General features: G+C 33.3%; 60 protein-coding genes and 3 tRNA genes. 45 read left to right on the forward strand and 18 right to left on the reverse strand.

Annotated features, from left to right (window positions below; genetic code table 11):
• Nucleotide 1 precedes the first annotated feature (1 nt).
• From FM121_RS02655 to FM121_RS02715, 13 genes are all read left to right on the forward strand, one after another.
• A tRNA-Thr gene (locus tag FM121_RS02655) sits at nucleotides 2–74 on the forward strand.
• A 10-nt stretch (nucleotides 75–84) separates the two neighbouring features.
• A tRNA-Gly gene (locus FM121_RS02660) sits at nucleotides 85–156 on the forward strand.
• A 14-nt stretch (nucleotides 157–170) separates the two neighbouring features.
• Nucleotides 171–256: transfer RNA gene (locus tag FM121_RS02665), tRNA-Leu, on the forward strand.
• A 155-nt stretch (nucleotides 257–411) separates the two neighbouring features.
• Nucleotides 412–879: a CtsR family transcriptional regulator gene (locus tag FM121_RS02670; protein WP_086950607.1), complete on the forward strand. Its 468-nt coding sequence runs from the start codon at nucleotides 412–414 to the stop codon at nucleotides 877–879.
• A gap of 5 nt (nucleotides 880–884) precedes the next feature.
• Complete coding sequence (locus FM121_RS02675; protein ID WP_086950608.1) at nucleotides 885–3359, forward strand: ATP-dependent Clp protease ATP-binding subunit; 2475 nt, start codon at nucleotides 885–887, stop codon at nucleotides 3357–3359.
• Between the two features lie 114 nt (nucleotides 3360–3473).
• Nucleotides 3474–4394, forward strand: a complete 921-nt coding sequence (locus tag FM121_RS02680; protein ID WP_086950609.1) for a peptidase U32 family protein — start codon at nucleotides 3474–3476, stop codon at nucleotides 4392–4394.
• Between the two features lie 17 nt (nucleotides 4395–4411).
• The gene (locus FM121_RS02685) at nucleotides 4412–5647 is read left to right on the forward strand and encodes a peptidase U32 family protein (protein ID WP_086950610.1); all 1236 of its coding nucleotides are present in this window, start codon (nucleotides 4412–4414) and stop codon (nucleotides 5645–5647) included.
• 11 nt (nucleotides 5648–5658) lie between these two features.
• On the forward strand, nucleotides 5659–7005 hold the full coding sequence (gene gor, locus FM121_RS02690) for a glutathione-disulfide reductase (protein WP_086950866.1): 1347 nt from the start codon (nucleotides 5659–5661) through the stop codon (nucleotides 7003–7005).
• Nucleotides 7006–7130: 125 nt separating this feature from the next.
• Nucleotides 7131–8540 (forward strand): cytochrome ubiquinol oxidase subunit I, encoded by a 1410-nt coding sequence (locus tag FM121_RS02695; RefSeq protein ID WP_086950867.1) that lies wholly within the window; start codon nucleotides 7131–7133, stop codon nucleotides 8538–8540.
• 1 nt (nucleotide 8541) lies between these two features.
• Entirely contained in the window at nucleotides 8542–9558 is a 1017-nt protein-coding gene (gene cydB, locus FM121_RS02700) for a cytochrome d ubiquinol oxidase subunit II (protein WP_086950611.1), read from the forward strand.
• A gap of 21 nt (nucleotides 9559–9579) precedes the next feature.
• Entirely contained in the window at nucleotides 9580–11304 is a 1725-nt protein-coding gene (cydD, locus tag FM121_RS02705) for a thiol reductant ABC exporter subunit CydD (protein WP_086950612.1), read from the forward strand.
• Nucleotide 11305: 1 nt separating this feature from the next.
• On the forward strand, nucleotides 11306–13060 hold the full coding sequence (cydC, locus tag FM121_RS02710) for a thiol reductant ABC exporter subunit CydC (RefSeq protein ID WP_086950613.1): 1755 nt from the start codon (nucleotides 11306–11308) through the stop codon (nucleotides 13058–13060).
• Nucleotides 13061–13311: 251 nt separating this feature from the next.
• Entirely contained in the window at nucleotides 13312–15741 is a 2430-nt protein-coding gene (locus tag FM121_RS02715; RefSeq protein ID WP_086950614.1) for a hypothetical protein, read from the forward strand.
• 110 nt (nucleotides 15742–15851) lie between these two features.
• Here the strand turns inward: FM121_RS02715 and FM121_RS02720 are convergent, their stop codons facing one another.
• Nucleotides 15852–17024 (reverse strand): cation:proton antiporter, encoded by a 1173-nt coding sequence (locus tag FM121_RS02720; protein WP_256958399.1) that lies wholly within the window; start codon nucleotides 17022–17024, stop codon nucleotides 15852–15854.
• Between the two features lie 153 nt (nucleotides 17025–17177).
• Nucleotides 17178–18143 (reverse strand): oxygen-dependent tRNA uridine(34) hydroxylase TrhO, encoded by a 966-nt coding sequence (gene trhO, locus FM121_RS02725; protein WP_086950615.1) that lies wholly within the window; start codon nucleotides 18141–18143, stop codon nucleotides 17178–17180.
• 182 nt (nucleotides 18144–18325) lie between these two features.
• Between trhO and FM121_RS02730 the strand changes: the two genes are divergently transcribed.
• The 4 genes from FM121_RS02730 to FM121_RS02745 all read left to right on the forward strand — a co-directional run bounded on the left by FM121_RS02730 (nucleotide 18326) and on the right by FM121_RS02745 (nucleotide 20911).
• The gene (locus FM121_RS02730; protein ID WP_086950616.1) at nucleotides 18326–18754 is read left to right on the forward strand and encodes a NusG domain II-containing protein; all 429 of its coding nucleotides are present in this window, start codon (nucleotides 18326–18328) and stop codon (nucleotides 18752–18754) included.
• A gap of 11 nt (nucleotides 18755–18765) precedes the next feature.
• Complete coding sequence (locus tag FM121_RS02735; protein ID WP_086950617.1) at nucleotides 18766–19950, forward strand: GNAT family N-acetyltransferase; 1185 nt, start codon at nucleotides 18766–18768, stop codon at nucleotides 19948–19950.
• Nucleotides 19951–20087: 137 nt separating this feature from the next.
• Complete coding sequence (locus tag FM121_RS02740) at nucleotides 20088–20675, forward strand: TetR/AcrR family transcriptional regulator (RefSeq protein ID WP_086950618.1); 588 nt, start codon at nucleotides 20088–20090, stop codon at nucleotides 20673–20675.
• A 2-nt stretch (nucleotides 20676–20677) separates the two neighbouring features.
• Nucleotides 20678–20911, forward strand: coding sequence for a hypothetical protein (locus FM121_RS02745; RefSeq protein ID WP_086950619.1), 234 nt, complete (start codon nucleotides 20678–20680; stop codon nucleotides 20909–20911).
• Between the two features lie 174 nt (nucleotides 20912–21085).
• Here the strand turns inward: FM121_RS02745 and FM121_RS02750 are convergent, their stop codons facing one another.
• Together FM121_RS02750 and FM121_RS02755 are read right to left on the reverse strand one after the other, a co-directional pair.
• On the reverse strand, nucleotides 21086–21847 hold the full coding sequence (locus tag FM121_RS02750) for a helix-turn-helix domain-containing protein (RefSeq protein ID WP_086950620.1): 762 nt from the start codon (nucleotides 21845–21847) through the stop codon (nucleotides 21086–21088).
• Nucleotides 21848–21959: 112 nt separating this feature from the next.
• Complete coding sequence (locus FM121_RS02755; RefSeq protein WP_086950621.1) at nucleotides 21960–22859, reverse strand: metallophosphoesterase; 900 nt, start codon at nucleotides 22857–22859, stop codon at nucleotides 21960–21962.
• A 573-nt stretch (nucleotides 22860–23432) separates the two neighbouring features.
• Here FM121_RS02755 and FM121_RS02760 point away from each other — a divergent pair.
• From FM121_RS02760 to FM121_RS02790, 7 genes are all read left to right on the forward strand, one after another.
• Nucleotides 23433–23972 carry an RNA polymerase sigma factor gene (locus FM121_RS02760; RefSeq protein WP_086950622.1) on the forward strand — a complete coding sequence of 180 codons (540 nt, stop codon included), beginning with the start codon at nucleotides 23433–23435 and terminating at the stop codon, nucleotides 23970–23972.
• Nucleotides 23962–24756 carry a hypothetical protein gene (locus tag FM121_RS02765; protein ID WP_086950623.1) on the forward strand — a complete coding sequence of 265 codons (795 nt, stop codon included), beginning with the start codon at nucleotides 23962–23964 and terminating at the stop codon, nucleotides 24754–24756. The genes FM121_RS02760 and FM121_RS02765 overlap by 11 nt, the downstream gene beginning before the upstream one ends.
• A complete protein-coding gene (locus tag FM121_RS02770; protein WP_086950624.1) occupies nucleotides 24743–25591 on the forward strand; it encodes an ABC transporter ATP-binding protein in 849 nt (282 codons plus the stop codon). The genes FM121_RS02765 and FM121_RS02770 overlap by 14 nt, the downstream gene beginning before the upstream one ends.
• A gap of 3 nt (nucleotides 25592–25594) precedes the next feature.
• Entirely contained in the window at nucleotides 25595–26737 is a 1143-nt protein-coding gene (locus FM121_RS02775; RefSeq protein ID WP_086950625.1) for a hypothetical protein, read from the forward strand.
• A complete protein-coding gene (locus FM121_RS02780) occupies nucleotides 26738–27946 on the forward strand; it encodes a hypothetical protein (RefSeq protein ID WP_086950626.1) in 1209 nt (402 codons plus the stop codon).
• A gap of 34 nt (nucleotides 27947–27980) precedes the next feature.
• A complete protein-coding gene (locus FM121_RS02785; RefSeq protein WP_086950627.1) occupies nucleotides 27981–29444 on the forward strand; it encodes a hypothetical protein in 1464 nt (487 codons plus the stop codon).
• 255 nt (nucleotides 29445–29699) lie between these two features.
• Nucleotides 29700–30095, forward strand: a complete 396-nt coding sequence (locus FM121_RS02790; RefSeq protein ID WP_179203779.1) for a DUF1093 domain-containing protein — start codon at nucleotides 29700–29702, stop codon at nucleotides 30093–30095.
• 881 nt (nucleotides 30096–30976) lie between these two features.
• On the opposite strand, the gene FM121_RS02795 is transcribed toward FM121_RS02790, so the two are convergent.
• A complete protein-coding gene (locus tag FM121_RS02795; RefSeq protein WP_086950629.1) occupies nucleotides 30977–31879 on the reverse strand; it encodes a prenyltransferase in 903 nt (300 codons plus the stop codon).
• A gap of 134 nt (nucleotides 31880–32013) precedes the next feature.
• Between FM121_RS02795 and FM121_RS02800 the strand changes: the two genes are divergently transcribed.
• The 13 genes from FM121_RS02800 (at nucleotide 32014) to FM121_RS02860 (ending at nucleotide 42795) form a co-directional block, all read left to right on the forward strand.
• Entirely contained in the window at nucleotides 32014–32997 is a 984-nt protein-coding gene (locus tag FM121_RS02800) for a polyprenyl synthetase family protein (RefSeq protein WP_086950630.1), read from the forward strand.
• Nucleotides 32998–33293: 296 nt separating this feature from the next.
• A complete protein-coding gene (locus FM121_RS02805; protein WP_086950631.1) occupies nucleotides 33294–33686 on the forward strand; it encodes a hypothetical protein in 393 nt (130 codons plus the stop codon).
• Between the two features lie 79 nt (nucleotides 33687–33765).
• Nucleotides 33766–34086 (forward strand): bacteriocin immunity protein, encoded by a 321-nt coding sequence (locus FM121_RS02810; protein WP_086950632.1) that lies wholly within the window; start codon nucleotides 33766–33768, stop codon nucleotides 34084–34086.
• Nucleotides 34087–34319: 233 nt separating this feature from the next.
• Nucleotides 34320–35375: a bifunctional transcriptional activator/DNA repair enzyme AdaA gene (locus FM121_RS02815; RefSeq protein ID WP_086950633.1), complete on the forward strand. Its 1056-nt coding sequence runs from the start codon at nucleotides 34320–34322 to the stop codon at nucleotides 35373–35375.
• A gap of 87 nt (nucleotides 35376–35462) precedes the next feature.
• Nucleotides 35463–36191 (forward strand): MerR family transcriptional regulator, encoded by a 729-nt coding sequence (locus tag FM121_RS02820; RefSeq protein WP_086950634.1) that lies wholly within the window; start codon nucleotides 35463–35465, stop codon nucleotides 36189–36191.
• Nucleotides 36192–36202: 11 nt separating this feature from the next.
• The gene (locus FM121_RS02825; protein WP_086950635.1) at nucleotides 36203–36907 is read left to right on the forward strand and encodes a hypothetical protein; all 705 of its coding nucleotides are present in this window, start codon (nucleotides 36203–36205) and stop codon (nucleotides 36905–36907) included.
• Nucleotides 36908–36960: 53 nt separating this feature from the next.
• Entirely contained in the window at nucleotides 36961–37284 is a 324-nt protein-coding gene (locus FM121_RS02830; RefSeq protein ID WP_086950636.1) for an ArsR/SmtB family transcription factor, read from the forward strand.
• Nucleotides 37285–37349: 65 nt separating this feature from the next.
• A complete protein-coding gene (locus FM121_RS02835; RefSeq protein ID WP_086950637.1) occupies nucleotides 37350–37922 on the forward strand; it encodes an NAD(P)H-dependent oxidoreductase in 573 nt (190 codons plus the stop codon).
• Between the two features lie 349 nt (nucleotides 37923–38271).
• Nucleotides 38272–39150, forward strand: a complete 879-nt coding sequence (locus FM121_RS02840) for a GNAT family N-acetyltransferase (RefSeq protein ID WP_086950638.1) — start codon at nucleotides 38272–38274, stop codon at nucleotides 39148–39150.
• A gap of 82 nt (nucleotides 39151–39232) precedes the next feature.
• Nucleotides 39233–39727, forward strand: a complete 495-nt coding sequence (locus FM121_RS02845; protein ID WP_086950639.1) for a hypothetical protein — start codon at nucleotides 39233–39235, stop codon at nucleotides 39725–39727.
• 32 nt (nucleotides 39728–39759) lie between these two features.
• Nucleotides 39760–40632, forward strand: a complete 873-nt coding sequence (locus tag FM121_RS02850) for an AraC family transcriptional regulator (RefSeq protein WP_086950640.1) — start codon at nucleotides 39760–39762, stop codon at nucleotides 40630–40632.
• Nucleotides 40633–40743: 111 nt separating this feature from the next.
• The gene (locus tag FM121_RS02855) at nucleotides 40744–41931 is read left to right on the forward strand and encodes an MFS transporter (RefSeq protein ID WP_086950641.1); all 1188 of its coding nucleotides are present in this window, start codon (nucleotides 40744–40746) and stop codon (nucleotides 41929–41931) included.
• Between the two features lie 30 nt (nucleotides 41932–41961).
• Nucleotides 41962–42795: an alpha/beta hydrolase gene (locus FM121_RS02860; protein ID WP_086950642.1), complete on the forward strand. Its 834-nt coding sequence runs from the start codon at nucleotides 41962–41964 to the stop codon at nucleotides 42793–42795.
• A 400-nt stretch (nucleotides 42796–43195) separates the two neighbouring features.
• Here the strand turns inward: FM121_RS02860 and FM121_RS02865 are convergent, their stop codons facing one another.
• The 3 genes from FM121_RS02865 to FM121_RS14415 form a co-directional block, all read right to left on the reverse strand.
• Nucleotides 43196–43621, reverse strand: coding sequence for a hypothetical protein (locus FM121_RS02865; RefSeq protein WP_086950643.1), 426 nt, complete (start codon nucleotides 43619–43621; stop codon nucleotides 43196–43198).
• A 17-nt stretch (nucleotides 43622–43638) separates the two neighbouring features.
• Complete coding sequence (locus FM121_RS14410; protein ID WP_179203780.1) at nucleotides 43639–43914, reverse strand: hypothetical protein; 276 nt, start codon at nucleotides 43912–43914, stop codon at nucleotides 43639–43641.
• Between the two features lie 102 nt (nucleotides 43915–44016).
• Entirely contained in the window at nucleotides 44017–44697 is a 681-nt protein-coding gene (locus tag FM121_RS14415) for a hypothetical protein (protein ID WP_179203781.1), read from the reverse strand.
• Nucleotides 44698–44964: 267 nt separating this feature from the next.
• On the opposite strand from FM121_RS14415, the gene FM121_RS02875 reads away from it, so the two are divergent.
• Both FM121_RS02875 and FM121_RS02880 read left to right on the forward strand, forming a co-directional pair.
• Nucleotides 44965–45189, forward strand: a complete 225-nt coding sequence (locus FM121_RS02875) for a helix-turn-helix transcriptional regulator (protein WP_086950644.1) — start codon at nucleotides 44965–44967, stop codon at nucleotides 45187–45189.
• Between the two features lie 5 nt (nucleotides 45190–45194).
• Entirely contained in the window at nucleotides 45195–45719 is a 525-nt protein-coding gene (locus FM121_RS02880; RefSeq protein WP_086950869.1) for a helix-turn-helix domain-containing protein, read from the forward strand.
• Here FM121_RS02880 and FM121_RS02885 read toward each other — a convergent pair whose 3' ends face one another.
• The 3 genes from FM121_RS02885 to FM121_RS02895 all read right to left on the reverse strand — a co-directional run bounded on the left by FM121_RS02885 (nucleotide 45720) and on the right by FM121_RS02895 (nucleotide 48643).
• Complete coding sequence (locus FM121_RS02885) at nucleotides 45720–46169, reverse strand: DUF5626 family protein (RefSeq protein ID WP_086950645.1); 450 nt, start codon at nucleotides 46167–46169, stop codon at nucleotides 45720–45722.
• Nucleotides 46170–46351: 182 nt separating this feature from the next.
• Entirely contained in the window at nucleotides 46352–46906 is a 555-nt protein-coding gene (gene lepB / locus FM121_RS02890; protein WP_086950646.1) for a signal peptidase I, read from the reverse strand.
• Nucleotides 46907–46996: 90 nt separating this feature from the next.
• On the reverse strand, nucleotides 46997–48643 hold the full coding sequence (locus FM121_RS02895) for a MutS-related protein (RefSeq protein ID WP_086950647.1): 1647 nt from the start codon (nucleotides 48641–48643) through the stop codon (nucleotides 46997–46999).
• Nucleotides 48644–48737: 94 nt separating this feature from the next.
• On the opposite strand from FM121_RS02895, the gene FM121_RS02900 reads away from it, so the two are divergent.
• The 4 genes from FM121_RS02900 (at nucleotide 48738) to FM121_RS02915 (ending at nucleotide 51855) form a co-directional block, all read left to right on the forward strand.
• Nucleotides 48738–49292 (forward strand): histidine phosphatase family protein, encoded by a 555-nt coding sequence (locus FM121_RS02900; protein ID WP_086950648.1) that lies wholly within the window; start codon nucleotides 48738–48740, stop codon nucleotides 49290–49292.
• Nucleotides 49293–49341: 49 nt separating this feature from the next.
• Nucleotides 49342–50151 carry a Cof-type HAD-IIB family hydrolase gene (locus tag FM121_RS02905; protein WP_086950649.1) on the forward strand — a complete coding sequence of 270 codons (810 nt, stop codon included), beginning with the start codon at nucleotides 49342–49344 and terminating at the stop codon, nucleotides 50149–50151.
• A 13-nt stretch (nucleotides 50152–50164) separates the two neighbouring features.
• The gene (locus FM121_RS02910) at nucleotides 50165–51121 is read left to right on the forward strand and encodes a LacI family DNA-binding transcriptional regulator (protein ID WP_086950650.1); all 957 of its coding nucleotides are present in this window, start codon (nucleotides 50165–50167) and stop codon (nucleotides 51119–51121) included.
• Between the two features lie 293 nt (nucleotides 51122–51414).
• Nucleotides 51415–51855, forward strand: coding sequence for a hypothetical protein (locus FM121_RS02915; protein WP_086950651.1), 441 nt, complete (start codon nucleotides 51415–51417; stop codon nucleotides 51853–51855).
• 173 nt (nucleotides 51856–52028) lie between these two features.
• On the opposite strand, the gene FM121_RS02920 is transcribed toward FM121_RS02915, so the two are convergent.
• The 4 genes from FM121_RS02920 to FM121_RS02935 form a co-directional block, all read right to left on the reverse strand.
• Nucleotides 52029–52379 carry a hypothetical protein gene (locus FM121_RS02920; RefSeq protein WP_086950652.1) on the reverse strand — a complete coding sequence of 117 codons (351 nt, stop codon included), beginning with the start codon at nucleotides 52377–52379 and terminating at the stop codon, nucleotides 52029–52031.
• 27 nt (nucleotides 52380–52406) lie between these two features.
• Nucleotides 52407–52754, reverse strand: coding sequence for a hypothetical protein (locus FM121_RS02925; RefSeq protein ID WP_086950653.1), 348 nt, complete (start codon nucleotides 52752–52754; stop codon nucleotides 52407–52409).
• A 2-nt stretch (nucleotides 52755–52756) separates the two neighbouring features.
• Entirely contained in the window at nucleotides 52757–52963 is a 207-nt protein-coding gene (locus tag FM121_RS02930; protein WP_086950870.1) for a helix-turn-helix transcriptional regulator, read from the reverse strand.
• Between the two features lie 105 nt (nucleotides 52964–53068).
• Nucleotides 53069–53605, reverse strand: coding sequence for a dihydrofolate reductase family protein (locus FM121_RS02935; protein WP_086950654.1), 537 nt, complete (start codon nucleotides 53603–53605; stop codon nucleotides 53069–53071).
• A gap of 107 nt (nucleotides 53606–53712) precedes the next feature.
• Here FM121_RS02935 and FM121_RS02940 point away from each other — a divergent pair, with 107 nt between their 5' ends.
• Together FM121_RS02940 and FM121_RS02945 are read left to right on the forward strand one after the other, a co-directional pair.
• Nucleotides 53713–54252 (forward strand): TetR/AcrR family transcriptional regulator, encoded by a 540-nt coding sequence (locus FM121_RS02940; RefSeq protein ID WP_086950655.1) that lies wholly within the window; start codon nucleotides 53713–53715, stop codon nucleotides 54250–54252.
• 92 nt (nucleotides 54253–54344) lie between these two features.
• Complete coding sequence (locus FM121_RS02945) at nucleotides 54345–55415, forward strand: AI-2E family transporter (protein WP_086950656.1); 1071 nt, start codon at nucleotides 54345–54347, stop codon at nucleotides 55413–55415.
• Nucleotides 55416–55456: 41 nt separating this feature from the next.
• Here the strand turns inward: FM121_RS02945 and FM121_RS02950 are convergent, their stop codons facing one another.
• From FM121_RS02950 to FM121_RS02960, 3 genes are all read right to left on the reverse strand, one after another.
• Entirely contained in the window at nucleotides 55457–55990 is a 534-nt protein-coding gene (locus FM121_RS02950) for an HdeD family acid-resistance protein (protein WP_179203782.1), read from the reverse strand.
• 86 nt (nucleotides 55991–56076) lie between these two features.
• A complete protein-coding gene (pgsA, locus tag FM121_RS02955; RefSeq protein ID WP_086950658.1) occupies nucleotides 56077–56655 on the reverse strand; it encodes a CDP-diacylglycerol--glycerol-3-phosphate 3-phosphatidyltransferase in 579 nt (192 codons plus the stop codon).
• Between the two features lies 1 nt (nucleotide 56656).
• A complete protein-coding gene (locus FM121_RS02960) occupies nucleotides 56657–57604 on the reverse strand; it encodes a helix-turn-helix domain-containing protein (protein ID WP_179203783.1) in 948 nt (315 codons plus the stop codon).
• Nucleotides 57605–57671: the final 67 nt, after the last annotated feature.

Below are 57671 nucleotides of genomic sequence, written 5' to 3' on the forward strand. Positions count from 1 at the left end.
AGCCGGCTTAGCTCAGTTGGTAGAGCATCTGATTTGTAATCAGAGGGTCGAGGGTTCAACTCCTTTAGCCGGCACTTTAAATAAGCGGAAGTAGTTCAGTGGTAGAACATCACCTTGCCAAGGTGGGGGTCGCGAGTTCGAACCTCGTCTTCCGCTTTTATGAGTTCTTAGCCGGGGTGGCGGAACTGGCAGACGCACAGGACTTAAAATCCTGCGGTGAGTGATCACCGTACCGGTTCGATTCCGGTCCTCGGCATTAGTAATAAAAATCGGATAATAGCTAAATATACTAAAGTCAGAAATGGCTTTTTTTTAATACTTATTTTTAAAGCCTTTTAATGTATTAATAGGTCTTTTTTTTGTATAATAAAGGTCAGAGATAGTCAATTGACAATGAAGGTGGTGTTTCAATTGGATAATCGGAATATGTCAGATATCATTGAATCCTATATAAAAGAAATATTAGAAATTGATAAAATGATTGAAATTCGACGTTCTGAGATGGCTGATTTATTTGAATGTGTTCCGTCACAGATAAATTATGTGATAAAAACCCGCTTTACTGTGCCACAAGGGTATCAAGTAGAAAGCAAACGTGGTGGTGGTGGCTATATTAGAATTGTAAAAGTAGATTTATTACAACACGGCAATTATTTACTTCGAGTTGCTGAATCTGTTGGTTCTAGTTTGACAGAGAGTGAAGCATTTGCTATCTTAAAACAATTACAGGACAATGAAGTGATTGATGTAAGAGAGAATAATATTATCAGTGCATTGCTATGTAATAAACCGTTACTCAGTGTGAGTGACAATAGTAAATTAAGAGCACATATGATGATTGAGTTATTAGAACGTTTAACATATGACGAGAAGGAGTGACCAGTATGAGTGAATTATTTACAGAGAAAGCAAAAAAAGCTTTAGAAAATGCTCAGCTACAGGCTAAGTATTTTAAGCAGGACTCTGTTGCAACGGAGCATCTATTATTAGGCTTAATTAAAGAGCCTAAAGGGATTGCTGGTAAAGTTTTAAGAAGTTTTGATCTAAATGAGGAACAAATTTTTGAAGAAATTGAGCAAATTACGCAATATGGTCAGAAAGTGACAAAATATACTGGCTTACTACCTTATTCTCCCAGAGCAAAGCAAATTTTGTCTTATGCCAGTGCTGAAGCTAAACGCATCGGTGCACCGAATGTGGGAACAGAGCATATTTTATTGGCTTTAATCAAGGATGAAGAAGTATTAGGTGCTCGAGTATTAACTAATTTAGAGATAGACTTGGGAAAAGTGCGACAGTTAGTTTATAAAAAAATTGGTTTAATTGAGCCTTCTAATAAGCAGAATCAAAGAAAGCAGCAAAATACACCTCGTAATCAGGTAGAGGAAGGGACGCCTACATTAGATTCTTTGGCCCGAGATTTGACACAATCTGCTCGTGACAATCGTTTAGATCCATTAGTAGGTCGTGATAAAGAAGTTCAACGTTTAATTCAAATATTAAGTCGTCGGACTAAAAATAACCCTGTTTTAGTAGGTGAGCCTGGTGTGGGTAAAACGGCAATTGCTGAGGGCCTAGCACAACGAATTATTCAAGGTCGTGTTCCTAAAGAAATGTTATCCAAACGATTAATGATGTTGGACATGGGTGCAGTGGTTGCGGGAACTAAGTATCGTGGTGAGTTTGAAGATCGAATGAAAAAAGTAGTGGATGAAATTTATCGTGATGGCGAAGTTATTCTTTTTATTGATGAATTGCATACGTTAATAGGTGCAGGTGGTGCTGAGGGAGCCATTGATGCTTCTAATATCTTAAAACCAGCCCTTGCTCGTGGAGAACTTCAAACCATTGGTGCAACTACTCTAGATGAGTACCAGAAATATATCGAAAAAGATTCGGCATTAGAACGACGTTTTGCTAAAATTAAAGTAGATGAGCCGACAGCAAAAGAAGCTGAAGAGATTCTTTTAGGTCTTAGAAAACGTTATGAAGATCATCATAAAGTGAAAATTACAGACGAAGCTGTTTTTGCTGCAGTTAATTTATCTGTTCGCTACATTAGTGATCGTCAGTTACCTGATAAAGCAATTGACTTAATTGATGAATCAGCAGCTAGGGCTAGATTGGAAGTTGCTGATAAGCGTTCTCCGATTGCTCTTCAGCGTGAAAAGGTAGAACTGATTGTGAAAGAAAAAGAAGAAGCAATCTTAGCACAAAATTTTGAAGCAGCAGCAAGTAGTCGTAAGAAAGAAAAAGCGGCGTATAAAAAATTAGATAAATTAATTGAAGCTGAGAAGTCGAATGAAATCATTTATAAAACAGAAGTCACAGAGGAAGCTATTGTTTCTGTTGTAGCGCAATGGACAGGTATTCCTTTAGAACAACTTGAAAAGAAAGAAACAGAACGTTTACTTGAACTTGAAAAAGTTTTGCATGAACGTGTTGTTGGGCAAGAGGAAGCGGTGGAATCTGTTTCACGTGCTATCCGTCGAGCTAGAAGTGGGTTGAAAGATCCAAATCGTCCAATTGGTTCGTTTATGTTCTTAGGTCCAACTGGTGTAGGTAAAACAGAATTAGCTAAGACTCTTGCTTCTGTGATGTTTGGTTCAGAAGATGCCTTAATTCGTGTGGATATGTCTGAATTTATGGAAAAACATAGTACGAGTCGTTTGGTTGGTTCTCCTCCAGGTTATGTTGGGTATGATGAAGGGGGGCAGCTAACAGAACGAATTCGTCAAAAACCTTATTCAGTTGTATTGTTGGATGAAGTAGAAAAAGCCCATCCTGATGTCTTTAATATATTACTTCAAGTATTAGATGATGGTCATTTGACAGATTCTAAGGGACGCAAAGTTGATTTTAAAAACACTATTTTAATCATGACATCTAATATTGGTGCGACAGCTCTACGTGATGAGAAAACAGTTGGTTTTGGTTCAACTGGTGGTGATAAGGATTATGAAGCAATGAAATCTCGTATTTTAGAGGAACTTAAAAAGAGCTTCCGTCCTGAATTCTTAAATCGTGTGGATGAGTTATTGGTGTTCCATTCATTAACGCAAACAGAATTAAATAAAATTGTTAAAATTATGAGTCAATCAGTGGTAGAAAGATTGAAAGAGCAAAAAATTGAATTAAAATTAACACCTTCTGCAATTGAAGTTATTAGTAAGGCTGGCTTTGATCCGGAGTATGGTGCAAGACCAATTAGGCGAGCACTTCAAAAAGAAGTAGAAGATCGTTTGAGTGAATTATTACTTTCAGGTGATATTACAGCAGGTAGTAAAGTCGTGATGGGTGCTAAAAAAGGTAAGATTCAAGTGAAAATTACTAAAGAAAAAGAATTGCAAAAAGCATAACAAAGTCTGGCGCTAGTTTAATAACTAGCGCTTTTTTATTTGTGATAACATTGTCAAAGTTGGGTTGGTTGTGGTAGGATAATTCTGATTACTCACAATTAAGGAGATTAGAAAATGATAGAAATTACAGCAACCGTTGAATCTCTTCAACAAGCTGAAAAATTAGTTGATTTGAATATTGATTATTTGTACTTTGGTGATGCAACTTTCGGTTTAAGATTACCCACACATTTTAGTGTAGAAGAGATGAGGCAGTTAGTTAGCCTAGCTCACGCAAAGGGCAAAAAAGTTCGTGTGGCAGTAAATGCCATTATGCATCCAGATAAAATGTTGTTGATACCTGATTATTTACAATTTTTAGAAGATTTATCAGTGGATGAGATTGTGGTAGGTGATCCAGGTGTTATCCATGTAATCAGAAGAGATGGCTATAAAATTTCGTATATTTATGACGCGGCAACAATGGTAACCAGTTCTCGTCAGATTAATTTCTGGGGTAAACGTGGAGCGGTTGGTGCGGTTTTAGCTCGTGAAATACCGTACTTAGAATTAGTTGATTTATCGAATAATTTAGATGTTTTTGGTGAAATGCTTGTGTATGGTGCTACATGCATTCATCAATCTAAACGACCATTAGTTCAAAATTATTTTAATTTTACTCAACAAGAAAAAAAGGTAGATAAAACTAGTCAATTATTTATTTCAGAACCTAAGGCAGAAGAGACTCATTATTCTGTTTATGAAGATGAGCATGGTACACATATTTTTGCAACCAATGATGTGAACTTAATGACTGAGGTCGAGGAGTTAGAAAAGATAGGATTAACACATTGGAAGTTAGATGGTATCTATACTCCGGGTGATGTATATGTGGATATCGTGTCCTATTTTGTTGAGGCAAAAGAATTAATTTTAGCTGATAAATGGAATAAGGCTGAGGCTAAAAGACTGACCGAATTAGTAATAGCAGCTCATCCAAAAGAACGAACGCTTGATACAGGATTTTATTATTTTAACCCAGATGACATTAAATAAGGAGCAAATAAATAATTATGACAAAAATATTAAAACGACCCGAGGTTTTAGCGCCGGCGGGAACATTAGAAAAATTAAAAGTGGCCATTAGATATGGTGCGGATGCTGTCTATATTGGTGGTAATGCCTATGGATTAAGAAGTCGAGCGGGAAATTTCACTTATGAAGACATGGCTGAGGGTGTAGCTTTTGCTAAAGAACATAATGCAAAAATTTATGTAGCTGCCAATATGGTAACCCATGAGTTTGATGCGAAAGGAGCGGGGGAATTCTTTAGAGAGTTACGTGATATAGGTATTAATGCTGTAATTGTGTCCGATCCAGCTTTAATTGAGATTTGCATTACTGAAGCTCCTGGATTACCTGTTCATTTATCGACACAATCTTCGGCAACTAATTTTGAAACTTTAGAGTTTTGGAAAAATGAAGGGCTAGAGCGTGTAGTATTAGGTCGTGAAGTATCAATGGCAGAAGTTAAAACAATTCGTGAAAATACAGATATTCAAATAGAAGCTTTTATTCATGGCGCGATGTGTATTTCTTATTCTGGCCGCTGTACGTTATCCAATCACATGTCACATCGTGATGCGAATCGTGGGGGATGTTCACAATCTTGCCGTTGGAAATATGATTTATTTGAGATGAGTTTAGACAAAGAGCGTCAGTCGTTGATTGATGCTGGTGAAGTGGAAGAGCCTTTTTCAATGAGTGCAGTGGATATGTCCATGATCGAACATATTCCTGATTTGGTTCAAAATGGTGTGGATAGTTTAAAAATTGAGGGGCGTATGAAATCGATTCATTATGTATCAACTGTGTCTAATGTTTACAAAAAGGCCGTGGATAGTTATATGGAAGATCCAGAAAATTATGTCTGTAAACAAGAATGGGTCGATGAATTGTGGAAAGTTGCTCAACGTGAGCTTGCGACTGGTTTTTACTACGGTGTCCCTAGTGAGGAGGAGCAGTTATTCGGGAAGCGTCGTAAGATTCCTGTCTTTAAATTTATCGGTGAGGTCTTATCCTATGACGAAGCGACAAAAATTGCTACAATTAGACAACGGAATCATTTTAGAATCAATGATGATATTGAATTTTATGGTCCTGGGTTTACACATTCTCATCAAGTAATTAAAGAGATGTGGAATGAATTGGATGAGCCGATTGAAAAGGCACCAAATGCAATGATGATTGTGAAAATGCCAGTGGAAAGTCCAGTCAAACCAGGAGACATGATCCGAAAACGAAAATAAGGATGGTAGAGATGAAATCATTTGATTATATTGTGATTGGTGGCGGTAGTGGTGGCATTGCTTCTGCTAATCGTGCTGGAATGCGTGGGGCGAAAGTCTTATTAATTGAAGGAGCAGACATCGGCGGAACCTGTGTTAATGTTGGATGTGTTCCTAAAAAAGTGATGTGGTCAGCTTCTGAAATGCGCTCGATGATGTTAAAACAAGCCAAAGAATATGGCTTTGATGTAACGCTCGAGGATGTTGATTTTTCTAGGTTAGTGGCGAATCGTCAAACTTACATTGAGCGCCTCCATGGTTTATATATGAAAGGTTTAGCAAGTAATGGCGTAACGGTTCTTCATGGCTTTGCTAAGTTTACAGCTGAAAAAGCAGTGGAAGTCAACGGTGATAGTTATACGGCGGAGCATATTTTGATTGCTACAGGTGGTAAAATTATTAGACCTAATATTCCAGGCTCTGAGTATGGGATTGATTCCAATGGTTTCTTTGAGTTAACTAAGTTACCAAAATCAGTGGCAGTTGTTGGCGCTGGGTATATTGCTGTAGAAATTGCAGGTGTGTTAAATGGCTTAGGTTCAGAAACTCATCTTGCATTTAGAAAAGAAACTTTCTTAAGAGAATTTGACGAATTAGTGATTTCAGGACTGACAACAAGTTATCAAGAGCAAGGTATTCATTTGCATGCTCATTCGGTACCCAAAAAAGTAGAAAAAACAGCGAGAGGTTATGAATTATTTTTTGAAAATGGTCAATCACTTGCGGTAGAAGAACTTATTTGGGCGATTGGGCGTAAACCAAACTTGGATCAGCTTGGCTTAGAAAATACATCAGTTGAACTAACCGAAGGAAACGCAATTAAAGTAGATCAATATCAAAACACAACGCAAGCAGGTATTTATGCGGTGGGGGATGTGATTGATAAAGTAAACTTAACACCCGTAGCCATTGCAGCAGGTAGAAGATTATCTGAACGACTGTTTAATAATCAAGCGCAAGCCTTTTTGGATTATGAAACAATCCCAACTGTGGTGTTTTCTCATCCGACGATTGGAACAATTGGCCTAACAGAAAAGGAAGCTCGAGAAAAATATCAAAATGAAAAAATTACAGTTTATACATCGACATTTACCCCAATGCAATATGCTATTACAGAATTAAAAGAAAAATGTCATATGAAGTTAGTGTGTCTTGGAAATGATGAAAAAATTATTGGATTGCACGGATTAGGTCTTGGTGTTGATGAAATGCTACAAGGATTCGCTGTAGCAATCAAGATGGGGGCCACGAAAGCCGACTTTGACAACACTGTGGCCATTCACCCAACCGGTGCAGAAGAATTCGTCACAATGAGATAAAAGACGTAACTCTAGAATAGAAGAATTATTATTTAATAGACGTTCAAAGTTTACTTTGAAAGTCTATTTTATATGGGGTATAATATTATGTGATTAATTATAAATAAAGGAGGACAATAAACATGATGGATTTAGTTACATTAGCAAGGTTCCAATTTGGGATGACAACCGTCTTTCATTTTTTCTTTGTACCACTATCGATTGGCTTAGCCTTTTCAGTTGCAATTTTAGAAACATTATACGTTGTGAAAAAAGATGAAATGTACAAAGACATGGCGAAATTTTGGGGAAATATTTTCTTACTAAGTTTTGCAGTGGGAGTTGTTACTGGTATCATTCAAGAATTCCAATTTGGGATGAACTGGTCTGAATATTCTCGTTTTATGGGAGATATTTTTGGAGCACCACTTGCAGTAGAAGCATTACTTGCATTTTTCATGGAATCAACATTTATTGGATTATGGATCTTTGGATGGGATAAATTCAATAAAAAATTACACGCAACATTTATTTGGTTAGTTTCTATAGGAACCATATTATCAGCTTTATGGATTTTAGCAGCGAACTCATTTATGCAAAATCCTGTGGCATATCAAATTAATGAAGCTACAAACAGAGCAGAATTAACAAGTTTCTTTGGTTTATTAAAAAATCACCAACTATGGTTAGAATTCCCTCACGTAGTTTTCGGGGCATTTGTAACAGGTGGTTTTGTTATCGCTGGTTGTTCAGCTTGGAAATTAATGAAGAAACAAGATACAAAATTTTTCAAAAAATCAATGCAATTCGGTTTAATCATTGGTTTAATTGGTTCAGTATTAACGATGGGTGCAGGACATGCACAAATGAACGCTGTAGCTAATGATCACCCAATGAAATTTGCAGCAATGGAAGGTATTTATGATGATACAACTGGGGACTCAGCGCCTTGGAATATCATTGCTGGAATCGATACTAAAAATCAAAAAACTGACTGGGAAATTGCAGTACCGGCTATGTTAACAATTTTAGGTGGAAAAGATAAATTCCAAGGGATGGATTCAGTGAATGCAGACCTACATAAACAACATGATGAAAAATTCGGTAAAGAGATGGATTACTATTTACCAGTTAAAACATTGTTCTGGGGCTTCCGTTTCATGGCAGGATTTGGAACATTGATGGCTTTAATGGCTATAGTAGGTCTGTTACTACTAAGAAAAGATAAGTTACAAAAAATGAACTGGTTACTTGGCTTGTTTGTGGCAGGCATTGCTTTCCCATTCATTTCGAATTCAACTGGTTGGATTATTACTGAGATGGGACGTGCCCCTTGGACTGTGTATGGTTTATTCACAATTGCTGATAGTGTATCACCAAGCGTGACACAAGGGTCATTAATATTTAGTAATATTGTGTACTTTGCTCTATTCTTATTCTTAGGATTTGTTATGGTTCTTTACTCAAAACGTTACTTGAAAAAAGGTCCTTATTATGTAAGTCCTTCAGAAGCGCGTAAAGAATCAATCGATCCGTTTTCAAAGGAGGCATTCTAATATGAGTAACTTACAATTATTGTGGTTCTTTTTAATTGGTGTTTTATTTACAGGATTCTTCTTCTTAGAAGGGTTTGACTTGGGTGTTGGAATGTCAGTTAAAACGTTAGCTAAAAACAAACGCGAACGTGATCAAATTATTCAAACCATTGGACCTGTTTGGGAATCTAACTTGGTTTGGTTAATTACAGCGGGAGGAGCAATGTTTGCTTCATTCCCTGAATGGTATGCGTCTTTATTTAGTGGCTTTTACATTTTCTTATTACTTGTTTTAGTTGGGTTGATTATCCGCGGGGTATCATTCAAATTTAGATCAAGTTCTGAAAGTGCCAGAGAACGTAATATCTGGGAATGGACACTATGTATTGGTAGCTTTTTAACAACTTTCTTCTTAGGCATGATGTTTGTGGATTTAGTTCGCGGTATGCCACTTGATGAAACAAAAAATGTGATGAATGCAGGCTTTACTGACTATGTTAACTTATTCTCAATTGTTGGTGGAGTAGCAGTTACTTTAATTTCTTATCTACATGGCTTAAACTACTTACGTTTGAAAACAGAAGGTAAAGTCAGAGAACGTGCAAATGCTCAAGCTAAGAAATTATACCCAGTATTATTTGTAGGTTTAGTAGCTTTTGCAGTTCTTTCATTTATCGATACAGATTTCTTTAAAGAAAGAATGATCTCTTCATTAATTATCTTAGTCTTAATCGTGGTCTTTGCAGCAATGGCTGCTTACGGCACGTACAAAGATAAAGAAGGTTTCTCATTTATTTCAACAGGCTTGGTATTTGTTGGCGTTGTAGTTTTCTTATTCAACGGATTATTCCCACGAGTAATGGTGGCAACAGATTCAAAATTCCATTTACTAATTGAAAATGCATCAAGTACACCTTACACATTAAAAGTAATGACAATCGTTACAGCTTGTTTATTACCAATTGTTTTAATTTATGTATTATGGATGTACAAACAATTTACTAAACGTGTGTCAGTGGACGTATTAGATAATTATTAATATTAAGGAGACGTGCCGGATTTGATTGATAAGAATTTATTTCGTATTGATAAAATGAGGTCTGTCTTAATAGGGCTTGCAGGACTTGGCGTTCTGCAAGCTTTATTAATTATCGGGCAAGCCTATTTTTTATCATCAGCGATTAGCGAGCTTTGGAATGGGAAGAGTGTTTCTTCTCAAATAAAAGCAATGGTAATCTTTTTTATTTGTTTCTTATTGAGACAAGTTCTCAACTTCTTTAGGGATCGTTATTTAGATACGTATGCCTATGAACAAGCTAAAATTGTGAGACAGAAGTTACTAGATAAAGTGTTTCGCTTAGGGCCTAATTTTGTCCAAAAAGAAGGAACAGGAAATATGGTAACCATGGCAATAGAAGGTGTAAGTCAAATTGAGAATTATTTAACGCTTATTTTGCCTAAAATTACTAATATGATGGTTATTCCTTGGGTTATTTTAATTTTTGTTTTTACGCAAGATATTCGTTCAGGCGTTATCTTGTTATTAGTTTTTCCAATTATTATTCTATTTATGATTATTTTAGGATATGCCGCAAGAGCCAAAGCTGATCGTCAGTATGAAGGCTACCAATTACTTAGTAACCACTTCTTAGATTCATTAAGAGGTCTTGAAACACTTAATTTTTTAGGATTAAGTAAAAAATATGAAAAAAATGTTTATGGCATTAGTGAAGACTACCGAAAAGCAACCATGAGCACCTTAAAAATTGCGATTTTATCAACGTTTGCTTTAGATTTTTTTACCACATTATCAGTAGCAATTGTTGCAGTTTTTTTAGGGTTTAAATTAATGAATGGTGAAATGTTGTTATTTCCAGCCTTAACAGCACTTGTTTTAGCGCCTGATTTCTTTTTACCTTTACGTGATTTTTCAAGTGACTATCATGCGACTCTTGATGGTGGAAATACATTGAAGTCAATCTTTACAATATTAGATAAAAAAGAATTTGAAGAAGTAGAGGAAATTCCCCTATCTGCTTGGGAAGAAACGGATGAATTAACTTTAACTAATTTGTCTCTGAAGTATGATGAAACGTCAGAAAGTAACACCTTAGAAGAGATTAATTTTTCTTGGAAAGGAACAGGAAAAATAGGAATTGTTGGTCTATCAGGTTCGGGTAAATCAACTTTGATTAAAATGTTAGGTGGCTTTTTAGAAGCGAAAGAACCTAGTATAAAAATTAATGGTCAAAAAACCAATCATTTAAGAATGAAAAGTTGGCAAGACCAACTATTATATGTGCCGCAAGATCCTTATATCTTCCATGCAACGTTAAGAGAAAATATTAGTTTTTATCAACCCGAAGCCAGTGAACGAGATATTTTACTCGCAATTGATCGTGCAGGGCTTTTAGAGGTTGTTCAAGAGTTACCAGAGGGATTAGAGACGGTTATTGGAGATGCCGCTCATATGTTAAGTGGGGGGCAACTACAACGTGTTGCTTTAGCTCGTGCTTTTCTGGACAGTAATCGACAGATTTTATTGTTTGATGAGCCAACAGCGCATTTAGATGTGGAGACAGAATCAGAACTTAAAGCAACAATGTTACCCTTATTTGATAAACGGTTAGTCTTTTTTGCGACGCATCGTCTGCACTGGATGAAAGAGATGGATTACATCATTGTTATGAAAGATGGCAAGATAATCGAACAAGGAACATATGAAGAATTACGTCAAAAAAATGGTGCTTACAGTGAATTTGTTGAGCAATTGAAAGGGGAGTAATATGAAAAATAATTATTTATTACTTTCGAAAGAAGATCATTGGGTACGCCCGTTTTTTAAAAAATATAAATGGTTATTAACTTTAGTTATATTTTTAGGATTTTTAACTTTTTTTGCCGCATCTGCGTTAATGTTTACATCAGGGTACTTGATTAGTCGCTCAGCAGCTAAGCCAGAAAATATTTTAATGGTATATGTTCCGATTGTACTAACCCGTGCCTTTGGTATTGCAAGACCGACACTCAGATATGTGGAACGTTTAGGAAGTCATAATTGGGTTTTGAAAATGACTTCAGACATCAGATTGAAACTCTATCAATCCATGGAAACAAGAGCTGCAAAATCGAAATCTGAATATCAAACAGGAAATATCTTAGGTTTATTAGCAGAAGATATAGAACATATTCAAAATTTGTATTTAAGAACAATATTTCCTGCTATTGTGGCTTTAATTTTATATGTAGCAATTGTAATTGCTTTAGGCGTTTTTTCAATTCCATTAGCCTTATTGATGTTACTTTTAATCGGTGTTATCTTAATTATTTTACCATTAACTTCAGTTTTAGTGAATAATGCTCGTGTGTATCGTCAAAAGGCCAAAAAACATGTCTTGTATAACCAATTAACAGATGCTGTCTTAGGTGTAGGTGATTGGCAATATAGTGGTCGTTATCAAGAGTTTTTAACTGGCTATAATGAAGCTGAAGCCGATGTTCGTAAGGAAGACAAGGTCATGAAGCAATATTCAAGACGTGAGAGTCTACTAAAGCAAGTTGTTTTTGGTTTAATTGTGATTGTCCTTTTTGTTTGGGCAGGTAATTATTTTGGTGAAACAGGTGAAATTAAGTACCTTAACTGGATTGCAGCTTTTGTTTTAGCCTTCTTTCCGTTAATAGATGCTTTCGCTCCTGTGAGTGATTCATTAAAGGAGCTACCTCTTTATGAAGATACTGTGAGACGGTTATCCGAACTACCAAGTATTGAAAGTGTTGAAGAGACAACTTCAAAAGTAGTTATTTCAGTCAATGAAATGACTATTCAATTTAAAGACGTTGATTTTAAATATAGTGAACAGCAAAAATATCTGTTAAAAGGATTTGAACTGACAATCAAGCAGGGCCAAGTGACTGCAGTTTTAGGAAAAAGTGGTGTTGGTAAAACAACTCTCTCTAAACTTTTAAGAGGAGATTTAATTCCAGAAAAAGGTCAAATTTTGATTAATAATTATGTGACATCTGAATTAAAGGAACAACAATCTGAGATTTTTGGTGTACTTAATCAGAATCCTCATATTTTTAATACAACTATTAGAAATAATATTCGCTTAGGAAATTTAAAGGCAACAGAAGAAGAAATTGAGCTAGCTGCTAAACAAGCTGGTTTAAAACCGGTTTATGACAAATTACCATTAGGATTGGATACACTGGTAGAAGAAAGTGGCAAACGATTCTCAGGTGGCGAACAACAAAGAATTGCTTTGGCTAGAATTTTATTACAAGATGCGCCTATTATTGTTATTGATGAACCGACGATTGGACTAGACCCAATAACAGAAAAGCAATTACTAGAAACAGTTTTCAGTGTTTTAAAAGGCAAGACCGTATTATGGATTACCCATCATTTAGTAGGAACTCATTATGCAGATCAGATTGTTTTTTTAGAAGAGGGTAAGATTAGCATGTTGGGTACACAAAAAGAACTATTGGCTAATAATGATAAATTTAAAAAGCTTTACCAGTTAGATTTATATGAGTAATAATTTATTAAGTGAAAAGTTGTTCATATGGAAAAAATCATGTGGATAGCTTTTTTAGTAAAAAAATTAATTCAAAAAAGATAGGAACCAAAAATTGAATTAATTTTATCTTCTCTGACCGAGTATTTTAATCATTTGTGTTTAAAACATCTTTACACAGCTTGTTTAAAAGGGTAATATTAATATGATCAGTATAGAAAAAAATGAAACTATACAAGAGAGAGTTGACCAGTGAAAGGGGGACAGTATCTATGTTTTCAAACGAACTAAACATAGATGTTCAAATATATCAAGAAGAGGTTAAAAAGCCATCAAATTCAAGTCAGGTCCTAGTACCAGTACAAAATAAAAGCGAAGTAACAAATCAGTTATTGTTAAAATGGTCTGATAGAGACAGTAAGCTAACTCAAAAGAATATTGATGATGCAATGCAAGTTGTTTTTAGGGAATGGGAAACTATTTTTCCTCTTTATAAGATAGAAAGAGCATTTGTCGATCAATCATCAAGAGGATCAATTGAAATCTATGTAACATTTGATTCTAAAAATATTTTTTCGAATACACAAATTAGAAATATAAAAAAAACAATTACCGACTTATTAATAAAAGAGCTAGAAAAAGCAGTCGTTCAAAATGAAACGATTCGTCCAGAACAGGTTGAAACGTCCCGTTTTAATCAGCCTGCTATAGCAACACAAAAAAAACCTGCTGAATCTGATCGGGTGCAACGTAGGGCAGAACTTGATTTAAGAGAACGATTTAACAGCGTAAAGAAAGAAAATAACGAATTACAAATGGCTTTACAACAAAGTAAGGCAGATGAGTTAACTCAAAAGGAAAATATCGGTGAATTAAAATTACAAATCGAACGTCAACAACGTGTTTTAAATGAAATGAATGAAGGTAAAAATTCACACACTGCTGAAGAAAAAGAACGTTCACGTAAATTACAAGAACAACTAGATGATGTGAATTATCGCTTACGCCAAAGCAGCCAGGATTTACTTGAAAGACAACGTGAAATTCAACAACTACAATTAGTAGTGAGTGAAAATGAGAACTACATTAATGGTCTACAAGCAGATTACGATCAATTAAGATCAGCTAATAATACTCAAATTGAACAGTTGTTACAAGAAAATGATATGTTAAAAACAGATTTAATTGATTATCGTAACAGTGAATTAGAGGATAAACAAAAAGTTCAAATTATAAAAAATGAATTACACCAATTAACTTTGGAAAAAGAGAATATCCAAGAAGATTTGAAGCAAAAATTACAACGTATGGAATATGAAAACGATGAATTACGAACTGTTTTTAAAGAAAATCAAGTATTCGAAGATAAAACGCAACAAGATTTAATCGAAACGACGCGTGAACTAAATAAATTCCGTGACGATGTAAAGCGTTTAGAAACAGAAAATGCGTTATTAACACGTGAGTGGGAAACGCGTTACCAAACCTTGTCTACTGAAAAAGAAGAGTTAGCAATTGCTTATAATACAAGTCGTCAGATGGAAGTTGAGCGACAAAATGAATTAATTCAATTAAAAAATAGTTATGTTGGTTTAGAACAAACTCTACAACAATCAGGACTTGAACAGCAACGTGTGATTAACCAATGGGAAGAACGTGTAGCAAAGGAAGAACGTGAAACAGCACGTATTTTGCAACAATCAACTTTAGATAAAGAACAGTTTGCAAGAAATAAAGAACAAGAAATTAAACGCCTTTCAGACCGTTTAGCACAGCAACAAGGTCTTGTAGACAAATTAATGTTATCACAAAAAGAGACACAAGAAAATTGGCAAGAAAATTATCAATTATTGGAAACGAATTATAAAACAGCAAGAGATAGATCAACCCAATTAGAACAAGAAATTTCACGCTTATTGCAGGATAATCAATTATTGGAAACAAAATTAGCTGGTTTAGAACAAAGAGAAGTTAATGTAGTGAGCCCAGTTATACCTGTAGCACCTATAGTTGCACCTGTTGCGGCTCCAAGTATGGAAGCTATTCTTGCTCAAAATGATGTAACAACAAACTCTCTTCAATCTGAAATTGACAGTGAAGTAGCTAGTTTAGAAGAACCTAAGCTAAAAACTAAGAAAGAGCAAGAAATCAAATATGAAGAAGAAGTCGAATCAGAAGTAGCAGACTCAGACTATGATTATGACTACGATTACGATGACTATGATGAATACGGTTATGATGATGAATACGGTTATGACTATGATGATTACGACGATGAAGACGTTAATGAAATCGATGATTTATTAGGGTATGATGCAGAATCTATAAAAGAAGATGTTGAAGATCTATTAGATAACACAGATGATGAAGATATTGAAAAGATTTCTAAAAAAGATTTTGCAGTCTTTGAGGAACGTGTAGATGGATTGAAACGTTTATTTGAAAAAACAGATGATGTTGATTTTAAAAATTTCGTCGCACCTAAAATGAAGAAATACAATAAATTGAAAAATAAATTAGAAGAAGACGTGAAGGCTCCTAAATTATTCTCACCTAAATATAAAATTGAATCTGGCTTATTTAACGAAATTAAAGCTTACGCTTTGATGAGCCGTCATTTACAATTATTAGCAGGCGAAGATGAAGAAGATGATTACGACTACGATTATGATGGTTACGATTATGAGTATGATTACGAATAAAAAAATAATGACCTTGAACTATTAAAAAGTTTGAGGTCATTTTTATGTTTAAGTTCACTTTATATATATTTCATTTGTTTTTTAAGAAAAGAAAAAAGGAACGTTCTGCATTAAGCAGGCGTTCCTTTTTCAATAGCATATTTAATTAGAAGTGGTGAGAAGAGTGTTGTCAGAATAATCGCAACCACAATAGCTGAGTATAAACCTTCATTTATCAAGCCAAGTGTTTCTCCCATTTTAACGATAATCAGAGCCATTTCACCACGAGAAACCATACCCGCCCCAACAATTAAGGACTGATTTTTGTCTAAGTGAGTTAATCGGCTTCCAATGTAACCACCAATTAACTTAGTTAAAGTTGCTAAAATTGTAAAAACGATGATTAAAAGAGTGTACTCTTTAAATGCTGATAATTCAATATCTAGTCCTATTGATACAAAGAAAACTGGAATAAATAAAGAATAACTAATCACTGAAACATTATGCTCAATACGATGTTTGCTTTCATGTCTAGATAATAATAAACCAATAAAGAATGCACCAATCACATCACTCATACCAACTTTTTCTGAAAGAACAGCAAAAATAAAACATAAAACTAACCCAAATGCAGTTTCAACTTGGACGGCAACAATTTTTTTAACCAACGCAAGTAGTGGGTTTAAAATAAACTTAGCAAATAAGAAAAGACCTAAGAAGAAGATAATTTTACTTCCAAGTAAATCCCATAAAAAACCGACATTCATCGTAGAAGTACTACTGCTATCTCCGCCTAAAAAAGCGCTAAAAAGGCTAACAATCAAAACAACAGCAATATCATCAACAACTGCGGCACCTAAGGTTACAGAACCTTCAGCTGTATCTAGGCGATTATACTCTTTTAATACTTGAACAGAAATACTAACCGATGTAGCACTGAAAATAACGCCTAAGAATAAAGCCTCTTTCCAAGGGATATCAAAGAGATGTGCTGCTCCACTTAAGAAAATCATGGGTAGTAAAATACCGAACAAAGCAACCATGACAGATGGTTTAAGATATTTTTTGAGTTTGTCTAAATCACTTTCTAAACCAGCTAAAAACATAAGTAAAATAACACCAATCTCAGCAAATAGCGAAATGGCTTCTGTATGTAGCACTAACCCTAAAAGTGCAGGACCTAAGAGCACACCTGTGAGTAATTCCCCAATGACAGCTGGAATACCAATTTTTTGACATAAATGTCCAGCTAGTTTTGTTCCAATAATAATTAAAATTAATGAGACTAATAATTCCATTAACATAGTGTTTCCCCCTTTAAAAAATTTCCAAAAAAAGACGCATGCCAAGTAACCTCTTCCCGCCCTGAAAGAGATTTCCTTGAAGCATACGCCCAACCTTGAATTGTTCTATGTCTATTATTTTGACACAGTTTCATGATATTTTCAAATATTTTATTACTTAACAATAAAAATAAATTCTTCACCTAAAGCTTCGATTCGTGTTTTCCACTCGTCGTTTGTTAGATCATTCTCTTCTATGTAGCGATTTCGGTCATGAACACGACACTCATGGGAGCAGCCACGAACATATTTTGCTTCATTTTCTTCAGAACATAAAATCTGACGGTTACACTCTGGATTGCCACAGTTAACATAGCGTTCAGAAGGAGTTCCATCAAACCAATCACGTCCGACAATAATAGGATTAACATGATTAATTGGTACACTGATACGCTCATCAAAAACATACATCGCACCATCCCATAATTCGCCTTGTACTTCAGGGTCACGACCGTAAGTAGCAATCCCACCGTGAAGTTGTCCCACATCTTTGAACCCTTCGCGGACTAACCAGCCAGAGAATTTTTCACAACGAATCCCACCTGTACAGTAAGTTACAACACGTTTATCCATAAAAGTTTCTTTGTTATCACGAATCCATTGAGGCAACTCTCTAAATGAACGAATATCTGGACGAACGGCTCCCTTAAAGTGACCTAAGTCGTATTCATAATCATTACGTGCGTCAATCACGACGGTTTCTTCATCTAGAATAGCTTCTTTAAATTCACTTGGAGAAAGATAAGCACCCGTTAATTCTAAGGGGTTGATATCATCTTCTAAAGATAAAGAAACAAGTTCAGGACGAGCTCTAACGAACATTTTTTTAAACGATTGTTCTTCAGATGGGTCAATCTTAAAGAAAGTATCTTTAAAGCGCGCATCAGCATGCATGTGCTCCATGTATTTTTTTGTATCTTCAGTTAGCCCAGATAAAGTTCCATTGATACCTTCATTAGCAACTAAAATTCGACCTTTTAAGTTCAGTGATTTACAAAAGGCTAAATGTTCAGCTGCAAATTGTTCTGGATCTTCTATTGGAACGTATAAATAATATAATAAAACTTGATATTTTGACAAAGTCAATTCCTCCTCTAGTTTGTACTAAATTATTATAGTGTAGAGTAGTTCTAAATAGCAACTTTCGTGCTTTATTCACAAAGTTATTGTATAGTAATAAATAAATAGTTGACGAGATACGAAAATAAAGATATCTTACTTAGAGTAGGAAAGCATTTGATGATAGTGAGGTACAAAATAGTATGATTTGGAAAGAATTAAAAAAACAATGGCGTTTTATGGACGGTGTTGTTATTATTTGTTTAGTTGTTCTATCATTTTCTCCCTTGGTTATTTTTTCGATGAATCAAAAGAAAGCAACGACTAGTAAAGAGGGAACAATTGCAGTAATATCGATTGACGGGAAAGAAGTTGACCGTTTTGAGTTAAATGAGAATACCAAACATTATGAAAAAACATATCGTCCAGGTAAGGACAAATATAATATTGTGGAGATGGAAGGGACTCGGATTCGTGTTAGAGAAGACAATAGTCCTGACCAAATCGCCGTAAGAACGAGTTGGATTAGTCGGGTGGGACAAACAAGTATCTGTTTACCTCATAAGCTAGTGATCGAGATTATTTCACAAAATCCAAGTGAAGATGATGAAGAGATGATAATTACTTTTTAGGAGTGAAGAAAATGGTAAAAAAAGTCACAGATAAAAAAGATCTAGAACAGATTCATGCTTTAGCGAGCTATGCCTTTAATATTAGTCACACAGAGGAACAAAAAGAAAAGTACATCAAGAAAAATCAATTTGTAGATAATTATGTAGAAGAATTAAATGGTCAGGTCGCTAGTCAAGTTATTAGTTATCCTTTTAATGTGATGGTTAATAGTGTCACTATGGGAATGTCTGGTATTGGTGATGTCGCAAGTTATCCGGAAGCTCGTGGAACTGGTGGAATTCGTAATATTTTTGAAGCTATTTTTAAGGATTTACATAAAAAAGGAACAGAATTATCTTATTTAGCGCCCTTTTCTCAAGCTTTTTATCGCAAATTTGGTTATGAGACGATTTTTGATTTTGAGGAAATTAGAATCCCAGCAAGTATTATTCAACAGATTAAACCTGAAAAATTAGGTTGTGTAAAACGAACTGAGTGGTCAGATAAAGAAACACAAGCAACGTTAAAAAAATTATATAAAGAGACGTTAGGAAAAAATCATGGAACGGTTATTCGAGATGATTATTGGTGGGAATATACACTAACTGCTAAGAAAAATCGTCGAATTGCTATATGCTACGATGATAACAATGTGGCACAAGGTTACTTAGTTTATGAACTCATTGGGGCAACTGAATTTAGGATTCATGAGTTAAGCTATACTAATGCCTTTGCGATGAGGAAATTAATGACGTTTATTTCTTCTCACAGTGGTAGTTTTGCAGAATTTGTTTCAACGAATATTAGAGATAAGATGATTTTAGAGTTGTTCACTGAGATGAAGGGAATTACTCGTAAAACATATAGTAACATGATGGTTCGGATTGTAAATTTTAAAAACTTTATTGAAAAATATCCATTTAAAGAAAATGGTAAAAAAGAAACGGTTTATCTAAAAGTCAGTGATTCAACTTGTGAGTGGAATAATGAAATTTTTGAAGTAATTATCGAAAATGGAAAAGCTAGTTGTGAAGTAGTAACAACTGATGTGATAATTGATTATAGTGGTTCAATCCAGCGATGGGTACAAGTCTTTATGGGACATCATACATTGGAGCAAGCTATCTGGTTAGATTTAATCAAGCAGTCTTCAGAAGCTAATGTATTAGATGATTTGATTGATTATAGAACACCACAGTTATATGATTATTTTTAAAAAAGTAAAAAAATCAATTGGGTAATCCTTTTCAGGTAATCCGATTGTTTTTTTTGGTTTAAATATGAATAATAATATTATTTTATTCATGAATATAGTTTATATTATATTCATAATGAGAAGGGTGGAAAATAGAGATGTCAAAAAAATTTTCAGAATCAGATATATTAGTGATTAAGGAAAATTTACAGATAGCCTGTGAGGAAAGTTGGCGAATCAGAGGTTACAAACAAACAAACATACCATTATTAACTAAATCAGTAGGTATTTCTTCAGGAGCTTTTTATCTTATTTATAAGAGAAAAGAAGATCTTTTTTTAGATGTCTTAGATAAGATTCAAAAACAATTATTGACAACTTGGTCGGAATTTATAGAAAAAGATGAAAAAAAAATAGAGGGATTTAAAAAAGGATTACAGTGGTTATTTCAAGAATATCGTAGTTATCCTACTTTATATGATTTAAATAGCGATGAATATGCTTTGTTTTTAGCTAAATTACCAAAAGATAAAGTAACGGAACTTAAGAGAAAGAGTTCAGATATTTTTAAACAAGTGATTAAGCGTTCTAAATTAATCCTACTTTTACCAGAAGAAGAAGTGATGGATATCATTCATTCAATCTTATTTTTATCGTTAGTGGATGGGGAAGTATTAAAAGGGACAGAAAGAACGTTTAATTTTTTATTAGATCACACTTTATATGAACTGTTTAAGGAGGAATAAAAATGTTAAAAGAAATGAATCAAAAAATCAATCAAATTAATAAAAAAATAGGGGTTAATATGGAAATATCAATGCCATCAAAAAGGGTATTGGAGATAAATGAAAAAAGTAATATTTTGATTTCTGTGACATGTCTATCACTAGGCACACTAACCTCATCAAAAATATTGCTAGGTTTAGGGATTTTAAGTGGCGTGAGTGCGATAGTTACCCATGTTGAAAAGAAGAAAATTTAGATAAAAAAAAGAGTAGGTACTATGCTACTCTTTTTCTTCGCGTTTAGGGTGCTGCATTAGCACGACTAAATATAAAACTATTCATCTATTATATTACCATAGTTATAAAAAAAGTCATTACCAAATTTTAAAGTAATGGATTAAAAAATTAGTGATTATTAACTTAACATATGTTTATTTGTTTTTTAGTTCTTTTTTATCAATGAATAACCAACTGACATCCTTTTGTGGTTGATTAGTGGAGAATTTTTCAATATTAAGAATTCTAATTGATTTATCTTTATTAGAAAATGAATAATCAATAGAATGATCAATCGTGGCATCTTGATAAAGACTAGCAGAAGCTGCTGGAATAGTAAGGGTTTCTTTTTGATTAAATGAAAATAGACTTGGAAAAGCTTGAAGTTGTACATAAATGTTAGGATCATTTAAATCGATGGTACCAAAAATTTCTGGAGTATGAAGCTTAGTGAATTTCTTTTTATTTTTTAGCTGAATGGTGTAAGTTACATTTTCTGGGATAATCTGCTCTTTTCTAGTGCCAGAGTTGAAGACTTTTTTTTCAGCTACCTTATTTGAAGAAATTGAAACCACTTCTAAATCATCAGGAGTTAGTTGAATAGGTTGTTGTGTCCAAAAGAAATAACTAACAAAAATAGCAATTAAGGCTACACTAGCAGTTAATAGGGATAGGAAAGTCCTTCTCTTAATATTAACATTCAATTTTGCGGTCATTTTTTTATCTCCTCTCAACATGTCATCAAGGGACAGATTGAAAAAATCACTCAATTTAACTAACTGTTCTAAATCGGGATAGCTTTTTCCGTTCTCCCATTTCGAAATCAATTGGCGACTGACAAAAAAATCATTGGCTAATTCTTCTTGTGTTAAGTTTTTTTTAGTGCGTTCTTCTTTGATAATTTTTCCGATTTCCATCATTAGCACCTCCTTGAATTAAGCATAGTTGCGAACAGTAAAAATGACTAGCAACGGAATGAAACATTGATAAATTAAGCCTGCTACATATCCTTCCATGATAAAAAAGCTCTTAATACTCAACAATCGTTAAACTTTTTAAGAATTCTTCTTTAAGATGTTGGTCTCGGTAAATTTGAAACTCTTTTTGATGATGTTTGAGAATCTTTCTAACATTCATCGGATTAAAACTGGCCATTAAGTGATTAGTAAGCATAAAATCATGAGTAAGTTGCCATTCGTAAAAATAGCCTAATGGTTTTGCGGTGTAAATAATATCCCCAATCTTGGTCTCTTCAAAACGGCGATGGGTGTGACCGAAAATCACTTGTCTGATATTAGGATAGTTGGCAAGCATATCCCCTAATTTTTGGGTTCCTAAGAAGGCATTGATTTGATTCCAGCGAGCGTATTTTCCTTCAAAATAGCGAATAAACTCTTGATGTGGAACAAAGTGAGTAGCCAAGATAACCTCTTTATTTTGCCTGCTCAAATCATCTAAAAGGGTTTCTAATTGGGAGAGAATCTGCTCAGTTATTTCGATATCACTTTGTCCTCGCTCAATCATTCGGTCGTACCAATATAAGTTTTTAGCTGCGAGTATTTTCTTTGGATCATTTTCTAAAGCAAAACTATAATCATACCAACCATTCATCCCGACTAAAACTAAATCAGATGTTAATTCTAAATAATCTAAATTAAGAAAGCGATCATCTGGATAGTTTTCTATTTCCTCTGGATTTTTTAAGCTAGGTAGTTCATGATTCCCAAAATTGTAAGTCACAGAATAGGAACTTTTTTCTAAATAATCGACTGTTTCAAGTAATTGCTTGATCGTATTGGCTGTGTCCCCAGCTAGGTGGAGATGGTTTATTTGCTGTGCCTCTAAAAGCTCTATAAGGAGGTCTAAATCCTTTTTGGATAGTTTGTTAATGTCAACGTGTAAATCGCTGATAATGGCTAATTTGTCCATGTAAGTCACCTCATGGATAGTATAGCGTAGTCTTTGATAAAATAGCTAATTTTATAAGCATACAAAATAATTAGATTGTGTTATAATAAATATGCGAAACGAGATTAGTAAACAAACAGAACACCAAAAAACCACCCTATGGCCATAGGGTGGTTTTTCTTTTCACTGGTGTGAATCAGCGTTGGGTTAGTAGCAACTATTTGAATACCGTCTAGTCATCTAACTTCTGACTAATCCATAATAATATGAGTCCCACAAAAAGTGGTGCGATAAACAACGAGATTATTTGATCAAACAAACAGAACACCCCCTTTAAGGGCAGTTGCCAATAATAATTATATCATGAAAAATCATCAGATTTTATGATTTGAGGTTGAACCAAGGTGCTTTTTTAGTAAGCATCCAATTCTAAAATGAATTAATTAGTAACTATGTCTCCTAATAAGGTGAGATAGTTTGTTTGTTGTACGTTTAATCTTATTTTTACAAATAAAATTTTATTTATAAAAATTTAAAAAATGTGCAACAATAAAAGTGCTGATTACGAATAAGTATGTAAAGGAGGCTGATAGGATGCCAAGTGATGCTGATTTAATCAAAAAAATAATCAAAAAAGGCTCTAAAGAAGCCTCTGAAATATTAATAGAAAGATATTATGATGCTCTTTATTGTTTTTTATATCGTCAACTAGGGAACAAGGAAGATAGTTTAGATGTGACGCAGGAAGTTTTTATCTCCGTTTTAAACAGTATTCAAACCTATGATGCAAAAAAAGCCAGTTTTAAAACGTGGTTGTTTCAAATAGGAACGTACAAGGTAATTGATAGAAGGCGTAAAAAACAAGTGATTTATGAAGAGTTGGAAGAATATCACGAAGGCCAAACAGATGACTTACTTGCTCAATTTGTGGAATTTGAATTGTTAGAATCCGTCAATGATTATGTAATGAAGTTTCACCCAGATATTCAAAAAGTCTTTCGTTTAAAAATATATGGTGATTTTACGTTTAAGGAAATCAGTAGGTTATTAAATCAAAGTGAAGAAAAAGTTAAGGCACAGTACTATCGTTTGGTGAAGAAGATTAGAAAGGAGTTCCAAGAAAATGAAAGATGAAAAAAAGATTGAATTACCTAATGAGTTAGAAAAAAAACAAAGTATCGCGTTTATTTTAGATCAAGCAGATGTGTCACCTCGTACTTTTTTACAGTTTATTCGAAATTTTTTAAGCGAAATTAATATTAAAATTATTTTTGGTGAGTTAAAAGAAGTGCTACTTGTTATTTTTACGACATTGATCTGTGTACTTGTTTTAGGAATTCAAGTCACTCATGATCAAATGCTAAAGACAAACTTAGTGATAGGTGAATTACAACAAAGTACGGCATTTTTTACTTTTTTATTGTCTCCTTTAGTGTACGCTTTGTTCCACTATTTGAGTCTTTGGAAAGAGTATCAGCTTAAAACATTTGAATTAAAAATGACTTACCGAATTTCTCTAAAAGAGCTACTCATTATTCGGTTGTTACTGTTTAGCATGGTTGCTTTGATTGTTTCTGTGACATTTAGCTGTCTATTTTGGTTAGCGTTAGAAAAAAATATCTCCTTAATCAGATTAATCAGTATTTCAAGTGCTTCTTTATTTATATTTGCATCTGTTCAACTGGTGTTGGATCAAAAAATAAGTTTGAAAAAGAGTTATATTATTAGTCCTATTTTTTGGCTGATTATTGGTTTTATTTTATTTGAACTAAGTAATTTTGTTGGAGACATCTTAATGTGGTTACCGAATTTTTTAGTGATAATCATTAGTTTAGTTGCGATAACAAGTTATTTGTATTTACTTAGACAAGAGTTTTTAAAACAAAGAGAAGGAGGGAAAGTATATGTTAGAGCTTAGAAATGTTAGTAAAAAATTTAAGAACACACTTGTTTTAGAAGAAATAAATCTTACTTTCGAGAACGGAATTTACGGCTTACTGGCTCCTAATGGGGCTGGAAAAACAACGCTTATCAAACTGATGACAACCCTGTTATTTCCAACTACAGGAGAAATATTATGGGATGGTCAAGAAATAAATCAATTAGGCGAAAGTTATCGAGGAGAGTTAGGTTACCTACCTCAGGACTTTGGTTACTATGGAAATTACAGCCCAGAAAAATTTTTACTTTATGTGTCCGCCTTACAAAAAATGGATAAGAAAAAAGCTAAAATAAAAATATCAGAACTTTTAGAATTAGTTGCTTTAACTGATGTTAAACATAAAAAAATGAAGCATTTTTCAGGTGGAATGATTCAACGTGTGGGAATTGCTCAAGCTATGTTAAATGATCCTAAGTTACTGATTTTGGATGAGCCAACAGCGGGACTAGATCCTAAGGAAAGAGTTCGTTTTAGAAACTTATTACATCGATTGGCAGAAAATCGAATCATTATTTTATCAACACATATCGTTTCTGATGTAGAGTCCATTGCACATCGGTTAATCTTATTAAAAGACCATCGCGTGTATTTATCTAATACACCGAATGAAATCAGTGAGTTAATGCAAGGGAAAGTGTTTGAAATACCTATGAAGGAAAAATTACTTGAAGATTATTTACTACTGAGTGAGAAACAGTGCGAACAGGGAGCTGTCTATAGAATTGCTAGTTCCACCATTCCTAACAACAGTGTGGAGGTCAGACCGACATTAGAAGATGCCTTTTTATATCTGTTTAGAGATGAGGTGTAACGAATGTTGTGGCTAGAATTTAAGAAGTTATTAGAGCAACGGATTATTATAGTTTTTATTTTGTTATGTTTGGCTTTTAATCTTCTGATGATAATCAGCAGTAGTTTTGATCAGAGCTACTTGAAAGAAGTGACAGAGTTTAAACATGAGCAGGGGCAATTAATTTCTCCAACAAGTATTGAAACTGCAGAAAAATTACCTTTTTCAAAAAATCAGCAGAGATTAGTTAATGAATTATCTGAAGTAGAGGATATTTTTAGTCAATTATCTTATCAAGAATTAGAAGAACAGGTCATTGATCATTATCAAGTGACAGGTAAGATGACTCAGAATTTAGGGAATAAATACCAACGATTAGAACCGGTTATTAAAAAGCTCTCTCAAGAAAAAGCTGCACTAGATATTGCAGCTGCAGGAGACACTATGAATTATTTTACCTATATTAGAAATATTTTGTTTCGGATGATTTTATTAGAAAGTATTATCTTTGCTGTATTAATTGGACTATATAGTAGTGCTTCAGAAAAATTAACCAAAACAGAAGCGTTAGTTTTTACATCAAAATGGGGACGAAAAATTCAGTTTAGCAAATTCTTATCAGGATTAGGATTAGTCTTACTTTTTTATCTCTTAAATACTTTCGTAGTGCTATTTAGTTTTCAGATGACCGAATCACTGGCTGATTTATGGCAAAGTAGTGTGAGTACGCAATTTCACGTCAATATTTATATGCCAGATATACTGGAACTGCCGTTTATTACGTGGATTCCTTTAACTTTATGGGGATATATGATGACTTCTGCTATTTTAGGGGTGTTCATTATAATTTTCGTCTATAGTAGTCAGTTTTTAGTTGGGTTGTATTTCAATCATTTCTTTAAAGGGTTTATTTTCACGATTTTTCTGATAGCTTTACATAAACTAGTGAGAATATATGCTTTTAGACTAGGTTGGTGGTCGATTTTTACCGGAGTAAATTTTTCACCAATCGCTATTGTCGAAAATCAGAGCTATTGGTTTACCGAGATGGGAATTTTTTCAATTATTCCCTTGCAAGAAACAGTGGTTGTTGTAAGTAGTTGTCTGATTTTAGTTTTATTCATCTTACCAGTTAGTCGTCTTTATTCAAGAAAGGAGGTCAAGTAAATGGTAAAAGTGGAGTTCAAAAAATTTATCCAACCAATCGTCATTGGGGTGGTGTGTTTGATTAGTTTCGTTTCCTATCAATATAATATTAATTTTATTTATACTTTTTGGCCAAATGGTGGTATCACAGAATTTTATAATTTTTCTCATGAGTGGCATGACAGATTTGGAATCTCAATGTCAGATGGTGATTTTGAAGTCGTGGCAAATGAACATCGGGAACGTGTAAAAAAAGTTGATAGTATCATTAAGGAAAGTGAATTTGGGAAAGAACGAGGAATCAACACCTATAAAGAGTTTAAAACGTATGAAAGTGAATTGCCAGAAGGTTCTGTTTTGGAATTACCTAAATTGGATCAGGAAGAACGTCAAGAGCTAAGAGAATTTATTCAACCTAATGAAAAAGCATTTTCTCAAATAGAAACTTATGAATCAATTATAAAAAATAAACAATCTTTTTCCTCCCCAGAAGCTTTTGTTAAAGGGAGAGAGATAAATCAAAAAGAACAAGAACAATTAACTAAAGTGTTGTTTCAAAATGAGAGTTGGCGAAATATATTACCGATGTATTTATCTGACGAATTAGTGGCTATTATTTCGAATATGTTAATAACGATTTTAATTGCTCTAGGACTTTTGTTACCTTCCGTTTTTGTGAGAGATACTATGCTAAAAATTAAAGCGACTCAGTGGAGTAGTAAACGAGGACGCAAAATTGTTAAAAGTCAGTACATATCGACTCAGTTGTGGAGTTTACTGACGATTACAGTGATGTTAGGTATCTTTTTATATCCATTAAAAAACACCGAATTTACTCGCTACTTCTCTAGTGGATTGAATTCATTTTTAGGTGAAAGCTGGTTTCAAGGTAGAAACTATTCATTTTTAGACATCACTTTTGGAAGTTGGTTGTGTCTAGTCATCTTATTAGTGTATTTAGTGGGGATGAGTTTTAGCCATATCTTATTTTTTATCGGTCAAACAAGCCGCAATTATTTAAACATGTTAATGAAAGTTATTCCTATGTTAACAGTATTCATTATGTTAAGTTCTTTAATATTTAACCATGCCTTTTACTTGGAAAATAAAATATATCAATGGACAGGGATTGTTAATAGTGAACTTTACGTGAGTCTATTATTGCTTGTTGTGAGTGTTGGAATAGGAATTACGCCGATATTTATGAGTAAGAAGAGGGAACTGATATAAATCCTATGACTTAATTTTTCGAGGAGGAGTAATTATGAATCTATCAGTGACTATGAAAAAGTATCAGGCAGTAGGTATCGTTATTATGGTTAGCTTTATTTTAGTTTTACCTCAGTTAATACTTAAGAATATGATCATAGGTTCAGATGTTCTATTTCACTTTAATCGTCTATATGATACGTCTCAGCAAATCAAGGGAGGGAACTTTCAATCATTCATTTCAATGTATGGCTATCAACAATCAGGACGTGTGGTAACGCCTATTTATGCCCAAATACTATCGTACGTATTGGGTGCATTACTTTTGATTTGCGGTAATTGGTTTGTTTTTCAAGTGGTTAGTAATTTTTGTCTTTTTTTACTATCGGGAATATCGATGTATGCTCTTTTGAAAAAAATGAAAATCAAACAAAGAACGAGTGTGGAGCTGAGTTTATTTTTCATGACAACCTATTCAATATCTTACTGGGTTATTAGACAAGGTTTTTCTAGTTGGGCAGGAGCATTATTACCATTATGTTTACTACCAGTTGTGGACATGATCAAAGAAAATAAATATCAACCGATTAGAGTGGCACTATCACTAACTGTGATGTTTCAAACACATTTTCTGACGAGCCTCTTTGTTTTGGTTTTCTATAGTATAGCTTTTATGTATCAGTTATTTAAGAATAGTCATAAACTAAAATTGATACGCGGACTAGTTATTTCAGTGGTTATTTTTTTCTTGTTAACAAGTAACATCTGGTATGCTTTATGGTGGCTCTATGGCAACAATAGAATTCTTCCGCCATTTCAAAATACCGCAATGTTTGAACAAACGATAACAAAAGCAAGTTGGTATCGGTTAATCAATCCTTTTATACTGCCATTAATGATCCTCTTCTTATTGTTTACCCTCATTACGCGATTTCGTGAAATGTCAGATTTAAACAAATATTTTTCTTTACTATCTTTGTTCTTCTTTTTTCTATCTTCCAATTTTGTACCGTGGCGCTTTTTTTCAGGATTAGACATATCTTTGATTAAAGTCATTCAATTTCCATTTCGTTTTTTCATTCCTGGAACGGTATGTTTAATCTGCAGTGTTGGATTAACTCTGTCAGAAAATTTATATAGAGTGAAAGTTAAAAAGTTCTCAATTTTGGTAGTAGCATGTATTATTCATAGTTTATTTTTATATGGCGATGCGTTGAAGGAGTGGGATAACTCAAAATTATTCATTCAATCAGGAAGTCATGTTGTGATTCATTCGGATGATGTTGATGAAGTAAAACAATCTTTTTATCAGAAAGACTTAAATAAATCTTTGGCACTCGTTGAAAAATCAACACCAGATTATTTGCCAGTATACAAGGATTCTGAGAAAAATCATCAATTAGTTGTGGAGTGGCAAGGAAAAGAAAATGAAGAAGTCATTGTTCCAGTCATTAAGTATGCTCGAACAATAATAATTTATAATAATCACAAACAAAAAAGCAACCAGCCTAAATGCTGATTGCTTAAAAAGGAGTTGTTTATTTACTTTGGAGGAGTAAATAAAATGAAAAAGTTTGTTAGGGTTGTTTTGTTGGTATACATATATAATAACGTGTAGATGTGTTGAAAGTATGATGGAATTGTTCTAAATTATGAATATTTTATAAAGTAATTATTAAGAATAACTAACGTGACAAGTTTGTAAGTTTTATCCATTTTTACTGTAAGTTCTTTTTGATAAACTTGAAATATAATTAATCGAGGAGAGATGAAAATGAAAAAAATAATACCTATTATTTTACTTGTAGTCGCAATTTTTATCGGTTTTAAAGGCTATCAATACTATAATGATACATATAAGGCAACAACGGCCTATGCAGTAGTGCCTCAAACTGTTCCAGAGAAAAAAGAAGCACGAGATGCAACTGATGACAAAATTACAGATAGTGATGGTTCAGTTAATTATTCGTATGACTATTCATTTAACTTTATTAAAAAGAACGGAAAAAAACAGACACAAGAATTTAGTTTAACAGGATCAAAAGTTACTCCTTATGAACCTGGTACAATTGTAACTGCTGAAATATCAAATAAACGAGTTGTAAAAGGGCCAAACGTTGTGAGTGAGGACCAAGTACCACAAGAAATATTAAAAGAACTAAAAAAATAAGAGACGCCTTTTAAAGTTTAAACTAGAAAAATTCTAGTTTACTTTTAAAAGGCGTTTTTTTGTTAAATCTTAGTTTATGAATAAGACGTCAATCCTATATACAATTTAATTAATTGGATTAAGAATTAAAACCGAAAAATATGACAAAAAATAAACCATATATACCGAGTGAAAGTGTCATTAAACTGAGTAAACATAAAAATATTTTAAGTGTTTTACTACTCTGTTTTAATTTAAAAAGACTAATAATAAAGATTATACCAGCTAAAATGATAAGTAAAAATATCAAAATAAATAATAATCTATCTTTCAACAAATAAAGCATCGCAATCAGTCCTTTTTTATTAAGTATACAATAAAAGGAATAACGTGTAAAAAAGCAACTAGTGACTAGTCTAGTTGCTTAAAAAGGGTTTTATTATTTACTCTGGAGAAGTAAACAATATGAAAATTTGTTAAGGTTGTTTTGTTGGTACATCTATATGATATCGATTGAATGTGTTGATAATGTGTGCAACAATTTAGTCGAATAAAAAGCAGGCTCTTTAACCTGGCTCTATTAAAAAATATTTGTATAAATAAAAAAGAGGCTGACATTTTTGTCAGCCTCTAAAAAGGAGTTGTTTTATTTACTTTGGAGGAGTAAATAAAATGAAAAAGTTTGTTAGGGTTGTTTTGTTGGTATACATGTATAATAGCGAATAAATGTGTTGAAAATATGACGAAATTGTTCTAAAATAAGAATTTTTTTTTAAGAAATTGTTAAGTCAGAAAAACGACCAATTACGGGTCAAAGGAAATGATGTGTTGAAAGGATTGGATTCAATGCTGAATACAGGTACAGGTGGTATAAAGCAAGAATCCATCATATAAATAATGTATTAAAACCAAATCCCAATAAAGAATAGAACAACTTCGAAAGAAACGATCATAGCTAAATTCTTAATTGCTAAGGGAAATGTTTTGGTTTTGATTTGTTCTTGACTATATAGTTTAGTATTCTTCCAAATTTTCGGAAAGATTCCCCAAATTAAAATAAGAGTCAAAGGAACAATTTTGAAGATGACTGATAAGGTGACAGCTATAAAAGTTGCAATGACTAACAGTTGAAAAAGTCTAACTGCTTTTTTATTTCCAATATAATAAACAAGTGTATGACGATTGTTCAATGTATCTTCTTCTAAGTCACAAGTGTTGTTAGCCAACATCAAATTAGCAATCGAAAATGCAGCGGGTAGTGACATCAAACCTACACGAGAAACTAAGCTCCAATCAAAAGGAACTAAATCGTAGATATTTAAATAAACACAAATTAGAGGAATAATAATCCCCATAGTTAACCCAGATGTAACTTCACCAACTGGTAGACTAGAAAGTGGTTTAGGTCCAGCAGAGTAGAAAATTCCCATAGCGTAACTAAACATACCTAACCATAAAATAATCCAACTTGTTTGAGAAGCTAGATAAATGCCCATTAGTGCAGAAAGAATAATAAAGGTCCACATAATATTACGGACAAGGCTTAAAGAAAGGTGTTCCCGTCCAATAATATTGGTTTCATCCTTATAATCATGAACATCTGTTGCATTATGATAATCCATATAATTATCCATAATATCCACAGCCATATTAAAAAGGACCATGGAAATAAAAAAGATAAGCATATTGCCCCAATAAATTTGTTTAAAATGATACCATGAATAGAGAAATCCCATTAAAAAGGGAAATATACTCGCTGTTTTAGCTTTTAATTCTACTAACTCAGCAAAAACTTTAAAACTCATTGATTAAAACATCCCTTCACTTTTCGTTCAGTGTTTATTATACTGTTATAGTAGAATTTTTCAATTATTTAAAATTGACACAGTTGTTTTAATGCGCTAAATTGAAACTATGATTATTTTGTAGGAGGCCAATAATGGCAGTACATCCACTATGGGAAAAATATCCCGATATAGAGAAAGATTTAATAGAAACAAAAAAAGTTATGGAAAAGTCTGTGAAAATCAGAAATAAAGATATTACGCATGCTTTGCAAATGTTCTTTGAAGCAGGTGGCAAATTGTTGCGCCCAGCTTATTTCTTACTGTTTTCAAAATTTGGAGATGCAGATATGCCTGAAAAAAAAGCACACCGAGTGGCAGCCTCATTAGAAATCTTACATGTGGCGACTTTAGTTCATGATGATATAATTGATGATTCACCTATTCGCAGAGCGCTACCATCAATTCAAGCAACGTATGGGCAAGATATAGCTGTTTATACAGGAGACTTTTTATTCACCGTCTATTTTCATTTGTTAGCTACATCAACGAGAAGTTTTAGAACGATTGAAATGAATGCAAATAGTATGAAACGAATCTTAGTAGGTGAATTAGATCAGATGAATCTGAGATATAATACTAATATTACAGTAAAACAGTATTTTCAGCATATTAAAGGAAAAACAGCTCAGTTATTTGAATTTGCCTGTTTTGAGGGCGCTCATTTTTCAGACAGCTCAAAAATGATTCAATTAACAGCCAAAAGAATCGGTTATAATATAGGAATGGCTTTTCAAATTATGGATGATATTTTAGATTATAAAGCGTCTGAAAGTGATATGCAAAAGCCTGTATTTGAAGATTTGAAAAATGGTTATTACACATTACCATTGATTTTGGCTATGGAAAAACATCAAGATGAATTTGCCCCTTATTTAGAAAAAAGAACGGATTTATCTGACGCAGAACTACAAGAAGTCCGTGATTTGATTGCTAAATACGAAGGTATCGAAAAAGCTGAAGCCATCGCAGAACGATTTACAGATCGTGCTTTAGCTGGTATAAAAAAACTACCAGATCGTCAAGAAAAAGATATTTTATATGATGTAACAGCCACATTATTGAAAAGAAATAATTAAAATAGCGTGGTGAAAACGGCGTTTAGCTCCAAGCAACTGGAGGAAATTAAAAATAATTCAGGGGTTTGGAATTAATTTTAATTTTTGAAGTTGTCGTAGGAGCTGCCGTTTGAACCCGAACTAATAGAGTGGATAAAAAATCGTTTTGCTCCAAGTAACTGGAGGAAACAGCAAACAATCCATGGTTTTAGGATTGATTGCTGTTTGTGAAGTTACCGAAGGCGCAGATTTTTTATCCCGGACTAAAACAGAGAGGATATTACTCTCTTTTTTTCTATTTAAAAGGAGATTGTAAAATGAAAAAGGCTAAGATTTTTTTGGTAATTATGTTGCTCCTTGTTTTATCTAGTTGTGGAATGAGTAAGGAGAAGCAAGGTAAAGAAATTCTTAATGCAAGTTTTGATTATGCCAATGAGCGTTATGATGAAAAAAATATGTTTACTAAGAAGAATACAAATGGGTATGTGTATCAAGATGAGGACTATTATTATGTTCAGTTAATTAATCAACAAGAGGAAGAAGATTCGTACGGCAAGAAAGCAATGTTTGTGATTCATGATTTTTACCGTATAAAAAAACATGACAAGTTCTCGATATCTAAAGAAGATTTTGAAGTGTACAACAATCGAGACGAAGTGGAAAGTAAACCATTTATCTATGATGAAGAAAATATAATTATTGAAGAATAACACCTTTAAAGACTATATGAAAAGTGGTATGATATTTTCATGAAATAAAAATACATAAAACTAAAAGAAGGTCTTTAAAATGACAAAGAGAAGTGTCGAAGAAGTTGAAGCAGCTGTTTTAAGAAAAGTGTATGATTTGATTTTGAATCCAGAAACAACAGAAGAAGAAAGAGTATTACTTGTTTTATTTAAAGAGGCTGCAACAAAAAATAAGGACATGGAAAAACCAATTATGGATCTTTCGAAGGATTTAAGTCGTTTAGCCATAAAAAAATACAAAGAAAAAACTACCCTCAGTTCAGAAGTAGGCGAGTTATATAAAGAAATTTCAGACACAGGACTACTTAAAAAGAATTTAGGTTATGGAATCATAGCAACTAGCCAAATGTTTAAATTTTAAAATAGAGAGCTGAAACTGGCGGTTAGCCCCATACCAAATGTAAATAACCTATCTCATAATGAAAAACTACTATGAATCCCTTGTGTATGAAGGAGTTATAGTAGTCTTTTTATCTTAAAAATATATCTAACTAATATGAAATAAACAAATAAAAACATACCTGTTCATTTTTCGAAAGTGTTTCTTTCTTAAGTCTTATATAATGAATTCAAATAGGAAATGGAGGAAAGAGTATGACTTTAACCCAAGATAAAATAAAAAAATATTATCAAGCACTAGTAGAAAAAGATTCAACCTATGATGGAATATTTTTTACTGGAATTAAGACAACAGGAATTTTTTGTCATCCTACATGTACTGCGAGAAAGCCTAAATATGAAAATTGTGAGTTTTACGGCACAGCAGAAGAAGCATTATTGGCAGGGTATCGTCCTTGTAAAATATGCCATCCTTTGTCTTTTCCTCATGAGATACCAGATGAAATTAAGCAACTTGTTCAAGCGGTAGAAGAAGAACCTGAAAAGAGATGGCAAGAAAAAGATTTTAAAGAACTAGGGTTACATTCGGCTACAGCTAGAAGAAAGTTCAAAGAAATTTATGGTATGACTTTTGTTCAGTACGCCAGAGCAAGAAGAATGGGGTTAGCATTTAAAGAAATAGCTAAAGGGAGTAAAGTGATTGACCAACAAGTAGCAACAGGCTACGCTTCACCTAGTGGTTTTAATGATGCGTTTACTAAAATAATGGGTAATCCTAATAAAAAATCTGAGATATGTATTCTAAATGCTTATTTTATAACAACTCCAATTGGAAAAATGTTGAGTTTATCAGATGATAATTATTTATACTTACTAGAATTTTCAGATCGTAGAGGACTAGAAAGAGAAATCGAACGCTTGAGGAAAAGTCAGAATTTCCGAATTATTCATGGTAAAAATAAAATTAATCAAGAAGTAGAACGTCAAATTCAGTTGTACTTTGAGAAAAAGTTAAAAGTCTTTGATTTACCTTTATTTAAAAAAGGAACACCATTTCAAAAACAAGTTTGGGAAATACTAGAAAAAATTCCAATAGGAGACGTTCGTAGTTACAAAGACTTATCCAAAGAATTGGGCGATGAAAATAAAGTGCGAGCCGTTGGAAATGCGAATGGCGCCAATCAACTGGCGATAGTCGTTCCCTGCCATCGTGTTCTTAAAACTAATGGCGAATTAGGTGGTTACGGTGGTGGTATTGAAAGAAAGCAGTATCTTTTAAAATTAGAAAAAGAGATGAGTGAAGAGTACTAGTTGTGTTAAATACTCAAATATTAAGAAATGATTGACTGTGTGGTAACTTCATAGTTTATACTGTGGGTAATAAGTAGGAGGGATTATATGACATCACTTTCAACAGGACAACTAGCCAATCTTTTTAATATTCCAAAACCAACAATCCGACATTACGTAGATGAACAGCTCTTAGTACCAATCATTAATGACAGAAATAGCTATCAACAATTTTCAGAGCGAGATGTCTACCGCTTGTATCAAATTATTTTTCTTAGGAAAATTGGTTTTTCCATAGAAGAAATAAAAAAAATGCTTAAGGAAGATACTATTTTAACAGAATTGAAAGCTTCAGTGGTTGATTTAGAAAATCAAATTCAAGAATTAAAAGCTGTTCAAAAAACAGTTAATACCATTCTTAAGGTAGAGGAAGGAATTGAAATGGGGGAAATTCAGTTTGTAGAACAAACAAGCCGTTATTTGAAAGAAGTTCCTGAAAGCTTGATTAAGAGAGACTCAATTGATTTTGTAGAAGCTGAAAAACAAGGATTTTCTCAGTTGGAACTATTAATTACTATCATAAATAGGGATGGAATGGAATGCTCTTACTTGATGAGTGAAAAGCTTGATTCTAACAAGGAACTAATAAGTGGAACTTATGCCTGTAAAAATGTGGAACTAATAGAGCCAGAACAACTAGAAAAAGAAATTGAACTCTTTATGAAGGATCCTATTTTACAAATAAGCTCAGATCAAGAAATAGTTGTTTATGAAAATATCTATAGTTCTTTAGGCTACAGTGAAAAAGAAGTTTGGACCTTAGAGGCAAGAATTTAGGAGGAATTAAGATGGAATACATGGGTGAATTGAATATTTTACAATGGACAGGTGAGTACTTTATTCAAATTCCAACAGGCTTTAAGGAAAAGGGGCTCGAAGAAGACAATATTATGGCGATTGTCAGAGATGCAGTGACCTCAAAAGAAATCAAAGACTTGAAAGATATGGAATCCCTCTCAACAAGCTTACCTTTGAAGAAAAAAACAGCTAAAGAAGTGATAGGAAAAATAGCAAAAGATGCAGCAGATCAAGGAATGAGCTTTTTAGTGGATACACTGATTGAAACAACTTTAGATATTGATATGGGAACAGATAATAAAAATAGTATTTTTAGTGAACTGTTTACAATGGTCATGGATCAAGAAGAGCGAAGCTATATTGCATCAATCGGTAAGTATGAAAAAAATCAGCTATTTTTCGAAAGTATTATTCCAACCTCAGAAACGATTCAAAAATTTTTTAAAACAGAATATGAAGCAGATTTTTTTACAACCCATGTAGCATTGAATACCTTTGAGTGTACGGGGGAATTTGAAATAGAAGAGCTCACTGAAAGTTTTTTTGATCAGATTATCAAAACGGATAAAATAAAAGCTGAAGTAGAGAGGCTTATATTTTCATATAAAGGATTTGATTATGTGATTCAGCGTATGAGCGCTCGAGAATTAAGTTATAATTTATTTACGATGGACATTGATTTAGAGAAAAAGTAAATTAGTTGACACGTGCATGTGTATGCATATATAATCTGTTTAGGTGATAAAAAATGACTGACTTAGAAAAAGAACAATGTTTAAAAGAAGTGGATGAGGCTGTTGATTTTGAATTTTACAAGACACTCTTTGATCCAGCTAGAATTGATATTATTAAGTATTTAGCAGTCAACGGTAAAAGTAATATTACTGAAATTTCTGAAAAATTACCTCAAGATCGTTCAGTGATTTCTAGACATTTGGACTTGATGTATCGTTATCAGTTGGTATCAAAAGAAAAACAAGGTAGAAATACGTTTTACTTGTTAAATGAAGAAGTGATCCTTAATCAATTTAAAGAAACGACCCATCAATTAGAAAATCTATTTCGTTGTTAGTAATAGATTTTTTTATTACCTAATCAGTGCATAAGTGCGCACTAATGATTTTAAAAGGAGAAAAAATGAAAACGATAATTTATGTTCATCCGTGGGAAGGTAGTTTAAATCACGCAGTGCTAGATAAAACTAAAGAAATATTAAGTAAAAAGAAAGAAACTTACCAAGTGATTGATTTGTACGAAGAACAGTTTGATCCAGTTTTTCATGCTTCAGAACTAAGGTATTTTTCAAAAGGGGATACGCCAAATCAACAAGTAAAAAATTATCAAAAGATGTTAAAAAATAGCTCAGAATTAATTTTTATTTTTCCTGTGTGGTGGTATAGTACACCTGCAATCTTAAAAGGATTTCTAGATAAAGTATTATTAAAAAATTTTGCCTATACAGAAGATAGCAAAGGAATTATGACGGGGTTACTGACACATATTAAGAAAGTCCATGTTATCACAACAGGACAAGCGCCTAAGTGGTATATGAAGCTTTTAAAAGGAAATAATATCCAGCGAACTTTTATTTCAGCAACTTTAAAAAGTGTAGGAATGTCGGGAATTAAATGGCATCATTTGGGGTATGTTGTCACATCAAGTAAAGAGAAGAAACAAAAATTTTTGGTAGGATTAGAAAGTAAACTATAAACTAAATTTTTCAAACTGTGTTAGAATGAATTAACTTCAACACATTAGGAGGCTTTGTTTATGCTAAAACTTATTATCGCTGGTTAATACGTTAACCAATTAAATAGAAAACAACATAGAAATTTTTTCAGCTGAGTAGCTGAGGATTATTTAGTGATGTTTTCAAGCGATAGATAAGAAAGTAAAACAAAGCGCATAAAAAGGTGAAAGCAGATAATTTTGAGACACCTTCTATTTGATGACAGTGCTAGAGCTTATCTGCACTGTCTTTTTTTGTGTTGTTGGAGGTGATTCTAGTGGATTAGAAAGATTAAGAAGATAGATAACTAAATGATAAGGAGAGAAAAGAATGAGAGACTATCAATTAATAATGGACATAAAAAATGATGAGATACTAAGAAATAGTTTTAACGACCTTGCGGAAACAACGTTTGGAATAAATTTTGAAGCATGGTACGAACTAGGTTACTGGCAAGGTAACTACATACCTTATTCATTTGTGATAGACAACAAAGTAATTGCTAATGTATCAGTAACTAAAAGTGAATTAGTAATCGATCAAGAAAAATATCAAGTTATTCAAATTGGAACTGTGATGACTCATAAAAAGTACCAGAAACAGGGATTATCAAGAAAATTAATGGAATGTGTTTTAGCTGATTACCAAAATAAATGTGATTATATTTATTTATTTGCTAATGAAACAGTTCTTGAATTTTACCCTAAATTTGGGTTCAAGCGTTTAGGGGAGGTGGAAACTGTCATTAATGTCAGCGAATATAAAACTGAAATAGATAGTCTTGAAAAAATTATTTTTAAAGAAAAACAAGAGGACATTGAAAGACTTATTTTAGAAAGAAATCAAGGGGCTATTAGAACCTATTATTCTGATAATGTGACGTTATCTATGTTTTATTATTCAACTATTTTTACTGAGAATACTTACTATATTCCAGAGCTTGAGATGTACGTGGCATTTGAAGTTGAAGGGAATCGACTTTATTTAATGGATATTTTAACGAATAGAGATTGGGTGTTAAGTGACGTATTAAATTACTTACCGATTGATGATGTTGGAGTAGTTGAATGTCCGTTTGAGTTAACAGGATGCGAGGGGCTAGAGATGAAGAAAGAATTAGCCTTTATTGATGATGATGCTTTGTTTGTGCTGGGAAAAGATATATCATCTTTTGATGGAATTAAGATACCTCTGATTGGGCATGTGTAATAATTTATAAAATAGTTATCTTTATTGGTGGTATAATTTATTAAAGGAAAAAGTGATGTTTTGGAGGAGTGAACGATAATTTATGGGCAGTCTGTTGGATTATTTACTTACGCTATTAGTCAGTTTTTTTATGTTACATGTTTTTTTAGTATTGCTTAGAAAGTTGAATTCCGAAAATAAGGAGCCTTTTAGAGATTTTTTTAAGAAAGCAAACAGTAAAAATAAAAAAAGTATCATAGCATCTTATGTGCTCCTAACAGTGTGTTTGTGGTTTATATTAGTCTGGCCGTTGTATTCGACTAGTCGTTTAACAACTGATAGTTTCTCCATTGATGGAATCGGTAATGTAGATCATATGAGCTGTCGAGGTAAATATTGTAGTAGTAGTTATTTAGTTTTAGAATATGCAACTGAAAAAGATAGTACTGTAGATGATGTGGATGTTCTTGCTCCTAAAAGTGTATCACGTGAAGCTGAAAAGGGTGACAAGATAATGTATCAACGAACAATTTATTTTAGTAAATTAACTAAATATCCTATTCGAGATAGTAGAGAGTTTATTAAAAAAATAAATTAGATTGAATATAATCATTAAAAAGGAGAAAATAAATGTCTTTTGAACATGAATTTATAGAGTATGCCAATCATCGAATACCGCTTAATTGGATTGTCCATTCATGGAAGGAATCTACAACGACAGTGCTACCTCACTGGCACACATCGTTTGAGATTTCATATACGTATTCGGGTACGATTGATAATTTTACGATTAATGGCAATTCCTACGAAACAGAACCAGGGACAATTCTTCTAATCAATTCTGCTGAAATCCACAGTGCTTTTTCGACGTACTGTTCAGATTTAGAAGCCTTAACAATTCAGATACCATTTGATTTTTTGAATCAATTATTACCCAATTTTGATTATATGAAATTTTCTAATCAACCTTTAGGTAATCAAGAAGAATTGAATCATTTTAGAGAATTATTAAGTCGTTTTTATCATTTAGTAAAAAAAGAACCTATCCCATTTTTAGAGGTTCAGTTAATGTCGTTAATGTATGAAATAATATATCTGATGGCTAAAAATTGGATGACAGAAGAAAAAATGCCAATCAATTCTAATTTGTATAATAAAAAATTAGGTCAAATTCAAATGATACTATCCTTTATTCAAAAAAATTATTCACAAGACTTAACCGTAGAAAAAATAGCCACAGAGTTTCACCTATCTACTAATTCTTTAAGTAAATTATTTAAAAAGAATTTAGGGTTAAGTGTGATGAAGTATGTTCAGTTAGTTAGGGTGAATAAGGCTCAAAGTTATCTGATTAAAAGTGATAAAACCATTCAGGTCATTTCTGATTTATCTGGCTTTCCAAATGAAAAATCTTTTAGAAAAGCATTTGAGGATATATTTAAACAAACACCTAAAAAATATCAATTGGCATACAAAAACATGATAATTGACCATAAAAAATAAAAAGTGGCTGAAATTGCCCTTTTTTTTGATTGAATTTGCCACTATTATAGTTGAAATCCGTGATATTCTTCTTAATGTAATCGATTTCAATAATTAATTGGAGGATCAATCATGAACAAAAATAGCTTTTTATTTAAGGCATCATTACTATCCATTTCTTCAGTATTAGTAGCCGGACCAGTTATCTCGTCTCTTATCCCTTTAATGCATGAGTCATTTCCTAGTCAGAGTATGTCATCTATTGAGTTGATAGCGACTGTACCTAATTTTGGAATTTTAATTTTTGTATTATTAAGTAATTTTATTATTAAATTTATTGGTAAGAAAAACACGGTTTTATTAGGATTAGCTATCGCATTAATTTCAGGACTCATTCCTGTTTTTATTGATAACTATACGGTGATTTTAGTTTCTCGTTTCTTTTTTGGTGCTGGAATTGGGTTATTCAATGCTTTGGCAGTTAGCTTAATCACAGAACTTTACGATGGTGAGCAACAAGCGAGTTTAATGGGCTTACAGGCTGCTATGGGATCAATCGGAAGTACAGTAATGACTCTCTTAGTCGGCTACTTTACAAGATTTGGTTGGCAAAATTCATTTCTTGTGTATGCTATTTCAGTATTGCCTTTGATTATGTTTGCTTTATTTATCAAGTTACCTTCCGATGAAAAATCAGAAGAGTTCAATGATAATCAAACACAAAAAACAAAAGAGAGTGTGAATGCACCTACTTTAGTATTAATGCTTTTTGCTTTAATTGTATACGCTTTATTTTTTGTAGTGATGTTAAAAACTGCCACATTGTTAGTTGAAACAGGATTAGGAAAACCTGAAACGGCAGCCAGTATCTTAGGATCAATTACAATTGTTGGTATTGTTGTGGGTGTTTTCTATGGTAAAATCTTCAAATTATTAAAACAGAACGTGTTACCTATTGGATTATTGGGAATGGGATTAGGTTTCATAATTATCTTATCTTCTAGCTCTATTTCAATGGTTACAGCAGGAGCGATTGTCTCTGGGTTATCTTTTAGTTTAGCTGCACCTTTCATGTTTATGTTGGTTGGTCAGGTGGCACCAAAAAATTCAGCTAACTTAGCGACAGGTATCTTACTTGTAGGAATTAACTTAGGTGTTTTTTTATCTCCAACAATTCATGGCTTTTTAGGTAAAATGACAGGAATGACAACTGCTGCAGATAGCTTCTTAATTAGTGGATTAGGTTTAATCGGATTGAGTGTATTGTCATTTGTTGTTTTAAGTCTACAAAAGAAAAAACAATTAGCACCGAACACATAAAAAATAAAAGAATAGAAAGAGGTTATTTATATGGCTTTAGTACAAGTAAACTTTATTTCAAAAATGTTATCAAGAACGGTTACCTTTAATGCAATTATTCCTTTAGATAAAATATCATTTGGTGAAGAGGAAGAGAAAAAACAAAAACCACTTAAAACGTTGTATTTATTACATGGTGCATTTGGAAACTATACAGATTATTTATCAGGAACACGTATTCAACGATGGGCAGAAGAGCATAATTTAGCAGTCATTATGCCGTCAGGAGAAAATCAGTTTTACGTCGATAAACCAAGTCGTGGCGAAAATTACGGCTCTTATGTGGCGCAAGAATTAGTAGAATTTACAAGAAACATGTTTCCACTGTCTCACGAAAAGGAAGATACTTTTATTGCAGGGCTTTCAATGGGTGGTTATGGGGCATTAATTAACGGCTTGAAGTATCATGAGACATTTAGTCATATTGGTGCTTTCTCGCCAGGCTTAATGATTGATCAAATTGCTGAAAGGTCAGAGTTATTATCTGTCACTGGTTGGAGTTTAGACTTTTACGATAATGCGTTTGGTGGTATTGATACGATTAAAAATAGCGACAAAGATTATTATTATCTAGTGGATCAATTAATCAAATCAGGAGCGGACATTCCCAAAATATACTTACCGATTGGAAGGGATGATTTCTTGTTAGAAAGTGTCCGAGGATTTAAAGGGTTTATGGATGATCGTCAGGTTGAGATGACCTACATTGAGGATGCTGGTGGTCATGAATGGGACTTCTGGGATACTTACGTGAAGAACTTCTTAGATTGGTTGCCACTTGAAGAAAAAGGTAATTTTTTAAATAGTGGGAATGTGACGGAATAATTAAGTAAAGTGATGGACTGAGAAAGTTCACCACTTTTTTTGGTTATTAAATTCCAAATAAAGAATAATCGTCACAAAACTAAAATAAGAAACACCAATAATTGGAAGGATAAAAACAAACAGACCTTCATTAAACCTAATCCAATCAGAAAAAAACAAAAGAAGAAATAGACAATGAAGGGTCCCTAAAGTTTTAACGATTGTTGTTCGCTTGCTGGGAAGGTTGACTTTAAAGGCAGACAAGCAAATAAAAAGGGAAAGACCACTAAGAAAATAACCAACCAATTGATTGTCACCAAAGTGTATGCCAATCCCTTTTCCAGTGGCAAAAATAAGGGATAAAAAGTAAGGTGAGATAAATTGTTTGATGGTAGTTTGATTTCATATAAACTCCTCCTAACTAAGGTTTAGGGATGTCGTAACCAATAGCCTTTAATTCTTTATGACTTGGTGGAAAAGCAAATTCATTCTTAATAAAATCTATATCTTCTGGTGTATTGCCATTATAAACAGGGTAATAGGAAAAGTCGTGGTGTTTCAGGTTATATCGAATGAAATATTCCCTTCCAGTTTCATTTTTGGTCACGAGAGGATCTGTGCTATCCAGTTCTTTATCAGATTTAGTCGTAAATGTCACCATGTATTCGTTACCTGTAAAATTTAAAAAAGTTTTTTCTAAAATAATCAGTTCACTACTGGAAATATTTTTTTCTTTTTTTAAATAATTTTTGATTTTCCAATCCACCCATTTATTTAATGCTAATGGCGATAGGCATAAAATTGTTATAATTACGAGACAGATGAGACTGCTTCTTTTTTTTGTCATGGTGAGATGTCCTTTCTTTAATAATCTCCAATTTTTCTAGGAGTATAGCCATTTTGAAAAATATCAGGTAATGCAGAAGGATAGATATACTGAACGTGTGCATAGTAGTCTTTAATAACTGGCGAGTTACCACTGCCATACCAGTAAGAATTAAAAACAAGTTTTGAACAATAATTTGGATTGGTAACTAATGGACCGGGAGAGATTAGGTACCTAAGGTTAATATTACGTGAATAACTACCTGAATAACTAAAATAATGTTTATCTGCATAATTAGCTACTTGATTAGCCATATTTTTATTTGGGATTCTCCATATTTGAATTTTATAGTTAATGTTTTGATCAGGGGTCCAACCTTGTTCAGAATAACCGAACAACCAGTTATTAGCATTAAATTAATGATTATTTTTTTCGATGCCACCAGCAAACCATTTTACAGGATTTCTTCCTCCAGTCATTTCTAGAATATAATTATCAGTTGTAGCAATGGCGGCATGTCCAGGACCTTTTGAATTAACAACAATAATATCACCTTTTCGTAAATCTTTCTTAAAACGATTTGCACTTCTTTTTTGAGCGTCTGAAAAGCCACGTGTGCTGATATCGGTAATGTAATTTCCTGAATAGGCTTCTCCTTGACCATCAGGTAACGCACCAAAACGTATTTGTTCAAACCATTCATCAAAGCTTTCCTCTAGCTTAAAAATTTCTTTAGTTTCAGGGTATTCATCTAAGTATATTTTGTAATTATAAATAAAATCTTCCAATGAATATAGTTCTCTTTTTATTTTACCAGTTGATATCGCATATTCATAAAATTCTTCTATCTTATCATCTCCGATAATTTGAGTATCTGGTATGTTGTTTTCTAAACTATCAGATGTGTTGGTTATATCTGATATAGGCGTAACCGAATCTTTTTTTGTTGATTCTTCTGTGGTAGATGATAAAATTTCTGAATCAATATCAGTGGAAAATTTAGTGGATGTCGAATTTTCTGTAGCAGCGATACCAATTGGGTTTGAAATTAGTAGAGAAAAAATAAGTAAACTTGAACTTAACAATTTTCTTTTCATTAATAACAACCTTCTTTCTTTTTGATGCCCTAAATATCCCACAAACTTTTCTTTTAAGTAAGCAATCAACAGTTTACATCATGTCAACCAGAGCGAGCAACATTGTTATATCAGAGTTTCGAACACGTGTTTTTAAATAATTAAGAACTTTCTTTTTTTGAGGAGCACGCAATAAGTGTTGAGATGTAAACCAATGATTGCTTATTTTTTTCTGTCATTCTCGTTATAGTTAAGGTAAATAACTAAAATGAGAGAGGAAGAGTTTTTATGAATTTCGGGACTTTTATAAAAAACAATCGTATAATAAAAGGAAAGAGTCAAAAAGAGATGGCAAAATTTTTAGGGGTCAGAAGACAGTCAGTTTCGAGATGGGAAAATAACTTAGCTTTTCCATCTTTGGAACATTTGTATGACTTGTCCGAATTTTTAGAGATATCCATGGAGGATGTCTTGATCAATTTGCGCTATTCCCTAATGGAAAAGAAAGGTTGATTCAAGTGACATTGGGTAGACGGTTGAAGCAAGTCAGAGTAGAAAAAGGTTTTTCTCAAGCAGAGGTGGCTGATTTTTTAAATATATCACGGCAATCAATTTCAAGATGGGAAACAGATAAAGCATACCCAGATTTGGATAATTTAGTTGAGTTAAGCAAATATTATGAAGTGTCGATTGATGAATTACTAACAGAAACTAAAGTTCTCCAACATGAGATTAATCAAAAAACAGAGCAAATGAATAAAAATATAGAAGAAATAGAAAAGAAGCGACAAAAGCTAAACCAATTATTATCCTCAGATAGTGATGAAAGTTGGGTGTTACTATTATTTACGGCTTTATCTATTGCCATTGCTCCTTTTGGATTAATCGCACTTCCACTTGTTCTATGGCGTAATAAAAAAGACAATCAATTTTATAAATTAATCGTCATTTTATCAATATTGATTTTTGTATATAATGTTCATGTTTTTACTGTGTGGATAACAACGGCTTTGGAAATCGGAGTAATCACGGATATTCAGTAATTATTGAATGACTAGTTGATTATTTGAGACAGTTGTTTTTGCTTGAACAACATTAGTGGCAGACCGATATTTCCAAGAACCTTTCCCAATCGCCAGAGAATCAGAATGACGTTTAACAGAAGTGTTTGAAAAACTGCCTTGTATCTCTGTGAATTGTCCACTATGAGCGGCAGTTATTTTGTTTTTTTTAACATTAACTTTGTAAGAAATGGTCCAAGCATTATTTTTACTTTTAGAAACAGTATAGGTCTTATCAGGCATTCTAGAAAAAAGCGAGTTATCTAAAATAGTGATAGTCACCTTTTCTCCCTGTTCTTCTAAAGTGAAGGTTTCTAGTAGCTGATGATTGTTTAGGTCGTAGTTGACTTTTGTCTCACTTGCTAAAGTATCGTGTCCATTTAAGAAAAAGCCACCACCCAAAACAAAGAAATTTATAACTAATTTTTTCATAAATATATTCCTCCTAAATAAATGTGATAGGAAAAGTTTACCGTTTTTTAGGAGAAAAAAAGAGCAATCAGTGGTTTACATTAGGCAACCACTGATTGCTTTTTGGGTTGAATTGATTATTTTGATAAAAATGGTTGTAAAAAAATCGAGACCTATGTTTGAGGTTCGGTTCTTTTTCATCTCTACTTAATCATGCCCCACTTTTCAGGTGGCCAGAATGAAACTTTTGCTTTTCCAATAATATTATCTTTAGGAATAAACCCGACTTCAGGATAGCGGCTATCTTTTGACACGCGGCGATTATCCCCTAATACAAAATAAGTATTCGAAGGAACTGTTTGTTGTCCAGTCAGTTCTGACAGGGTAAAATTAGGCGTTAATGGCTCGATGTTCCCTACATCTTTCCATTTTTGTTGGTAGTCAGTTAGGTAAGGCTCATTGAGAGATTGTCCATTAATCAGTAGCTGATCCTCTTTATATTCAACCGTATCTCCGGGTAATCCAATGACACGTTTCACATAGAAAAGAGAGGGATCATCAGGCGCTTGCAGAGGAACCACATCAAATCGTTTGATGTCTCCTAATTTATAAGCAATGGCTTTTTCTCCATCAACGAGTGTGGGCATCATAGAAAGCCCCTCTACTTTAATAGGTGAGAAGACAAAGACTCTAATCGCAACTAAAATAGCCACAAGTGAAACTAACCAAAGTAATTCTTTTATCCAATGTTTGATCATTCCTTAACCACCTTTAGTAATTTCGTTTATCATACCATAAAAACGTGGGGTTCCATTCACCCCGTAAAAAATTTCATAAATTATTAAAATTTATGAATGCCATGCTTTGTTTGTATCAAAGTAATTGGCTGATTCAAAAGCATGTGCCACAATTTCATCTGGAAACCCGAGAGCGTCAATCAGTTTAATGGCGTTTCGAGAAGTCGCCACGCCGTCTTTGAGTAAGTAATCAAAGGTGATGCCTTGATCCTTTTCCACTGTTTCTTCGAAATGAATATTATCGCAAGAGGCACCTAAAATTTGAGGTAATTCAATATCATGAGTTGCCACAAATGTCAGTTGATTTTGACTATTTAACCACTGAATGACACTAGATGAGGCCGCAATCCGCTCAATGGTATTGGTACCTTTTAAAATCTCATCAATAAAGGTATAACAAAATTTCCCAGTAGCTACTTGATTGATTAGACGACGGAGGGATTTGATTTCGGCAATAAAGTAACTATCCCCATCAATCACACTGTCACTGACCCCCATAGAAGATAGGATATGTCCTCGTTTTAATTGGAACGAAGTCGCTAGGCAAGTGTTAAGTGTTTGTGCCAACAAGCAATTGATGGCAACACTTCTCACATAGGTAGATTTTCCAGAAGCATTTGAACCAGTAATCAATGTATTTTTCTGCCAAGCAACAGGATTGGGCACAGGTTCGCTAAGTAAAGGATGAATCACATTTTCTCCTATGACTTCGTTTTTATCTGTAAATACTGGCTGACACCAATGCTCTCCGTAGATCTCACGAAGGTTTAAAATCGCAATGCTCACTTCCAGTTGCCCCAGTAAATCCCAAATGTCTTTGGCATCTTGTTGATGATGATTGAGTGCTTTTGAAACAGTTCCATAAGAGATGAAAGGTAGTAAAAAGGCGCCGCCTAACATTTCAACCATCATCTCCATTTCGCCACCGGTTTTAGTTTTAAAGGCAAAAGCAAAAGGTAAAACTTTTTGAAAAGGTGCTATTTTTTTCTGTAATTCCTCTTTGACAGGTGAATTTTTCTTACTTAATTTAGTCCCAAGAGACAAGCTTTGAACCAAGTAGCTCATGGTTCCTAGTTCCACATCTAATTTTCCTTTTTGGATGAAGTAAAAAATAGTGTTAAAACAAAGGGAAGCCAGACCAACAAACAAGCCGATAGGACCAATAAAGATAGCTGAAATTAAGCTAATAATAGGTAATAGACCAAGAAAAGTAAACAGCCCTTGTTGCTCAAATACTGGTTTTGTCTGTTCATTCAAATAAGCTTGAATATAGTTAAAATCCTTTTTCCCTAATTGGGCAAATTGATAAGAAAAAGCTTCTCGTTCTGATGGGTGTTCTTTAAAGTAAGCGATTATTTCTTCTGAGGATGGCTCATCATCACTTAAAGAATAACTACGTAGCGTTTCATAGAGTTTTTCTGAGCCAATACTTGAATATGTGAGATTGAGTCGTTGAAAGACCTCAAACATATCTAAATCTTGCCAGGTTAAATCATCAATTAGACTATTCTCTTGATGATTCTTTAAACTAAACGCTTTGTGGAGACTTTTCTCCGTGTCTTTTTTTGTGCCGCGTGGAATGTTTCCCCAATCTGATTTAATCTGTTTTCTTAATTTCACACGACTAACATAATCAAGGTAATAAAAAAAACCAGTAATGCCAAGGACGAATAAGATTACAATTCCTATTTCATTCATAGTAGGACTCCTTTAAAAAAATAATATCCTCATTATATCACTTTTATTTGAGATCTTTACGGTATACTAGAAAGAAAAAGCGATGTGACGTAAGATGAGAAATGTTTATTTTATTAGACATGGTTTAAGAGATACGACAGTCCAAGATGATATGCTCGCTCCTTTAACAGAACAGGGTAGAAGAGATGTTGAAGTTTTGAGTAAAAAACTATTAAAAGAAGAAATTACTCAAATTTACACGAGTCCCTTTTTACGGGCCAAAGAAACGGTGATGCCTTTAGCTCGCCGATTAAATCTTGAAATGAATGTCATTGAGGGATTAAAAGAGCGAGAAGTCGGCAGTTGGGTGGATGATTTTCAAGCGTTTACGAAAAAACAGTGGGAAGATAAGACGTATAAATTAGAATTAGGGGAATCTTTGGATGATGTTTCAAAACGAAGCGTCGCTATATTTAACCAACTTCAAAAGAAAAGCTCTGGGGATTTTGTGATAAGTGGACACGGAACCTGGTTAGCTGTGTTGTTTAATCATTTAACTAGTGGGGAGTTTGGTTATGAGGAATTTAGAGAGATGAACTTTCCAGATGTCTACTACGGCGAATTTACTGAGGATGACCAATTTATTTCTTTGAAAAAATACTTGACCTAAAACCCGTTTCAGTCGGTATAGTGTGATTAAAACTACGAGGAGCAAACACATGATTACGCATATATTTTCAGATTTAGATGGGACATTATTAAACGAGACTGGAGACGTTACGGAAACCAACGCTGCAATGATTATTCATAGTGGTATTCCTTTTAGCTTGGTTTCGGCGAGAACTCCAAATGACATGGCACCCATTGTTGAGAAACTGCACTTAACCTCACCTCAAGTAGCTTTTAATGGAGGCTTGATTTACCGCAATGAAGCAGGAAAACGAGTGATTATTTCAGAGGAATTTATTGAGTGGAAGATGGCTCAAAAGATCATTACCTTGATTCAGACCTGCTATCCAAGTTTAAGTTTTAGTTTCTATGACGATGATAACTGGTATACGTGTAAGATCGATGAAGGAATCAAAAGAGAAGAAAGTATTGGCAGTCAAATACCGCAAGTTGTAGAAAGAGAAACTTTTTTTAGCCAAGCCCCACGTAAATTGTTTAAAATTATGTTGTGGATTTTTGACGCTGAGGTGATGGAAGAGGCTAAAGAGTTCTTTGAAAAATTAGAGATTGAAGAGTTAGCTTTCACTCAGTCGAGTCCTTCCACCTTAGAAATCACGAATATCAAGGCGCAAAAGTCTAAAGGGATTGATTATATTCTGTCTCATTATGATTTGGATAAGGAGCATGTGGCGGCTTTTGGGGACGGGCATAATGATATTTCCATGTTAGAAAAAGTAGGACATCCCGTGGTCATGGAAAATGCTAGTGATGAAGTCAAAGTTTACGGTCGCTATATTACAAAAACGAATTTAGAAGACGGCGTGGGTTATGGTATTGAAACGTATTTTTTGAAAAAATAGAGGAGTGACGGGAGTGGCAAACATACATGATATTGCGAAAAAAAGTGGCTATTCAGCAGCAACTGTTTCTAGGGTCTTGAATCAGCGTAACCATGTTTCTAAAGAAGCCCAAGAAAAAATTAAAGCAGCCATTAAAGAGCTGGACTATGTACCTAGTGAAATCGCTCGAGATTTAAGTCGAGGGAAAACTTTGAATATCGGTATTGTCTTACCACACACGAAGCATCCTTTTTTTACAGAAATATTGCGAGGCGCTATCGATGCTTCTTTTCAAACGGACTATCATTTGGTTATTTTGCCCTCTGCTTACGACAAGGAAAGAGAGTTGGCTTATTTAGAGCAGTTAAGAAGTAATGCCTATGACGGATTGATTTTCACTTCACGGGGGTTGGCTCTTGAAACTTTGGTCAGTTACACGAAATATGCACCTATAGTTTGCTGTGAAGATCCTGGGGAAGTTGAGATTTCCGCAGTGTATTCACAGCGGAATATTGCTTATGAAGCGGGAATGAATTGGCTGAAAGAAAAAGAGTACCAAAAAATCGGCTTTTTCTTTAGTCGGGAAGCTAGAGTAAGTGCCACAAGCCGCGAAACAGTTAAAGCGTATCAAAAAGTATACGGACAAGAGTTGGCAGACCAGTGGATTAAAACTGGTATCGCCACTTATGAAGAAGGCTATCAAGCTGCTAAAGAATGGCACGAATCAGGGGTGGAGATAGAAGCCATCTTTTCTAACGGAGATGATGTAGCTGCAGGTGCTAGACAATTTTATCTTGATTACAAATTATCAGTGCCGTTTTTAGTGGGACAAGAGATGCAGTTAAGTAGCCAATTGCTTAATATTTCGACCATAGACAATCGTTTTTCTGAGATTGGTAAGAAAGCTTTTGAATTAGTTTTAGACAGCTCAAGAGTGGAAAAAATTGGGATACCTTCGAAGTTTGTTGTGAGGGAAGAGAATAAGTCGTAAATAACAGGGTGGGTCAAAAGTCGTTTTGCTCCAAGCAACTGGAGGGAAAATCGAACAATCACTCTTTTTGATTGATCGATTTTCGTGAAGTTGCCGTGGGAGCAGACTTTTTACCCCTGACTATTAAAGATTATTCGTATAAATAAAATAGAGGCTGACATTTTGGGCAGCCTTTTTGCGTTCTAAATGTTCCTCATTTGCAACTTAAGTATATCTTATTTTTTCCTTAAAATATAACCGATAGTATAAATAATGAGGTATATTTATATTGAAAAGTTGGAAGGGGCGTTTTGATGAAATTAAACAAAAGAATGAAAAGGCAGATGATTGCAGTAGTGGTGTTACTAGTTGCACACCTGATATGTCGGCATTTATTAGAGAATAAGAATATTATTTTTAATCCTAATTATGGGTTGATTATCTGGATAACGGTGTTGAGTATTCCGATTATTGTATCTATTTTAATGGTTTTGGCTCACGATTGTTTAAAACCAAAAGTTAAAGGAATCATGTCTATTTATTTAGCACCTATTATTTTCTTTGGGAGTAGTTTAATTCTGTTTTTATTATCAAGAATTGGAATTTACGAAGTTGAAAAAATGAATTTTTTGATTGATTCTTATTTTATTATGTTGGTTCTTAGTATTCTGATGGTAGGTGTAGGATTTATGGGAGTAATCGGTGTTACTTTACGAGAAATTGTAAGAAAAATAGTAGAGAAGACGAAAAAGTAAAAAAGGTGTTTAGTTCCAGTTTCTAGGAGCTGAACGCCTTTTTCATCACTCTTGATAGTCTGGATTCAAAAGGCAACTCCCGCGACAACTTCAAAACTTAAAAAAAGTCCCAAGAGCACGGACTGTTTTTAAGTTTCTCCAGTTGCTTGGAGTTAAGCGCCTTTTTCATCACGCTATACGCCATACCGTCTCTTCTTTATCAAGTAAACAACTGCTAGAACGAAGCAATCGAAGAAAAAGCTGTCGAAGTGTGGTTTTGGAACGTTTCCTCCAGCAATACCTAGGCGATTGCCAGTCGTAATTAGTAGAGGCCAATCAATATCAAAAAGATTGATATTAAGTTGAACAAAGTGTAACAACAAAATAATTAAAAAACTAAGTGCGAAAGATTCGTAAACTGCCTTCTTTTGAAGTTCATCATAACGATGCAAAAGAAGTAACATGATGAACAAGCGAATAACAGAATACATGGAAAACAATGCAACACCAAAAAGTAAAAAGTGAAATAAATAATATCCAATCATTGTCTTTACACCTCCAAATGTGTGTGACTAAATCCCATAACGTTTTTTCTTAACAAAATAAACAATGGCTAAAACAAAGCTATCAAAGAAGAAGCTATTAATATGAAGTGGTGGACTGCCAATAATGACGCCTGGTACCGTGCCAGGACCAACGATTAAGGGTAAGTCAATCTCGAAAACGTTGATCGTCAGTTGGATGAGATGAACAACAAGAATAATCAAGAAAGTAATAGCAAATGATTCGTAAACAGCCTTTTTTTGAAGTTCATCGTAACGATCCATTAAAATCAACGTTAGAAATAAGCGACCAACAGAGTAAACCGAGAAAACACCAATCAATATAAGTGAAAACATGAGCAAAACATTCCAAATCATTTCTACACCTCCGAATTTAATTCAAAAATTTCTTCCACACTAAGGTCAAAGTAGCTAGCAATTTTAAGTGAGAGCTCCAAACTAGGGTTGTATTTCATTTTTTCAATGGCAGTCATAGTTTGTCTAGAAACACCTAGACTATTTGCCATTTCATTTTGCTTAATTCCGCGCTCTTCTCGTATTTCTTTGATTTGATTTTTTACGGTAATAGTCACTTTTAACCTCCTTCTGGAAAAGTAAAGATATCTTTACTTTAATTATAAATAAAAATCCACATAATGTAAAGAAAACTTTACATTATGTGGAAACAAAATTTAATTTTTAACGTAAGTTCGATAAACGACGTTATTGACTGTGGAAATATTTTTAATTTGTAATCCTACAGGTTCTTTAATCGATTTAAACAAAGGGATTCCCTCGCCCAAAATTACAGGAATCGTTGCTAATTGATACTCATCAATCAAGTTAGCCTCAACAAGTGGTTGGATAATACTTGCGCCACCAACGATAAAAACATTACCACCATTTGTTTGTTTTAAGTTATTAACAATCTCAACGACAGGTTGATCTGTAAAAATAATCGATTCAGCAGATTCCCCTGGACGAGATGTTAAAACGTAAGAAGTACTATCACTGTATGGATAATTATCGGGTGAAAGAACTTGAGTCACTTGATCATAAGTTGTTCGTCCAAGAATAACAGTATCCACCTGTTGATAAAAATCTTCATAAGAAGTATCGATTTCAGAGCTATCCACATTTGTGGATAACCAATCAATATTACCATTTCTGTCAGCAATGAAGCCGTCTAAACTTGTTGCAATATAAAGAATAATTTTTCTTTTAGCCACACTAAAACCTCCTAAATATGATTAATATTATTATATAATGTTTGAACTTGTTTGATAAGAGACAAAACTATATAATGTCTCTATAGGTTTTGAATAGGAGGATAAAAATGGCAAAAAAAGCAATGGATATAAAGATTTGGGAAAGTTTTTTTGAAATGATGGTCGATGAAAAATGTCATTTTAGTGAAATTCGCGTCAAAGAAATTTGTAAAATAGCAGGAATCCATCGTTCAACCTTTTATCGCCATTTTGAAGATAAATATCAACTCTTAGAATTTGGACTATTTATCTTATGGAATGATTATTTTGAATATAATGAACGGGAAAAGTTTTACACACCCTTTAAGATTTCAATCGATTTTTATGAAAATTCAGACGCACAGCTTTTGATTAATCGAAACTATTTAGATCAGTCTTTTATCGAAACTGTGGATGCTTTTTTCTTAAAACAAATGTCAGCATCTTTTGGTACTATTTTAAAAGAAGAAAGTCGAAATGGGTTACCCATTGATTTATTAACGAGACATGTAGCAAGTAGTATTCAAATGTTAGACGAATGGGGAGAGTCGCAAGAAGAACCAGTCACATCTGATGTATTAGATAATTACTATAAAATATTAATATTAGATACTTTGAATTTGAAATAGCTTTAATTACTATCTTTTGCCTTTTTTTTATCGTAAAATATAGGTAATACTCTGTTTATAAAAATGGAGTTATAGGAGGTTGTGAGTGTTTTATGCTTGATTTTTGGAACCGATTAAAAGCTAACGATACCGCTCGAAGAACGTTGGTTTTAATTTCAGTTTGTATTATTTTGTATTTAATTAGAAATATCTTGAGTTTAGTTTTATTGACCTTTATACTCACTTACTTGATTTTAAGAAGTGTGGATGGGATTCATCGTATTATTAAAATACCAAAAAAAATTATTGTTATTTTAGTTTACTTGTTAATCATTGTTTTTCTATATTTTTCGATTACAGTGTATGTCCCAAGATTGTTCAATCAAACCGTTAAAATGATCGAAGAAGTCTTTTCATTCTATCAACGAATGAACAGTGATAACCGTTTGTTTGAATGGGTTTTATCGAACGTTAATTTCCAAGATATTAAGCAACAGTTAACAACAGGAGCCAAAGTGATTTTTAGTACTATTACTAGTATTGGTTCTATGGGGATTACTTTCTTTATGTCCTTTATTTTAAGCTTCTTCTTTATTATTGAAAAAGAATGGGTCACAGATTTCGGTCGTGCTTTTTTCACTAGTAAGATTGGGACGTTTAGCAAAGATGTGGGTTATCTAGGTAAAAAATTTGTTAATACATTTGGTGTTGTGATTGAAGCACAATTTATTATTGCTATGATCAATACAATTTTAACAACATTTGGTTTGTATTTTATGAAATTTCCACAGGATCAACTTCTAAGTTTAGCTTTAATGATTTTCTTGCTAAGTTTGATTCCTGTTGCAGGCGTGATAATTTCATGTATTCCATTAAGTTTAATTGCCTATACTAATGGTGGTGTTCATGATATTATTTATGTTCTGATTATGATTGCGATTATTCACGGGATTGAATCTTATCTTTTAAATCCTAAATTAATGAGCAGTAAAACAGATTTACCTGTTTTTTATGTTTTTATTATTTTAATGTTTTCAGAGAAGTTTTTTGGCATATGGGGCTTAATTATTGGAATTCCAGTATTTGTCTTTTTATTAGATTTACTAGAGGTTAAAACAAATCATAAAAAACCATCATTACCAGCTATTGTGACTCCAAAAGAAAAAATAGAAGAAGATAGTTAAGTAAAAAAAACGTCGTCCACCAAAAAGTGAACGACGTTTTTTTACATTTCAAAATTTCTGAAACGGATAAAAGCAACTAGTTCTGAGATACCAGCAATTAAAAGTGTAACACCAAAGAATTGGAAGAATATCATCATTGTTGAAAATGGATTGGCTACTAAAAGAACACCAGCACCAATCATCACGCCTCCATAGATAAACATAGGTAGCCATTTAACGTTAACATATTGTCTTAATCTTAATGATTGAGACAAACGAACGCCACCACCAATGATAATCATGATACCTAAAAGGAAGGGTAAAGCAGCAACAAGAGGTTTAGCAAATAAGAAAAGAATTAAAGCAAAAATAAAGTAGAAAATCGCAATGGATGTTGCTGAATTATAACCATTTGTTTTATTTTTTCTTGCACCAATCAAGTTGAATATTCCCATTAAGACATTGTAAGAAACGATTAAATATAAAATCATTTGAGAAACTTTGTTAGGTTCAAGAAAAATCGCAATACCAAGTAGGATATAGGCGATACTTCTTAACAAAGCATGTTTTTGAATTGACTTGAAAATAGTTGTCATAAGAATCATTCCTTTAAATTAAAATATGAAACATAAGTTAACTCTAATCATTATAACGCAAAAAATCAAGAGAAAACCTCTTGATTTTACATAGAATCTTTAAAAACGTCTTTATTTTTTGCGAAATAATCTACACCTGAATAAATAGTGAATGCTAAACAAATATAAAGCATGATTTGATCTAGTGGAAGACCTAGACTAGCAAATGGCACGTTATTCATTAATAGCAAGATAATTGCTACCATTTGTGTAGCTGTCTTAATTTTACCAGGCCAAGCGGCAGCCATTACTTCACCGCCCTCAACAAGTAATAAACGAAGACCAGTGACAGCTAGTTCACGACAAACAATAATTGCCACAACCCAAGCAGCAGCTTTTCCTTGTTCGACTAAAACGATGAATGCAGTCATAACTAGCATTTTATCAGCTAATGGATCAGCAAATTTACCAAAATTAGTCACTAAATTATGCTTTCTGGCAATTTTTCCATCTAACCAATCCGTAATACTAGCAACAGCAAAAATGATAGCAGCGATTAATTGTGTGACTTCTAACGACGTTCCTAAAATACTAATTTCACCCCAATTTAATGGGACAACAGCCACCACGATGAAAATCGGGATCATAAAAATTCTTAATACAGTTAATTTATTAGGTAAATTCATATTATCTATTAACCTCTTCCTCTTCTTGACTATTAGTAGTTGCCTTGTTCAACTTCAATGTTATCATTTTTTTACCTGTAACGGGAGTTTTTTCGTTGAATTTTAATTCTGCACCGTTGACACTAATTTTTACATTGTTAGCTGCTCCTACGATAATATCGAGAGAATCCAAACCTTCTGGCGCAATTGTTTCTAATTCTTCACCCGGTTGGATAGTATATTGATAGAATAACTCTTGTGTAGTTGTTGATTGAAGTCCAACCCAAGCTGGGCCATCTAATCCTTTGAAGGAAACTTTTAAAGGTTCTTTAACATTTTTTGCAGTGTAAGTTGCAAAATCACCAGTATCAGATTCTAATGTAAAAGCACTTTTTTCTTTTTTCTTTTTCTTTTCAGAACTAGAACTATCTTTTGTAGAGGACTCACTTGTTTTTTCAGAGCTATCCGTTTCTTTTTTAGAACTTTCTTTAGTAGATTCTTTAGACCCTTGAACGATCGTTGTTTTATCTGGTTTTGGTACGATTGGTCCTTTTTCGGAGTCTAACATAATTGCCCAAGTAATAGTCCCAATGATAGCTAAAACGACTAAAACTAATAAAGTAACAGGTATATAAGATTTTATTGTTGATTTTTTTGTATTGGTTTCATTATATTTAGACTTTCTAGATCCCTTAACAGGTAATGAGAGAATCATAGTGTTAGATAAACCAGACTCTTCCTCAGGTTTACCATCTAAGCGTCTTAAAAGTGGTTTAGGATTTAAACCAACCGCTTCAGAAAATTGTCTGATAAATGTACGAGTGTAATAGTCACTAGGCATTGCATCAAAATCATTATCTTCAATAGCTTCTAAATAACGTCTTTGTATTTTTGTTATTTTTTGTAAATCACCGATTGTCAGGCCTCGATCTAGGCGAGCTGCTTTTAATTGTTCTCCAATCGTTTCCAAATGTAAGCTCCTTCTTTCTAAACTAGTCAACTAATCACGTAGTTGATGATGATTCTTTGATTTATTT

Source organism: Vagococcus fluvialis bH819 (assembly GCF_900163795.1).
Lineage (GTDB): Bacteria > Bacillota > Bacilli > Lactobacillales > Vagococcaceae > Vagococcus > Vagococcus fluvialis_A.

Coding starts and splice junctions, on each gene's coding strand:
- FM121_RS02675 (WP_086950608.1), top strand. CDS start 885: ATGAGTGAATTATTTACAGAGAAAGCAAAAAAAGCTTTAGAAAATGCT.
- FM121_RS02680 (WP_086950609.1), top strand. CDS start 3,474: ATGATAGAAATTACAGCAACCGTTGAATCTCTTCAACAAGCTGAAAAA.
- FM121_RS02685 (WP_086950610.1), top strand. CDS start 4,412: ATGACAAAAATATTAAAACGACCCGAGGTTTTAGCGCCGGCGGGAACA.
- gor (WP_086950866.1), top strand. CDS start 5,659: ATGAAATCATTTGATTATATTGTGATTGGTGGCGGTAGTGGTGGCATT.
- FM121_RS02695 (WP_086950867.1), top strand. CDS start 7,131: ATGGATTTAGTTACATTAGCAAGGTTCCAATTTGGGATGACAACCGTC.
- cydB (WP_086950611.1), top strand. CDS start 8,542: ATGAGTAACTTACAATTATTGTGGTTCTTTTTAATTGGTGTTTTATTT.
- cydC (WP_086950613.1), top strand. CDS start 11,306: ATGAAAAATAATTATTTATTACTTTCGAAAGAAGATCATTGGGTACGC.
- FM121_RS02715 (WP_086950614.1), top strand. CDS start 13,312: ATGTTTTCAAACGAACTAAACATAGATGTTCAAATATATCAAGAAGAG.
- FM121_RS02720 (WP_256958399.1), bottom strand. CDS start 17,024: ATGTTAATGGAATTATTAGTCTCATTAATTTTAATTATTATTGGAACA.
- FM121_RS02730 (WP_086950616.1), top strand. CDS start 18,326: ATGATTTGGAAAGAATTAAAAAAACAATGGCGTTTTATGGACGGTGTT.
- FM121_RS02735 (WP_086950617.1), top strand. CDS start 18,766: ATGGTAAAAAAAGTCACAGATAAAAAAGATCTAGAACAGATTCATGCT.
- FM121_RS02740 (WP_086950618.1), top strand. CDS start 20,088: ATGTCAAAAAAATTTTCAGAATCAGATATATTAGTGATTAAGGAAAAT.
- FM121_RS02745 (WP_086950619.1), top strand. CDS start 20,678: ATGTTAAAAGAAATGAATCAAAAAATCAATCAAATTAATAAAAAAATA.
- FM121_RS02750 (WP_086950620.1), bottom strand. CDS start 21,847: ATGGAAATCGGAAAAATTATCAAAGAAGAACGCACTAAAAAAAACTTA.
- FM121_RS02755 (WP_086950621.1), bottom strand. CDS start 22,859: ATGGACAAATTAGCCATTATCAGCGATTTACACGTTGACATTAACAAA.
- FM121_RS02760 (WP_086950622.1), top strand. CDS start 23,433: ATGCCAAGTGATGCTGATTTAATCAAAAAAATAATCAAAAAAGGCTCT.
- FM121_RS02765 (WP_086950623.1), top strand. CDS start 23,962: ATGAAAGATGAAAAAAAGATTGAATTACCTAATGAGTTAGAAAAAAAA.
- FM121_RS02770 (WP_086950624.1), top strand. CDS start 24,743: ATGTTAGAGCTTAGAAATGTTAGTAAAAAATTTAAGAACACACTTGTT.
- FM121_RS02775 (WP_086950625.1), top strand. CDS start 25,595: ATGTTGTGGCTAGAATTTAAGAAGTTATTAGAGCAACGGATTATTATA.
- FM121_RS02780 (WP_086950626.1), top strand. CDS start 26,738: ATGGTAAAAGTGGAGTTCAAAAAATTTATCCAACCAATCGTCATTGGG.
- FM121_RS02785 (WP_086950627.1), top strand. CDS start 27,981: ATGAATCTATCAGTGACTATGAAAAAGTATCAGGCAGTAGGTATCGTT.
- FM121_RS02790 (WP_179203779.1), top strand. CDS start 29,700: ATGAAAAAAATAATACCTATTATTTTACTTGTAGTCGCAATTTTTATC.
- FM121_RS02795 (WP_086950629.1), bottom strand. CDS start 31,879: ATGAGTTTTAAAGTTTTTGCTGAGTTAGTAGAATTAAAAGCTAAAACA.
- FM121_RS02800 (WP_086950630.1), top strand. CDS start 32,014: ATGGCAGTACATCCACTATGGGAAAAATATCCCGATATAGAGAAAGAT.
- FM121_RS02805 (WP_086950631.1), top strand. CDS start 33,294: ATGAAAAAGGCTAAGATTTTTTTGGTAATTATGTTGCTCCTTGTTTTA.
- FM121_RS02810 (WP_086950632.1), top strand. CDS start 33,766: ATGACAAAGAGAAGTGTCGAAGAAGTTGAAGCAGCTGTTTTAAGAAAA.
- FM121_RS02815 (WP_086950633.1), top strand. CDS start 34,320: ATGACTTTAACCCAAGATAAAATAAAAAAATATTATCAAGCACTAGTA.
- FM121_RS02820 (WP_086950634.1), top strand. CDS start 35,463: ATGACATCACTTTCAACAGGACAACTAGCCAATCTTTTTAATATTCCA.
- FM121_RS02825 (WP_086950635.1), top strand. CDS start 36,203: ATGGAATACATGGGTGAATTGAATATTTTACAATGGACAGGTGAGTAC.
- FM121_RS02830 (WP_086950636.1), top strand. CDS start 36,961: ATGACTGACTTAGAAAAAGAACAATGTTTAAAAGAAGTGGATGAGGCT.
- FM121_RS02835 (WP_086950637.1), top strand. CDS start 37,350: ATGAAAACGATAATTTATGTTCATCCGTGGGAAGGTAGTTTAAATCAC.
- FM121_RS02840 (WP_086950638.1), top strand. CDS start 38,272: ATGAGAGACTATCAATTAATAATGGACATAAAAAATGATGAGATACTA.
- FM121_RS02845 (WP_086950639.1), top strand. CDS start 39,233: ATGGGCAGTCTGTTGGATTATTTACTTACGCTATTAGTCAGTTTTTTT.
- FM121_RS02850 (WP_086950640.1), top strand. CDS start 39,760: ATGTCTTTTGAACATGAATTTATAGAGTATGCCAATCATCGAATACCG.
- FM121_RS02855 (WP_086950641.1), top strand. CDS start 40,744: ATGAACAAAAATAGCTTTTTATTTAAGGCATCATTACTATCCATTTCT.
- FM121_RS02860 (WP_086950642.1), top strand. CDS start 41,962: ATGGCTTTAGTACAAGTAAACTTTATTTCAAAAATGTTATCAAGAACG.
- FM121_RS02865 (WP_086950643.1), bottom strand. CDS start 43,621: ATGACAAAAAAAAGAAGCAGTCTCATCTGTCTCGTAATTATAACAATT.
- FM121_RS14410 (WP_179203780.1), bottom strand. CDS start 43,914: ATGGCTAATCAAGTAGCTAATTATGCAGATAAACATTATTTTAGTTAT.
- FM121_RS14415 (WP_179203781.1), bottom strand. CDS start 44,697: ATGAAAAGAAAATTGTTAAGTTCAAGTTTACTTATTTTTTCTCTACTA.
- FM121_RS02875 (WP_086950644.1), top strand. CDS start 44,965: ATGAATTTCGGGACTTTTATAAAAAACAATCGTATAATAAAAGGAAAG.
- FM121_RS02885 (WP_086950645.1), bottom strand. CDS start 46,169: ATGAAAAAATTAGTTATAAATTTCTTTGTTTTGGGTGGTGGCTTTTTC.
- lepB (WP_086950646.1), bottom strand. CDS start 46,906: ATGATCAAACATTGGATAAAAGAATTACTTTGGTTAGTTTCACTTGTG.
- FM121_RS02895 (WP_086950647.1), bottom strand. CDS start 48,643: ATGAATGAAATAGGAATTGTAATCTTATTCGTCCTTGGCATTACTGGT.
- FM121_RS02900 (WP_086950648.1), top strand. CDS start 48,738: ATGAGAAATGTTTATTTTATTAGACATGGTTTAAGAGATACGACAGTC.
- FM121_RS02905 (WP_086950649.1), top strand. CDS start 49,342: ATGATTACGCATATATTTTCAGATTTAGATGGGACATTATTAAACGAG.
- FM121_RS02915 (WP_086950651.1), top strand. CDS start 51,415: ATGAAATTAAACAAAAGAATGAAAAGGCAGATGATTGCAGTAGTGGTG.
- FM121_RS02920 (WP_086950652.1), bottom strand. CDS start 52,379: ATGATTGGATATTATTTATTTCACTTTTTACTTTTTGGTGTTGCATTG.
- FM121_RS02925 (WP_086950653.1), bottom strand. CDS start 52,754: ATGATTTGGAATGTTTTGCTCATGTTTTCACTTATATTGATTGGTGTT.
- FM121_RS02940 (WP_086950655.1), top strand. CDS start 53,713: ATGGCAAAAAAAGCAATGGATATAAAGATTTGGGAAAGTTTTTTTGAA.
- FM121_RS02945 (WP_086950656.1), top strand. CDS start 54,345: ATGCTTGATTTTTGGAACCGATTAAAAGCTAACGATACCGCTCGAAGA.
- FM121_RS02950 (WP_179203782.1), bottom strand. CDS start 55,990: ATGACAACTATTTTCAAGTCAATTCAAAAACATGCTTTGTTAAGAAGT.
- pgsA (WP_086950658.1), bottom strand. CDS start 56,655: ATGAATTTACCTAATAAATTAACTGTATTAAGAATTTTTATGATCCCG.